The sequence below is a fragment of the uncultured Merdimonas sp. genome, assembly GCF_963929015.1.
GTDB lineage: Bacteria > Bacillota > Clostridia > Lachnospirales > Lachnospiraceae > Merdimonas.
In genome coordinates, this window is sequence record NZ_CAWVHE010000013.1 from 288,358 (window position 1) to 346,028 (window position 57,671).

Below are 57,671 nucleotides of genomic sequence, written 5' to 3' on the forward strand. Positions count from 1 at the left end.
CAACAGTGCCAAAGCCGGTTCCCTTATCAGCCTGGGGTTCCTCCTTCTTTTGCTGCAAATCCTCACCCTGCTTTCCAGCCATATTTTACAAACACTGGGCCTCATAACAACCGTCAGTAGTGTGATCCCCTCTGTCAGAATCATTTTTCAGATTTTAGAAATCATAAACTTCGTATTTGTCTTTCTTTATCTGATCGGGGCATGGAAAAATAAGGAAAAACACAGTTAGGTACACCCTGATTTTCAATTTGGGACAGGGCAAAATGCAATTTGGGACGTAGACCTTTGCAAAAGGTCTACGTCCCAAATTGTTATTTCCCGGCCATCTGTTTTTCCTGCTGTTCGATCATCTTCTTTACCATATAACCGCCGACAGAGCCGTTCTGTCTAGAGGTCAGGTCGCCGTTGTAACCTTCACTAAGCGGCACGCCCAGTTCGTTTGCGACCTCGTATTTGAATTTGTCTAATGCGCCTTTTGCTTCAGGCACTGCTGTTCTGTTGGATGAACGATTTGTCATGATTATACTCCTCCTTTTTGTTGCGTTGTAACTTCACTTTCGTTTTGTTACACCCATAGTATATGGAGGAATTAGATTATTACACTGGCAGTTGATTCATATTCTGGAATTTTTTGCAGCCATTCGCTGTTTTCTCTGATCAGCAGATCTGCCGCCTCATTGGCTTTCTGAAGGATTTTTGCATCCTGATATACGTCGCCTAAGCGAAAATCCATAAGTCCGCTCTGGCGGATGCCAAACAGATCTCCCGGTCCGCGAAGTCTTAAATCTTCGCTGGCAATCTTGAACCCGTCGTTGGATTTGTTTAAAATGTCCAGCCGCTCTTTGCTTTCTTTTGCTTTCGATCCGGTCATAAAAATGCAGTAGGACTGATATTTTCCCCGTCCCACCCGCCCCCGGAGCTGATGAAGCTGGGCCAGGCCGAATCGTTCTGCATTTTCGATCATCATAACCGTAGCGTTGGCCACGTCAATGCCTACCTCTATTACGGTGGTGGACACCAGGATCTGGATCTCATTTCTTGCAAACTGCTCCATGATCTCATCTTTCTCAGTCTGCTTCATTTTCCCATGCAGACAGCCCACTACAATACCGCTGCCCATCTCTTCCTGAAGCATGGCCGAGTAATCCAGCACATTTTCCACTTCCAGATGTTCGCTCTCCTCCACCATGGGGCAGATGATGTAGCACTGGCGTCCCTCGCTGATCTGCTTTTTCATAAATTGGTAGGCCGTAGACCGGTAACCGGTATCTACCACGCAATTTTTGATGGGCAGCCGGTTCGCAGGCATCTCATCGATCACGGAAATATCCAGATCTCCATATAAAATAATCGCCAGCGTCCGGGGGATCGGCGTCGCGCTCATAACAAGCACATGAGGCTCCCCTCCCTTTTTCGCAAATGTTTCCCGCTGCCGCACCCCAAAGCGGTGCTGCTCATCCGTCACCACCAGAGCCAGATTGTCATAATCCACGGCTCCCTGGATCAGGGCATGGGTTCCCACAATAATCTTTGCATACCCGCATGCAATCCGGTCATATGCCCGCCGCTTTTCTTTTGCAGTCATAGATCCGGTAAGAAGCTCCGCTTTCACCGGGATCTGATGTTCTGTAAGAAGCCTGGTGATATTGGCAAAATGCTGTCTTGCCAACACCTCTGTGGGCGCCATAATAGCCCCCTGCATACCGGCAAGCGCCACGGTGATCAGCGCCAGGACCGCCACGATCGTCTTGCCGGATCCCACATCTCCCTGAACCAGCCTTGACATCACTGTATCAGACGCCATATCAGCAGAAATCTCCTGCCATACTCGCTTCTGGGCGCCGGTCAGAGCAAACGGAAGCTCCCGGATCAGCGCTTCCGCCCTGGGATCTGCCGGCACCACATAAGCATTGGCCGCTCGCTCATTTTTGTCTCTGAGCCTGCGAAGCGCAAGGATAAATTGCAGGAATTCCTCAAAAACCAGTCGTTCTCTTGCCTGATAAAACACCTGCTTATCTTCCGGAAAATGGATGCCGCGCAGAGCGAAATTATACTCTGCCAGTCCGTATTTCAAACGGATCTCTTCCGGCAGCGTCTCCTTTGACAACCGCAATTCCGAAAGCGCCTGCTCCACCGCCTTTGCCACCGCTTTATTGGACAGTCCAGAGGTCAGCGCATATACCGGCTGCAGGCTGTCCTTCTTTTCCTCATATTTTTCAGCGGGATAAAAAATCTCCGGATGTTCCATGGTCAGTACCTGTCTTCGGCTCACCACCCGGCCCCGCAGTGTTACAGTCCCGCCTTTTGCAAAGGTATTCCGAAGAAACGGCATCCGGAACCAGACTACCTTTAAGGTTCCGGTCAGATCTTTCACAGACAGAGTGGTCACCTGCAGCTTCCGGCTGCCGGATACCTGCACTCTGCCATAAATGATCCCCGTCACCGTCTGTATTTTCCCTTCTTCCAGATTTGCAATAGGCACCGGATCCTCATACACGTCATATCCTCTGGGATAATAATGGATCAGATCCCCCACCGTATAGATCCCAAGCTTCCCGAAGAGGCTTGCAGTTTTCTCGCCGATCCCTTTTAATTCACTGATTTTTGACTTCTCGATCATACTTTTTTTACCATCCCTGCCATCTTCCCTTTTGTCCCCGTACGGATGCCGGATCCTAGTTTCTGTAAAAAGGGGCGGATCAACTCCGCCCCTTTCTCTTACGCCCCTTAAGGGCAGTATCAATTCTCTGCACAGACACAAATTGTCTTTCTGCCCGCACTGTCGCGTCTTACGCGCCAGGATTCATAACATTTATTCTACAGCCATTACATAATAGTAGATGGGCTGTCCGCCAAAATGCGCGTCTACATCCACATCCGGATACAGCGCTTCCACCTCAGCGGTAAACTTCTGTGCGTCCTCCTCGGATACTTCCTCGCCATAATACAGGCTGATCAGCTCCGAATCTTCGTCCACCAGAAGCGCCAGCATCTCCTTTGCCGTCTCCTCTACTTCTGTACCTACAGCCAGGATGCCCTTGTCGCCGATTCCCATGATGTCTCCCTCATGGATTTCCTTATCATCCACATGGGTGTCACGGACCGCATATGTCACCTGGCCGGTCTTTACATTCTGGATCGCCTCCAGCATCATCTCTTCGTTGGCTCCGGCATCTGCGTCCGGCTCGAAACTAATGATGGCTGTGATTCCCTGCGGAACGGTCTTTGTGGGGATCACAACGATCTCCTTATCTTTTACCAGCGCTTTTGCCTGATTTGCCGCCAGCACGATATTTTTATTATTCGGCAGGATAAATATAGTATCCGCATTCACCTGGTCAATGGCATTCAGCATGTCCTCGGTGCTGGGGTTCATAGTCTGTCCGCCTTCGATGATATAATCTGCTCCCAGCTCCCGGAAAATGTCGTTTAATCCTTCTCCGATGGAAACTGCAATAAATCCCATGGCTTTTCTTGGCTCAGCTGCCTTCTTTGCTTTCTCTTTTTCAGCGTCCTCCTCAGCCTGCCGGGCCGCCATCTTTTCCGCATCCCGGATCAGTTTTTCCTGATGCTCTTCCCGCATATTGTCAATCTTCATCCGGGAAAGCTGTCCGAAAGTCAGCGCTTTCTGGATCGCCAGCCCCGGATCATTGGTGTGCACATGCACCTTTACCACGTCGTCGTCCGCCACGCAGACAATAGAATCACCGATGGAAGAAAGGTATTCTTTAAATCCATGCTCATCCTCATCGGTAAATTCCTTCTCTGTGAGAATGATGAACTCGGTACAGTATCCAAATTTGATATCTGCAGTTTCCTGCATGTTGATCTTTGTCACTGCGCTTCCGGCTGCCGGCGCGATCGACTTCAGATCGATCTCTTTTCCCTGGAACGCCGCATAAGCGCCTTTGATCACTTCGATCAGTCCCTGTCCGCCGGAGTCCACCACGCCAGCTTCCTTCAGTACCGGAAGCATCTCCGGTGTTTTCTCCAGCACTTCCTCTGCATAGGCAAGGACTTCCGGGATAAACACCTCCAGATCATCGGTCTCCTCTGCCATCCGGGCTGCCTTCTCAGCAATACCGCTGGCAACGGTAAGGATCGTTCCTTCCTTCGGTTTCATAACCGCCTTGTAGGCAGTATCTCTTGCCCTCTGACAGGCAGCGGCAAGGATCAGGACATCTATCTCTTTCTCCTCCCGGATCGCCTTGGTAAATCCCCGCAGGAGCTGGGATAAGATCACGCCTGAGTTTCCTCTTGCGCCCCGGAGGGAGCCGGAAGAAATGGCTTTTGCAAGATCCTTCATATTACGGTCGGGAAGCGCCATCACTTCTTTTGCCGCAGACATTATTGTAAGAGACATATTGGTACCGGTATCCCCGTCCGGAACAGGAAATACATTTAACTCATTGATGGTCTCTTTATTTGCTTCAATATTCTGGGCGCCTGCCAGAAACATTCTGGCAAGCATATCCGCATTTATAGTTTTCGTAGCCACTTCTGATGTTCCTCCTTAACTAATCAATGACTCTGACGCCTTCAATGTAGATATTGATCTTATCCACCGGCATTCCGGAAAATTCTTCTACACGGTATTTTACATTGCTGATCAGATTGTCTGTCACTGCCGAGATGCTCACACCATAGGCAACGATAATATGGAAGTCGATGGTAATGTGATTCTCTTCTGACATCGACACATGGATCCCTTTTGTCAGGCTCTCCTTCCGAAGAAGATGGACCAGACCGTCCTTCATATTTACTGCGGCCATTCCCACGATCCCAAAACATTCCACAGCAACTGTTCCTGCATACTTTGCGATCACTTCCTGGTCAATTGTTATAATACCCAAATCCGTACTCATGCATCCTTTCATATTTAAACCTCCGTTTTCACATATAAAAACACAAAACATAATTGCAATTATTATACTATTTTTCCCTGTGTTTTACAAGAAGGATTGCGTCAAAAAAATCCAGGCTCCCCGAACAGAACCTGGATTTTTATTCCGTTAAACTAAGCACGCTCTACTTTTCCGGACTTCAGGCAAGAAGTACATACATACATCTTCTTTGTACCGCCGTTCTCCGTTTTTACACGAACTGATTTTACGTTTGATTTCCACATCTTTGGTGTTTTTCTATGAGAGTGGCTGACATTGTTTCCAAAGTGAGCACCCTTTTCACAAATAGCGCATTTTGCCATGACTGCACCTCCTAACGCTCCCTATTCATCTGTTCTCCAGATTCACAACAATAGTATTCTAACAGATATATTCTTCAAAAGCAAGTACTATTTTTCCAAATTTCATCGGATTTTCTCTGATTTCAGCAAAAAAACAAATTATACCCTGCAAGGATACACAGCAGGACACAAAGCACTTCCACGAAAGTATTCGGCAGAAACAATGCAAGTATGATCCCCACAGCCACCCAGAACAGTGCAAAACCAGTCACACGCTTCACGCATATGCCTCCTGCCCTTTTCTAATACTATATGTCGGCTTCGTCCAGAATATCCCTCACATCGTCTTCTGTCATTTTATCATCTTTGTCCGCGGTAAATTTGTCGATCACATCCGGCACCATATCAAGGATCTTTGTGATCGTATCCTGATTCTTGATATTTACAAGCTTCGTGTGTCCGTTCTGGATCACCAGCACCGCGCAGGGCGTCATCTTTCCACCGATCCCGCCGGCGCCCCGCTCTTTTTTCTCTGCATTGAAAGCGCCTGCTCCCACTGCAAAGGACACATCCAGCAGCGGAAGGATAATGGTATCCCCGATATGGATCGCTTCTCCCACTACTGTTTTGGAGGAAACCACGCCGTCCATCCCGTGAAACAAAGCTTCCACCGTTCCTTTAAAATTGTTGTCTGCCATTTTCCAATCCTCCTCTATCACTCAAAACTTCGGATATGACGATAGGTCGTCCGCACCTCTTTGCACCAGATCAGTTTCCAGGCCAGGATCACCACATGCAGCGCCCTAAGCTTTCCTCTGACATACAGATCGCCCTTAAGGATCCTCTGCTCAAAATCCGGACACACCGTCACCGCCCCGCCGATCCAGGGATAGATCAGTGCAAATCCGGCCAGGACCTGTCCGGTATGATACGGATCCTCAAATCCATAGCAAATAGTTCCCCTGATCTTATCCGGGCGGATCCTGGACAGAAAACGAAGTCCTTCTTTTCTGACTTTTCCAAACGCCCGCCTGTGCACTTCATCTGTAAGAAAATCTGTGATTTTCTGTTTCTTGTCTGACAATGTCTTTATTTTATCACAGAAATGACGAAATGTATATTTGATCTTTTGGAAAAACGCCCGGATCCGTCCGGCTATCTTCTCAGCCTGGGATGCCGTTTCCTTAGCTTCTTCCATGTCTTTTTCAGATTTTTCCACATTTTCTTCAATCTGCGGATCTGTTTTCTTTTTTTCCTCCAGTCCAGTCTCTTCCTTCGCTTCATCTGTGATCACCTCTCCTCTCTCTTCTTCCTTTTTCTCTTCTTCCTTTTTCTCTTCTCTTTTTTCTTCTTTCTTTTTTTCCTCTTTTTCTTCCTTTTCTTCTTTTTCTTCCGGTTTTATTTCCACTGTCTCTTCTGCGGATCCTTCCTTTGGTCCGGCAGGTTCTTCCGGCTCCTCTGACCCTGTTTTCTTCCACGCGATCCGAAGCCTCCAGACAAGATCCTGCTCCTGATATTCCGCCGAGAATGCCGCCAGATGAAACAGCCAGCTGGCTTTTATTTTGCCGGATATCCCGGAAATACTCCCGTCCGACTCTGCACTTCCCTCATAACGGACCGGCGCAAGCAGTATGATACCGGTCAGTAATACCAGTATCCCCAGGATAACTCCGATTATGATTCCGATGATCTTTAATAGCAACAATAAAATATGCAGCATCCTACTCTTCCTGCTCTTTTCTTAATATGTAGGAACGTATATCTGCTCCCTCTGTCTCATTATACACTTCCTTTGCTATTTCTTCCACTAATTCCAGCGCTTCTTCATAACCTTTTGCGATTCCCACCACAAACAGATCCCGATCCGGATACGAAGGCTGCAAAAGAAGCGCCGAGTTAAGGATCTCCAGCTGATTCTTGTCGTTCTCCGGAAGAAGGATGAGATACACAGGAATCTGAAACTTCTTTTTTTCCAGTCTGTCTATGATTTTCTTTTTCTTCTTTTCCCATCGCTCCGGGAGATAAAGATATCTGTAATAACGCATAGCTACCGCTCCTTTACGGCCGATTTTAGTAATAGTAAGCGTCAAATACCCGGCCTGCCACATCCACCGCTCTCGCGGATCCGTCCGAACTTTCAATGATCACGCTGATCACCAGTTCCGGATTGTCTACATTGGTCATGCCTACAAACCAGGAATGATCCTTTTCCTTGTCAGAACTGTACTCTGCTGTTCCGGTCTTTCCGGCTGCCGTGTAGGACCGGCCGCTAAGAGCTGTTGCCGTTCCATAGTCCACCACGCTCTTCATGTAATCTTTTAGCGCCGCTGCCTCCCCGGACGTCATCAGCCGTTTGTACTGCTCTGGCATATTTTTCTCAATCTCTGTCCCTGCATAATTTGTCACCGCATCCACCAGATAAGGCTCCATCAGGATCCCTCCATTGGCAATCGCGCTGGTGATCAGCGCCATATGGTAGGGGCTTACCTGTGTTTTCCCCTGTCCCATCGCTGTCATCATGCAATCCGCCTCAGTCCCTGCGCGGTCCAGTGTAAAGCTGCTTTTGCTATAGGGAAGCTGGGAAGGAAGGCTGGTGTTAAACAGCAGCTCCTTTGCCGTATCGCGGAATTCCCCGATGTCCAGAGAAAGTCCGATGTTGCAAAAGGAAGTATTACAGGAATAGGCAAGACTGTCCCGGAAATCCACAGTTCCATGCACATGCCCGTTGTAACACCGGATCACCGTATCTCCCTGCTGAATGGCTCCGTTGCAGGTATAGCTGTAGCTGTCATAAGCGGCGTTCTCTCGCATAAACTCCAGAGCTGTCACCAGCTTGAAAGTAGACCCCGGCGCATACTGCCCTAAAGTGGCCCGGTTCAAAAGCGCGCTGTCCGGATCTGAATTCAGCGTCTCCCAGTTCAGGCTTACCCCGGCCGGGTCAAAGTCCGGCTTGGACACCATCGCCAGGATCTTTCCGGTACCCGGTTCCATCACAACCACCGCGCCCTTATAATTTCCAAGAGCGTCCGAAGCCGCCTGCTGAAGATCCGCATCCAGAGTTGTCACCACCGTGTCTCCGATATTTTTCTGATCCTGAAACTCATTTCTAAGCTTTTCCAGGAAAAAAGCATTGGACGTCAGAAGCTCAAAATTCATCTCCGACTCCAGTCCGGATTTCCCCTGTGAGCTGTAGCCGACCACATGGGCAAACACATTGCCATAAGGATATTCCCGTGTCTCTGTTCCATCCGGCTGTACTTCCGAGTGGGCAAGCACATTGCCGTCCCTGTCCAGGATATCTCCCCGCACTACCCGGTCCGCATAGGAATCCTGTCTGGCATTGTAAGGGCTCCTTATAATATCCCGGCTTTCTCTTACCTGAAAATATACAATATATCCCATCATAACCAGAAACAAAGTCACGAAAAAATATGTTACCCTAGCGAATTCTTTGTTCCTTGCCCGCTTTTCTTTTGATTTCTTTTTGTCTGCTATGTTGGCTGCTTTTCGCTCTTTCCGGGACATCTGCTGCTTTTCTGACTTTCTTTGAAGCTTCCTGTCCGCTTCCAGCTGCTCGTAGCTTTTCCTTTTTCTTTCTTTCAATCGTTTCTTCCTCGTCCTCTCTTAAAATATAAAGTCCCTGTATGACCGCAAACATGATCAGTGTGCTAAGAAGAGAGCTGCCTCCGTAGCTTACCAGCGGAAGCGTTACTCCGGTGGAGGGTATAAATTTGGTTACACCGCCAATGGTAAGGAACACCTGGAAAATGTAACAGGTCCCAAGCCCCAGCGCCACCATCTTATAGAACATACTGTGAAGCTGCATGGCGATATTCAAAAACATCACATAACAGCTGACACAGACCAGGATCATACACAACGCAAAGATGATCCCCAGCTCCTCGGCAATCGCAGAAAAAATAAAATCCTCCGCGGCCACCGGAATGGTGTCTGGTTCTCCCTGAAAAAGACCCATTCCAAACCAGCCGCCGGTGCCTATGGCAAAGAGGGACTGTGCTACCTGATATCCGCCGTTGTCATAAGCGGCGAACGGATCTTTCCATACCACCACACGGGTCCTTACATGTCCGAACAGATAATAAGCTGCCACCGAAGCCACTGCACCGGCGCCCAGGCCGGCAACCACATAAAGAGGCTGTCTGGTGGCCACATACAGCATCGCCAGATATACGATGAATATGATCAGCGCAGCTCCCAGATCTCTGGACACGACCAGGATCAGCACATGAAACGCAGCCACTGCGGTTGTGATCACTACATTGCGAAATTCCAGCGACTTCTTAAAACTGGCAGCCACAAAAAACACAAATATGATCTTTACAAGCTCGGAAGGCTGGATGCTGATCCCGCCAACAGTAAATCCCAGCATGGCGCCGTTGGATACCTGCCCCACCACCAGAACGATCGCCAGTGAAAAGAGGCCGGCAGCCCCGTAAAAAGCCCGCCACTCCGACAGAAGCCGGAATTTGCGGATGATCACCGGCACCACCAGACTTAGAGCAATGGCTCCCGCCGCGATCACATACTGCTTTACTGCTTTCTCATAATCCAGACGGGTCAGCATGATCATGCCGATGCAAAGAAGCATACACATATTGTTTACAACCAGCCGGGATACCCGCGGATAAATATTCGTATATAACAATATAGTAGCTCCAAAAAGTACCACTTGCATAAGATAGAATGCCAGCATCCGGAGATCCTCCGTCTGGAGAAACATCACCATAAACGCCACCAGATGAATGGCAAACATCAGCACATTCTGCTTGCGAAGCAGTCTTTTTTTTCTGTCTGGATCTGAAAATCCGAAAATGCTGAAGCACAGATAGGTATATACTGTCATCAGCAGGATCATCAGATATTTTGATATTTCTACTATGATATTGACCAATCTTTCACCTACTTTACTCCCCTTTTAAAATGTCCTCTGGTAAATTCTGTTCCGGGCGTTTTTACCGCTTTCCCCCTCAGAAACGCATCCCTGCAGCTCCTCAGGACAGCCTCCATCTCCCGGGGCTGCTCCTGGGAAAAGTTCATCCGGATCTCGCCCGGAGACAGCTCTTTTACCTGCTCTGCCAGATCTGCCAGAAATAACGGTGCAGAATTATATATGATATTATAACAATATTCACAGCAATTTTTTACCGCAAATTTTTTCCGGTACCTGTCCTGAATCCAGGAATAGCCGGTTTTCTTACAACATCCTTTGGCTGTTTTCCGAATACAGTTTGCAGTTACCATAACCGGCTGATATCCGTATACCGTGATCGCCTGCCCCCGGATCCCCAGTCTGGCAAGCTCTCTCTGATTGAGTTCTGCAGGCGCAGTTACCGTCCAAAGCCCTGCCTCCTTCAAAAGCTTACGACTCTTATGATTCCACACATATAGATTATAATCTCCCAGGATCGGTTTTGTATAGCCCTGGTTCCTAAGCCACTCCAGACTTTCCAGATTCCGGATCAGTACGCCGTCAAACGCATCCAGAATCCCGGCGCAGCTTTTTTCAAATGTTTTCTTGATCTCTTCCCGGAAAATATAGGGCATAGCCAGAAAATATTCCCGGTTCGGATCCCTGTCTTTCCATAACTTCCTCATTTCGGGCTCCGCTGCCAGGAGACTGTCTACATAGATCCTGGAGACATCCGGACAGGCGCAGGCCGTCCGAAACTGACCGGCAGATTCCACCGCTGCAGCAAGAAGCGGTCTTACGGTATCCTCCCCTTCCCGTTCAGCAGTCTGCTCCCATTTGCCGGTCTGTACCGGAAACGGTGCAGGATTTCCTGCGGATTGCGGCAGGCTGCGTCTGTAGTCCCGCAGGATCTCTTCTTTCAACCGTTCCAGTCCATTTCTCCGCAATTCGTTGAGCGCCTGCATCGGAAGAAAAAGTTCGCCCTCTGTCAGAACTTCCATCTGATCCATCTGAAATTCCGATCCGCCGGTCTTACGCATCTGAGTTTCGATCCGCGCTGCGTCCAGAGGCTGCTTCTTTGCCGGTTCCGGCACAGGTCCTTCGCAGGAAATGCGGACCTTTCCCCTCTCCAGAATCAGTGTAGCAGGTTTTTCCGGAGAAAATATGAATTTCCCATTAATTTTTTCTTGCTTTTTTAATTCCGGAAGGCTGCCTGCCCCTTCTTCTCTTATTTCCGGCGGCCGTTTCAGAGAAATCATCTGCTTTCCATTGTGCTGCCGGTAATATCCTTCTGTATAGCCCCTTCGCTGATATGCTCCGTAAAGGCTCTCCCGGTCTTCCTCTGTCACCTGACAAACGCCGCCTTCCAGGTACAGGCTGGAGTATCGCCGGTAGATTTCCACTGTCTGCCAGACATACTCCGGCTTTTTCATCCTTCCTTCTATTTTAAAGGAATCGATTCCCGCTTCCAGAAGTTCCGGAAGCATATCAATGGTACACAGATCTTTCAGGCTCATAAGATCTTCCGGTTGTCCCGCGCCAGCGCGGTAGGGCAGACGGCAGGGCTGGGCGCATTGTCCCCGGTTGCCGCTCCTTCCGCCGATCATGCTGCTTAAGAGACACTGTCCGGAATAGCAATAACAGAGCGCGCCATGGACAAAACACTCTACCTCAAGCCCGGTCTGCGTTTTGATATCCCGGATCTCCCTAAGAGACAGTTCTCTTGCCGGCACCACCCGCACATATCCCTGCTGTTCCAGAAATGTTGCGCCTTCCACTCCGGTTATGGTCATCTGCGTGCTGGCATGAAGCTCAAGTCCCGGAAACTCTTCCCGGATCAGGCTGCCTGCCCCCAGATCCTGCACGATCACCCCGTCCAGCCCCTGCCGGTAATAGGGCATCAGAAACTCCCGGAAGCTTTCCAGTTCCGATTCCTTCACCAGAGTATTCACAGTCAGATACATCTTCCGTCCGTGGAGATGCACATAATCCAGAGCGTCCAGAAGTTCCTTTTCCTGAAAATTATCCGCGTAAGCTCTGGCGCCAAATCTGCTGCCGCCTGCATAGACTGCGTCCGCGCCGGCACAGACTGCCGCCTTCAGACATTCAAACGACCCTGCCGGGGCCAGGATTTCCACATCGCGTTTTCTCATATCCTCTCCTTGTATCTCCCTAAGCGCTTCATAAAAAAGGCTGTCCAAAGACAGCCTATTTTTTACGGTTATTCTTGATCTCTGTTTCCAGCTGGACAATTTTCATCTGCAGGTCTTTGTTTTCTTCTTTTAACTTGTCCATCGCCTTTTCTGCATTTTCCAGCTTGATCTGTACGGATATCAGCTCGTGCTTCAGGTCGTACATCTCTTTATCCTTCGTCTCGATATCGCTCTCCAGGGTGCCTCCCTGCTTCTTTGCCTTGAAGTAGTCGTCGGCGATATTCAGTGCAAGCAGGATGCTTCGGGTCTCCGCGCTCTGCTTACGGTATCCTTCGCTGCTGGTACATTCTTCGATTTTATGATTGAGGTAAGTAGACACCTTCTGCAGATACTCTTCGCTTTCAAATCCGCTAAGCGTAAATACCTTCCCCCCGATCAGTACTTCCGTGTAGTTTTTTGATGATGCCATGAATAGCCTCCTCGAACTTTCGTAATCTTGTTACCTATTATAAACTAAAGTTTCACAAAAACCAACTATTTTTCTTCTTTTTCCCGTGAAATTCCAAGATGACTCCACGCGTGCTCTGTAACCACCCGTCCTCTGGGGGTCCGCTGAATGAATCCGTTCTTCAGAAGATAGGGTTCCAGAACATCCTCGATGGTGCCTGCGTCCTCCCCCAGGGCGGCCGCCAGCGTGTCAAGTCCCACCGGCCCTCCGTCAAACCTCTCGATCATGGCAAGAAGAAGTTCCCGGTCTGTCTGATCCAGTCCTTCTTTATCTACATCCAGAAGATCCAGCGCATAGTCGGCCACTTCCCGGGTGATATAGCCGTCAAACTTCACCTGCGCGAAGTCTCTTACCCGCTTCAGAAGACGGTTTGCAAGCCTTGGCGTTCCTCTGGATCGTTTTGCCAGGCTGACTGCTCCGCTGTCATCAATCCCGACGTCCAGCACTTCTGCCGACCTTAGGATAATAGTCTTCAGTTCGGCCACTGTATAATACTCCATCCGGTTTACCACCCCAAACCGGTCCCGCAAAGGGGCGGTCAGCATCCCGGCCCTGGTGGTAGCTCCCACCAGCGTAAATTTCGGCAGTTCCAGCCGGATCGAGCGGGCGCCTGCCCCCTTCCCGATCATAATATCAATGGCATAGTCTTCCATCGCCGGATAAAGCACTTCCTCCACCTGCCGGTTCAGCCTGTGGATCTCATCTACAAAGAGCACGTCCCCTTCCTGAAGATTATTAAGGATTGCCGCCATCTCCCCGGGCTTTTCAATCGCCGGTCCGGAAGTGATCTTCATGTTGACGTTCATCTCATTGGCAATGATCCCGGCAAGCGTGGTCTTTCCAAGTCCCGGCGGTCCATAGAACAGCACATGATCCAGCACTTCGCTTCGCGCTTTTGCGGCTTCAATATAGATTTTCAGAGTTTCTTTTATCTTTTCCTGCCCTACATAATCCTCCAAAAGCTGAGGCCGCAGGTGGTTTTCGATCTTGAGATCTTCTTCCAGATTTTCTGTCGTTATGATTCTTCTGTTCATACCCGCTCCTTATGTTAAAACACCATATATTTCAGCGCCTGCTTTAAGACTTCTTCTGCTTCCATGCCGTCCCGCCACTCTACCTGCCGGACCGCTTTGAGCGCTTCCGTACTTCCATAGCCAAGAGCTGTGAGGGCCTGCACTGCGTCGTTCCTTACTTCACTCATGCCTGCATGTTCCCCGGAAGGCATCTCTTCCATCTGCACGGCATGCTCCAGGGCGTCCTCCAGATGCAGCTTGTCCTTTAACTCCAGGATCAGCTTTTCCGCCGTCTTTTTTCCGATCCCCGGCGCCGCTGCTATGGCTTTTGCATCCCCTGCCATCACGGCAAAGCGCAGATCGTCCGGTGAAAGCGCAGAAAGGATCCCAAGCCCTCCTTTGGGTCCGATCCCGCTGACGCCGATCAGCAGCCGAAACACCTGAAGCGCATCCCTGGTCAGAAATCCATAGAGCTTCATTGCATCCTCTTTTACACTGAAATATGTATGGATCTTTACCTCATTTCCGACCCCCGGAAGTCTCCCCATATCCTGACCGGACATAAAGATCCCGTATCCTACGCCTCCTACGTCAACAATCACCTTATCTTCCTCAAAATCCGCAAGGGTACCCCTGATATATGAAATCATAACGCCTCCTAAAAATGAATATTCCCCAGTCTTTTCAGTACTTCCGCAGAAACGGCTCCGATCAGGAATCCCGTGATCAGGCCTGCGATCAGAAGCACCGGCAGATAATACATAACGCTGTATGTCTCTACCACCAGCATGGCCACCGCAAGCTGGCCGATATTGTGAAAAACTCCCCCGGCCACACTGACGCCCATCACACTAAAGCCCCCCTGTTTTTTCAGAAGGGCCATTACCGACAGGCTCAAAAGACCTCCGGCAAGACTATACAGAATGCTGAAATAATTCCCGAACAGAAAACCGGATACCAGTACCCGCACCACGGACAGAAGATACGTCTCTTTCAGCTCCATTTTGTAGAGCGCCGTCACGATGATGAGATTGGCAACTCCCAGTTTCACACCGGGAATCCCGAACTGAAAAGGGATCAGCGATTCGATGTAACTGAATATCAGCGCCAGCGCGGTAAACACGCCGAAAAACGCCACCTTACTTTTCAAGCTTCTTCCTCCCTAATTCGTCACTGCGTCCAGTTCGCTGCTCTCAGCGCTTTCCACCTGGACAACCACCTTGTTTGGAAGGCAGATAATGCTTTCTCCCCTAAGGGAAACCGCTCTCTGGTTGACGCACAGCTGATCCGGGCAGTCCGCCTGTATCATATCTGCTTCTCCGTTTTTGATCTGCAGGACATTGGTGCCCCCGTTGATCTCTATCTCCTGATCTTCTGCAAGGCTGTAGGTTCCTTTCAGTTCTCCGTCCACCTTTACGATAACCCTTCCGGCTCCTCCGCCTCCGATGACCAGATGCGCCGCGGCAGCCAGAGCCGCCACGCAGGCAATGATGACGATCAGCATTTTATCTTTTTTCTGCAAATTAATTTTCATGATCCCTTACCCCATTTTTTCCTAGCCCCTATTTTAACACAACAAATCTTTGCCATCAACTATCTGTCATGCTATAATAGCAATGATTAAAATAGAAATATGAGGTGTAACTATGAGATATCAAAGAATAACGGCTCTTTTTGCCGCCTGCGCCATCACCCTTTGCAGCTGTTTAGGCTGCTCTTCCAAAAGGGACCAGGTTTATACAGACACCCTGTTTGACACAGTGGTCAATATCCGGATCTACGATGCCGCAGACGAATCTGTCCTGAAGGGCTGCGAGGATCTCTGTAAAAAATATGACGCCATGTTCTCAAAGACTTCCGAAAGCAGCGAGATCGCAAAAATCAATCAGGCAGGGGGCGCCCCAGTAGAAGTCTCAGACGAGACGATCAAACTGATCGAAAAAGGAATCTACTACAGTGAAATGTCTGGCGGCGCCTTTGACATCACCATCGGCTCTGTTTCAGATCTTTGGGACTTTAAAGCTGAAACCCCGGCTGTTCCCGATGCTGCGGCAATCGCCAGCGCCGTCAGCCATGTGAATTATAAAAACATCCAGATCCGGGACAACACCGTCCGCCTTTTGGATCCCTACGCAAAGATTGATGTAGGCGCGATCGCCAAAGGCTATATCGCGGACAGAGTCCGGGACTATCTGGAAGAAGAAGGCGTCCGAAGCGCCATGATCGACCTGGGCGGGAACATCATCGCCATGGGGACGAAGCCGGACGGTTCCGACTACAACATCGGCATCCAGAAGCCTTTTGATGAAAGCGGCACTCCCATTACTTCAGTAAAAGTTTCCGACAAGTCCATCGTGACTTCCGGGATCTACCAGCGGTATTTTGAACAGAACGACAAAATCTATCATCACATTCTGGATCCAGCCACCGGATCCCCCTGCGAAAACAATCTTTACAGCGTCACCATTATCACCGACTCTTCGCTGACTGCAGACGCTCTTAGCACTACCTGTTTTCTGCTGGGATATGAAAAAGGAATGAATCTCATCAACCAGCTGGACAATGTGGACGCTGTGTTTATCACCAACGACAATAAATTGCATTATTCCAAAAATTTTCAACACAAACAATAAATCTGTGTTATAATAAAAAACAAGAGACATCCCGGATCATAGTAAAAATAAAAGGTACTTTATTCTCTCACCTATGAAAAAGGATGTCTCTTTTCTTGTCTTTTTTATCTCATTTCTGTCAGAAGCTTTCGTTACAGAATGATCTTCTTCGGACACTTTTCAGCGCAGGCGCCGCATCCGGTACATTTCTCTGGATCGATATGTGCAATATTATCTACTACTTTAACTGCGTCAAACTGGCAGACTTTCTCGCACATCTTACACCCGATACACCCTACGGAGCAGACGCTCATTACATCTTTGCCCTTATCTTTGGAGCTGCACTGTACCAGATGTTTCTGCTCATAAGGTACCAGCTCGATCAGATGTCTCGGGCAGACGTCGATACATTTGCCGCAGGCCTTGCAGGCGTCCTTATCTACAACTGCCACGCCGTCCACTACATGGATGGCATCAAACTGACAGGCCTGTACGCAGGAGCCTTCGCCAAGGCAGCCGTATTTACAGCCTTTGGGACCGTTGGTCTGCATCATATTGATCATGATACAGTCATGAAGCCCTTCGTACTCATAGGTCTGTTTTGCCACTTCGCAGGTTCCGGCACATTTGACAAATGCCACTTCTTTTACCTGTTCTCCGGCGTCAACGCCCATAATCTCTCCAACCTTTGCCGCTACCGGCGCTCCGCCTACCGGGCAGGCGTTCACCGGCGCTTCTCCGGCCGCGATGGCAGCCGCCAGACCGGAACATCCCGGATAGCCGCAGCCGCCACAGTTATTTCCCGGCAGCACGCCCAGGATCTGTTCTTCTCTTTCATCAATTTCTACCGCAAACTTCTTGTCTGCAAGTCCGAGGAAAATACCGATGAATAATCCGGTACCGCCTACAATGACTGCGGCAAGAATAATACCTGTTATACTCATACTTCTCTTCCTCCTATATCAGTCCGGAGAATCCAAAGAACGCGATCGCCATCAGTGTGGATGTTAAAAGCACGATCGGGATTCCTTTAAAGGACTCCGGGATGTCATTGTATTCCATTTTCTCACGGATGCCTGCCAGCAGCACGATAGCGATCAGATAGCCGACGCCTGTGGCAAATCCGTTTACCACGCTCTCCAGGATGTTGTATTCATCCTGCACGTTGTTCAGCGCCACGCCAAGCACCGCGCAGTTGGTGGTGATCAGCGGCAGATAAACGCCCAGCGCATTGTAAAGAGACGGAACAAACTTTTTCAGGAACATTTCTACGATCTGTACCAGGGCCGCGATGACCAGGATAAATACGATCGTATTCAGATAATCAAATCCCAGTGGCTGTAAAATAAACTGATATAACAGTCCGGCCACCAGGGATGCCAGCGTGATAACGAAGATAACCGCTCCGCCCATTCCAACGGCGGTCTCTGTCTTTTTGGATACGCCAAGGAAGGAACAGATTCCGAGGAACTGGCTGAGCACGACATTACTTACAAGTGCAGAACCGACTGCAATTAAAATCAAATCTCCCATTTTTCCTCCTCCTATTCTTTCCCACTACCGGACGTAGATGCACATCCGCCGCAGGCCGCGCAGTCGCCGCCGCATCCGGACTGGATCTTGGAAGCATCTTTGCCCTTCTTTTCCAGATTGATCTTCACCTTGTTCTGGATCGCGGCCAGCACAGCCAGTACCAGGAATGCGCCGGGCGCCAGGATAAAGATGGTCACCGGAACGTATCCGCCTTTTCCCGCAGCTTCATCTGCAAGAGGCAGAAGCTGATAGCCGAACGCCTGGCCTGCACCGATGATCTCGCGGACCAGACCGATGGCAATCAGAGCCACGGTAAATCCAAGTCCCATGCCAAGGCCGTCAAAGATGGACGGAAGCACCGGATTCTTGGAAGCATAGCTCTCCGCACGTCCAAGAATGATACAGTTTACAACGATCAGCGGGATATATAATCCCAGTGAATCATAAAGAGCCGGTGTAAAACCTTCCATCAGGAAGTCTACGATCGTTACGAAAGAAGCAACGACCACGATAAAGGCCGGCATCCGGACAGAATCCGGAATGATCTTACGCAGCATGGAGATCAGCATATTGGACATAACCAGAACTGCTGTTGTAGAAAGCCCCATGCCGACACCGTTCACTGCTGAGGTTGTGACCGCCAGTGTAGGACACATACCTAACAGGAGAACGAAGATCGGGTTCTCATCTATCAAACCATTTTTTAATCTTTCAAAACATGAATTCATCGAAGCACCTCCTAAAACGCATTCTGGAAATAACCAAGCGCCGCATTTACCGCGCCGGTCACTGCCCTGGTTGTGATGGTGGCTCCGCTTAACGCGTCAATTGGCTCGCCCTGGCCGCCGTCTTTTGATACATAGAACTGCTCTGCCTGCTTGCCCACATACTGCTCATAGAAAGCGGGCTCTGTCGCCTTCATACCAAGTCCGGCCGTCTCACTGATAGACAGGAAGGAAATTCCGCTGACGCTTCCGTCCGCGGCGACCCCTACCGTCACCTGGATGTCGCCTCCATAACCTTCGCCGTCAGTAGCTGTGATCACATAGCCGGTCTCGCCGCCGTCTACAGCACAGACTTCATCCACTGTCGCGGAGATCCCCAGATCCTTTACCACCTGAGACGCCACATCCTGATCCACATCCACCGGTTCAAAAGCATCCAGAGACGCGTCGGGAAATACAGCCTGCCAGGCTTCTTTCTTCGCATTTTCCTCTGACCGGGCAATGGGATCTTTGGTGATCTCATAGGCCATTCCAAGAAGCAGCCCGGATACCAGTGTAATCACTGTAAGTATCAAGGTATTCTTAATAATCTTGTTCATTATTTCTCTCCTCCTTTACCAAATGGTTTTGGAAGAGTAACCTTCTCGATCAGCGGTACCAGAAGGTTACTGATGATGATCGCATAAGACACGCCTTCTGCGGATCCTCCAAAGATACGGAACAGTCCGGTCAGAACGCCAAGGACAATTCCGTAAACGATCTGCCCTCTCGGCGTGATCGGGGAAGTAACATAGTCTGTCGCCATAAACCATGCGCCCAGCATCAGTCCGCCGCCGCACAGGTGGGCGGTGATGTACTGGGGATCAAAAAATCCAATCTCCGGATGCGCCACATGGCCGAAGATCCCTACAAAAATCACAAAGGTAACGATATAGGTGCCGGGGATCCGAAGGTCGATCACTCCCATCAGGATCAGGAAGATCGCGCCAATGATGATGGCGATCACAGATGTCTCTCCGATGGTTCCCGGGATCGTACCGATCATCATATCCATGGTGTTGATCTGATCCATGGCTCCCTCTTTAACATAGGCAAGGGGAGTCGGACCTGTCACTCCGTCATAGACAAAGCTGGTCATAGGCCCGGTAAAGGAAAGCAAAAGGAAACATCTTGCTCCAAGAGCCGGGTTCATGAAGTTCTGTCCCAGACCGCCGAACAGCTGCTTTACGATCAGGATACCAAATACACTTCCCAGGGCGCCCATCCACCATGGCGCTGTGGGAGGCATATTCAGGCCCAGAAGAAGACCCGTCACCACGGCGCTGAAGTCTCCTACGGTTACCTTTTTGTGCATCAGTTTTTCATAAATGTACTCTGTCAGGACTGCGGCCACTACCGTGCTGACCAGCATGATAAGAGCTGACAGTCCGAAGTTCCATACCCCAAAGACAGCTGACGGCAACAGCGCGATGGTCACCATGAGCATGATATTGCCTGAGGTTATTTTGGAACGGATATGTGGTGAAGATGATACTTTTAATTTAATCTCACTCACGTTTGGTTCACCTCTTCCTCTTCATTCTTTTTCTTATTTCTTCTTGCGGTTGGCAAGTGCAATCTTTCTCATAGAACCGATCGCCTGTTTCAGCTGACGTTTTGCAGGACATACATAGCTGCAGGAGCCGCACTCCATACACTCCAGTCCCTCATGCGCCACAAACTTCTCTTCATCGTGATGCTCTGCATAATCTGCCAGTCTGGAAGGGATCAGCCGGCTTGGACAGGCCTCTACACAGCGACCGCAGTTGATGCAGGCTGTGGGTTCAAATTTTGCCACCTCGTCCTTTGTAAATCCAAGAATGGAAGAAGACGTCTTCGTCACCGGCACGTCCAGAGACACCATGGCAAATCCCATCATCGGACCGCCGGAGATCAGTTTCTCGGGCTCTGTCTGAAATCCGCCGGCTGCTTCCACCAGTTCCGCATGGCTGATGCCAAAAGGCACTTTGAAGTTGCCCGGTTCACTGACCGCGTCGCCGCTTACGGTAACAATTCGTTCCATGGAAGGCTTTCCTTCTGCCACCGCCTGGTAAATGCTGACCATGGTAGCCACATTGTCTACCACGCATCCCGCATCCGCCGGGAGCATGGCGGAATTGATCGCCCGCCCGGTAGTCGCGTAAATAAGCTGACGCTCACCGCCCTGGGGATACTTGGTCTTTAACGCTAGAACCTCCATTCTGGGTTCATCTTTGGTAAGCTCTTTTAACTTTGCGATACAATCCGGTTTGTTATCCTCAACGCCAAAAATCCCCTTCGCGTTGTCAAAAAGCTTCAGGACGATCTTCATGCCGCCCACCAGCTTCTCGGGCATCTCCAGCATGGTCCGGTAGTCTGCCGTAATATAGGGCTCACACTCCGCACAGTTGGCGATCACATAGTCGATCTTGTCCGGCTCCTTGGGTGAGAGCTTGACTCTGGTGGGGAATCCGGCGCCGCCCATGCCGACGATGCCTGCGTTCCCGATAGTTTCCAGGATCTCCTCTTTTGTCATCTCCTCCAGCGGTTTGACTGCCGGATATTCCACTTCTTCATATTCTCCATCGTTTTCCACGATGATGCTGTTTACAGTCCCCCCCGTAGGGTTCAGGCGTGGAGCAATGTCCTTGACTGTTCCTGACACAGAGGCATAAACGGGCGCAGACACAAAACCGCCTGCCTCCGCGATCATCTGTCCTTTTAAAACATGGTCTCCCTTGGCGACTACGGGCTTCGCAGGCGCGCCGATGTGCTGGGATACCGGGTAGACAAGATCCCCCTTCGGCTTCAGCTCAACGATCTCTTTGTTTTTCGCCAGAGCCTTGCCGTCATCAGGATGAATTCCACCTTTAAATGTTAACAATGCCATCCCTTTTATCCTTCCTTCCTTTTTACTCTATCTTTTATAATACAAGAAATCCCACGAATTTTCCAGTAATTCGCGCTATTTCTTTGTATATTTCCACAAACATTTTGTCGGTTTTTTAACATACAAAAAAGATAGAGGCCCGGATGGCCTCTATCTGTAACTTTTATAAAATTGATTCAGATATTTGATACTGAACTGGTGATCTCTACTCTTCTTCTGCCTCATATTCTTCTGTCACTTCTGCGGATTCTGACTCTTCTGTCTCTGCCGCTTCTTCTGTATTCTTCTCAAGCGCCTTCATGCTTAAGCTGATCTTCTTCTCTTCCACATTAAGATCTACGATCTTTGCTGTAATCTCCTGGCCTACGCTTAAAACATCCGACGGTTTGTCCACATGCGCTCTGGAGATCTGGGATACATGAAGAAGTGCGTCCACGCCCGGTGTCAGTTCCACAAATGCGCCAAAATCTGTCATTCTGGCAACCTTTCCCTGGATCACCGTGCCGGGTGCATAGGTCTCTTCTGCGTTTGCCCACGGATTGGTCTCCGGGAACTTTAAGCTTAATGCAATCTTGGTATCATGAATATCTTTGATCAGCACTTCCAGCTGCTCACCTACTTTAAATACCTTTTTGGGATTCTCGATCCGTCCCCAGGACATCTCGGAGATGTGGAGCAGTCCGTCCACTCCGCCAAGGTCGATGAACGCGCCGAAGTCTGTCACGTTCTTCACCGTTCCTTCAATCCTGTCGCCAACCTGAAGTTTGGCAAAGAGCTCTCTTTGCTTCTCTGCTCTTTCTGCAACCAGAAGCTGTCTCCTGTCGCCGATCACACGGTTTCTTCTCGGGTTAAACTCGCTGATCACAAACTCGATCTCCTGTCCCTGGTACTTGCCAAGATCCTTCTCATAACTGTCGGATACCAGGCTGGCAGGAATAAAGACTCTGGCCTCGTCGATCACAACGCTTAAGCCTCCGCCCAGTACCTGCGTAACCGGAGCTTTGAGTACTTCATGATTCTCATAAGCCTCTTTGAGCCTCTCATTTCCTTTTTCTGCAAGCAGACGCTTGTATGTCAGCATCACCTGACCTTCGCCGTCATTTACTTTTAATACTTTTGCTGTCATGGGGTCTCCTACGGAAACCATGGTGGTCAGATCCGCATTGGAATCATTGGTATACTCACTTCTTGTGATCACACCGTCAGCCTTGTACCCTATATTTAAAATGATCTCATCCGGCTTTACGTCGATGACTGTCCCGTCTACGACCTCACCATTTCTGATTGTCCGAAAGGACTCCTCTAACATCTGTTCAAAAGTTAAATCTGACATTGCTTTGAACCTCCTCAATTATTTTCTTGGGCGTGGATGCCCCTGCTGTAATACCTACTGTTTCCACGGACCTTAATTGATTCATATCCAAATCGTCAAGTGTCTGTATGTAGTACGTATTCTCACAGGCCTTACTGCCTTCCTTTTCTCGCATTACAGATTGTATTTAAAACAACTATATCATACCCCTTTTTGTAGATTATTTCAACAAAATCTTTGTTTTTTTTCAATTCGGGGTTTTTCTCTTCTCTCTGCACAGGGATGCGATCACTGCCACCACTTCTTCGATTGAGAGATCTGAACTGTCGATCAGGACCGCATCTGCCGCCTGTTTTAAAGGAGCGGTCTTACGGGTGGAATCCCGCTCGTCCCTCTCTCTTATGTCGGCTGCGATCTCTTCCAGATCACATGCGACGCCTTTTTCCTTTAATTCCAGATATCTCCGCCTGGCCCGGGTTTCCACGCTGGCTGTAAGGAATATTTTCAAGTCTGCCTGCGGAAGCACACAGGTGCCGATATCCCTGCCGTCCATGATCACATTCTGGGTCTTTGCCAGCCTCCTTTGCAGATCCAGAAGGCATTCCCTCACTGCCGGTACCGCCGCGCACCTGGAGGCCATATTTCCTACGGACTCCTCCCTGAGCCGTCCCGTAATATTCTCGCCATTTACATAAACCTGCTGGACAGATCCGGCGTATCCGATCTCCATGGTCACTTCCCGGCAGGCCGCAGCCAGCCGGTCCGTCTCCTCCGCAGAGATGCCAAGCCCCAGGAAGTAGACCGCAAGTCCCCGGTACATGGCCCCGGTATCTACATAGACCAGCCCTTCTTCTGCTGCCACCAGTTTTGCAATCGTACTCTTGCCGGCTCCCGCCGGTCCGTCAATCGCCACATTAAATCCCATACCTACACCTCGTCAGTCTTTCAGTTCTTTAAATCCGCCGGCCACATTGACACATTTTGCAGCCATAAATCTGCGGAACTCCTCGTCTTTGTCCCCTTCCAGGGCTGCCTTTGGAAAACAGATCATCTTCTTCTGTCCCCGGATCCCGCCGACTACCACGCCATACATCCGCTCCGTCTCCATCAGTCTGGAGATTTCCTGATAAGTATAGTAGGCGTTCTGATCCTGAAACACCATGCCAAAATACTCTTCAAAGCAGTTGATCACAACCTGCAGCTCGGTGCCTCTTTTTTTCACCCGCTCCTCATAAGCCTGGCGGCCGCTTTTCGCGGCATTTTTTACATTAAATCTGGAATAAACGTATTTATTTCCCAGGTATCCCAGAAGGAATGCAAGCGCCCACATAAGCGCGTAGGTAATAATGTATTTCGGCGTCAGCACGGACGGATCCGGCGATACCTGCATGAACAGGATCAGAAGTCCCATAAAGAATATGGTCAGCTTATAGCCGTATCCGCTTCTGCTTTTATAATACATCATGTACATGTCTGTAAATGTCTGTTCCGTTTCCTCATATTCAAAACGAAATTTAGGTTCCATTACTCTCTGTCCTTCCTGTCTTAAAACTACTGCGCTTCGTATCACGCAATGAGCACAGTATATCCTATTTTTGAAAAATGGACAAGAAAATTTCTATAAATTTTATTTACCGGATCCCGGATCCGGCCGCATATCCGGTGGACCAGGCGATCTGCAGATTGAAGCCTCCGGTCACTGCGTCAAGGTCCAGTACTTCTCCTGCAAAATAAAGCCCCGGGATCAATTTGGATTCCATAGTACCGGGATCCACCTCCCTGACGCTGACGCCGCCTTTTGTGACAATTGCCTCCCGGTAATCCCGAAGGCCGGTCAGGGTAAGGGGAAGATGGCGGATCAGGCGGACAAAGGCCTGTCGTTCTCCCCTGGTCACTTCGTTGACCTTTTTCTCCGGATCGATCCCGCTTAAAGAAACCATGACCGGGATCAGCTTCGCAGGAAACAATTTTCCCAGGGCATTTTTAAACTGCCGGTTCTTGTTTTCTTACAAAATCCCGCAGGATCCGGTGATCCAGCTGCTCTTCCGTAAGCGCCGGCTTTAAATCGATTTCCAGCTTCAGTTCCTTTTTCTGAAGTCGTTTTCCAACGAAGCTGCTGGCTGTCAGCATCAATGGCCCGCTGATGCCATAATGGGTAAACAACATTTCCCCAAATTCTTCATACAGGACTTTTTTCCCATCCAGGATCCTGGCCCGGACATTCCGAAGAGACAGGCCCTGCAGCTCTCCGGCCCAGGATTCCTGACATTCCATGGGCACAAGCGCAGGCAGGCACTCCGTCACCTGATGCCCCAGTGCCTCGGCAAACCGCAGCCCGTCTCCGGTAGAACCGGTAGAGGGATAGGAAAGACCTCCTGTAGCGATGATCCCGGCGGTCTCCGGTCACAAAAGAGCCGTCCTCCAATGAAAAGCCTCTAAACGCCCCCTCTTCAGACACACAGACCTTTTTCACCCTGCAGTTCAGACGGATTTTTACTCCCCGTTTTTTCAGTTCCCGCTCCAGAGCCCGGATCACATCCGAAGAATGGTCTGAAACCGGAAACCACCCGGTCGCCCCGTTCCACCTTGGTCCGGACTCCCGCCTCTTCAAAAAAGCGGATCACATCCTGATTGGTGCAGCCATAAAAGCTGCTGTATAAAAACCTGGGATTGGACACCACAGCTTCAAAAAGCCCGTCCATATCACAGGCATTGGTCAGATTGCACCGGCCCCTTTCCTGTAATAAACAGTTTTCTTCCCAGCCGGTCATTTTTTTCAAACAGCTCTACCTGATGTCCCCGGTCCGCCGCTGCCGCTGCCGCAAACATCCCGGCGGCCCCGCCGCCTGCGATCAGGACCCTACACATGCCCTTCTCCTTCTTCCATCCCGTTCATTTTCAACCGTGTCTCCCACAAGGTTCATCTCATCTTTTGCTGTATACCTGATATTCATCCCAGATCTTTTCCAGGGTTTCCAGCCTTTTGATCACCTCGTCCTGCTTTTTCATACACAGAGCCACCACCAGAGCGTTCACCACGCTTAACGGTGCCACCAGAGAGTCTACGATGGAAGCCATGTCGCTTCTTGCGATCAGATTACAGGAAGAATAGAGATTCATCGGAGAATGCACGCTGTCTGTCAGAGTCACCACCTTGGCTTTCCGGGCTGCTGGCAAACTCCAGAGCCTTCAGCGTACGCATGGAATATCTGGGAAAACTGATCCCTATGATCACATCCTCTTCACCGATCCGGATCAGCTGTTCAAAGATCTCGCTGGAACTGTTGGTGCTGACCGCTGTCACATCATCACAGATCAGATTCAGGTAAAAGCTTAGAAAATGCGCCAGCGGCGCACAGCTTCGGATACCGATCACATAGATCTTTCTGGCATTCAGGAGGGTGTCCACCGCCAGTTCAAATGCGTTGTGGTCGATGGCAGACATCGTCATCTTGATCTTTTCAATATCGGACTGCAGGACCGTCTCCAGGATCTCTCCCTGACTGATCCGCCCGTAGGTCACTTCCATTCTCTGGATTGAATTCAGCTTTGTCCGCACCATCTCCCCCAGAGCTTTCTGGAAATCCGGGTATCCGTTATAGCCAAGAGCCGTAGCAAAACGGACCACCGTAGACTCGCTGACGCCCACCTCTTCTCCCATCTTCGCAGCGGTAAGAAACGCAGCCTTGTCATATTCCCCGCGGATAAAATCCGCCAGCTTCTTCTGCCCCTTACTGAAACTGTGATATCCGTTGTCTATTTTCTGAAGTAATTCGTTTTTGCTTCCCATGACATCAACCAATCCTTTTCTCCTCTAAAATCCTCTTCATTATAAGGCCTGGCGGCTGATTATTCAAGCCTGGCTTTTGACTGCCAGACGCAAATGGGGACGGGGGATTTTCAGAAATCCCCCGTCCCCGGCAACAAAATTGTTTCCTACACCGGATAGCTTCCGTTCTCGGTGTCTGCAACATTTTCATCCATTTTAGTCTGCTGCGCCTGTCTGTATTTGAAATACTCTGTAGCCACCTGCGGGAACAACGCATAGGACAGCACGTCCTCATCCTGCTGGACATACTGTTCACATTCTTTGCGAAGCGTATCCATCTCATCCGGGATCAGATCCGCCGGACGACAGGTGATGATCTCTGCGTCGTCTCCCAGCACCTTTTTCTTTACTTCTTCGTTAAACGGTTTTACGGTTTCTCCATACTTTCCGCTTAAGATATCCCTGGTCTCTTTGGTCGCTACTTTGTAGCGTTCGCCCATCAGCACGTTCATAACTGCCTGGGTTCCCACGATCTGGGAAGACGGTGTGACAAGGGGCGGTTCTCCCAGGTCTTTTCTTACCTTCGGCACTTCTTCCAGCACCTCGTAATACCGGTCTTCTGCATTCTGTTCCTTCAGCTGAGAGGTCAGGTTGGACAACATGCCTCCCGGCACCTGGTACAGAAGGGTCTTGATGTTTACTCCCAGGTTCTTCGGATTCAGAAGGCCGCTGTCCAGCGCCTCATCCCGGATGGGCCGGAAATAATCTGCGATTTCTGAAAGCAGCTTCTGGTCGTAGCCGGTGTCATAAGGCGTTCCTTTGAATGTCTCCACCATAACCTCTGTAGCCGGCTGGGATGTTCCCAGGGCAAAAGGAGACATAGCGGTATCGATCACGTCTACGCCTGCCTCTACGGCTTTTAAGTAAGTCATGGAAGCCACGCCGGAAGTATAGTGGGTATGAAGCTGGATGGCAGATCCACCGCCTCCTTCAAAGCTCCTACCAGTTCTGTGGCTGTATACGGAAGCAGAAGCCCCGCCATGTCTTTGATACAGATCGAGGAAGCGCCCATCTCTTCAATCTTCTTTGCTTTCTCCACCCAGTATTCCAGCGTATACGCGTCTCCCAGGGTGTAGGAAAGAGCCACCTGCGCCTCCGCCTTTTCCTTGTTTGCCGCCTTTACCGCGGTCTCCAGATTGCGAAGATCGTTAAGACAGTCAAAGATCCGGATGATATCGATGCCGTTTGCAACGGATTTCCGCACAAAATCTTCCACCACATCATCCGCATAAGGACGATACCCCAGGATGTTCTGTCCGCGGAACAGCATCTGCAGCTTCGTATTCTTAAATCCATCCCGGAACTTCCGCAGGCGGTCCCAGGGATCTTCCTTCAGGAACCGCAAAGACGCGTCAAAGGTTGCGCCGCCCCAGCATTCCACAGAATGATAGCCCACCTGATCCATTTTCTCCACGATGGGAAGCATCTGCTCGGTAGTCATGCGGGTGGCGATCAGAGACTGATGGGCATCCCGCAGGATCGTTTCCGTAATTTGAATTGGTTTTTTTTCTATCTCTGCCATTATCTATTCCTCCATACTTATTCTTACATCACGCCAAAGATTGCCATAAAGGTTCCGGCCGCAACCGCTGTCCCGATGACGCCGGCCACATTGGGCCCCATCGCGTGCATCAGAAGGAAGTTGGTGGGATCCGCTTCTGCGCCCACTTTCTGCGAGACTCTGGCGGCCATGGGAACTGCGGACACGCCTGCAGATCCGATCAGCGGATTGACTTTGCCGTGAGTCATCACACACATTACCTTGCCAAGAAGCACCCCTGCCGCTGTGCCGAACATAAAGGCGATGAGCCCCAGAAATACGATCTTAAGGGTATCCAGGTTCAGGAATGCCTCCGCGCTGGTCGTTGCCCCTACCGATGTTCCAAGAAGGATGACTACGATGTACATCAGCGCATTGGACGCGGTCTCGGTCAGCTGTCTTACCACCCCGGACTCCCGGAACAGATTACCAAGCATCAGCATACCAACCAAAGGCGCGGTCGTAGGAAGGATCACACAGACTACGATGGTAACAATAATGGGAAAGAGGATCCGCTCCAGTTTTGAAACCGGCCGCAGCTGTTCCATCTTGATCTTCCTCTCTTTTTCTGTCGTCAGAAGTTTCATGATCGGCGGCTGGATAATGGGAACCAGAGACATATAAGAATACGCCGCCACCGCAATGGGCCCCATAATGGCTGTCTGTGAAAGTTTTCCCGCAAGGAAGATGGATGTCGGTCCGTCCGCCCCTCCGATGATAGAGATGGCTGCCGCCGCCTTATCGGAAAATCCCATGGCCATCGCGCCAAGATAAGCCACAAAAATACCAAACTGTGCAGCCGCTCCCAGAAGGAAGCTCTTGGGATTAGCGATCAGCGGCCCAAAATCCGTCATAGCCCCTACGCCCAGGAAGATCAGAGACGGGAAGATGGACCACTCGTCCAGCACATAAAAATAATACAACAGTCCGCCGGTGCCATTGGACGCATCCTCCGGACTTAACATGATGTCCGGGTAAATGTTTACCAGCAGCATCCCGAAAGCGATGGGAACCAGAAGGAGCGGTTCAAATCCATGGCGGATTGCCAGAAACAGGAAAAAACATGCAACACCTATCATAATCAGATTGCCCCAGGTAAGGCTGAAAAACGCAGTCTGATGTACGAGGTTTGCCAATGTTGTTGTAATATATTCCATTTTTTAACCTCCAGTCGTAATCGGTCCGGATCTTCCCGACCTAATTTAATGTGGCAAGCACCTCTCCGGCCTCGATGGCGTCTCCGACTGCCACATTGATACTTGCAACGGTTCCGTCTTCCGGTGCAACGACTGGGATCTCCATCTTCATCGCCTCGATGATGACTACAGCGTCTCCTCTTTTTACACTGGATCCAACGCCGGCTTCGATTTTAAATACTTTGCCTGCAGCCCCGGCTTTCACTTCTATAGCCCCTGCGGCCACGGCCACTTTTGCCGGCTTCGGAGCGCTGACTGCCGGAGCCTTTGGCGCTGCCGCTTTGACCGGCGCCGCCTGGGAAGCTCCTTTTTCTTCTACCGTCACATCATAGACATTTCCGTTTACTGTAATCGTATAATTTTTCATAATTGATATCCTCCTTCGGTTTCCTTATGCTTTCCATTTATTCGAGGGTCTGCGCCGGATGCTGCGGACTACAAATCCATCCGCAGATGTCCCTTCCGCCGCAGCGACAGCCGCGGCGATCACAGCCACCAGTTCCGCGTCATCTGTAAGCTCCTGATCCATACCGTCTTCACCCCCGGACGCCTCCGCTTCCGTAAGTTCTTCCTCTTTCTTTTCCGAAACATCTTTGGACTTCTTCTGAAAAACTGTTCCAAGAGCCGGGATGTATTTCATCAGGGAAATGATGATCGAGATAAAGATCAGTACCACAAACACCGTTCCCATACCAAGGATCGTGTTAAGGCCTGCTTTTTCCAGGATCTCGCCCATACTGTATTCTGCGGACACTGACAGGGAATCCAGACGGGAATCCGCATCGTAGACTACTTCGATCTCTGCTTTTCTCTGCGCGAATTCTCCCATGGTGGTTACATGGATCTCATCGCCGTCAGCCGTGATCTCAAAATCACCGTGCCCTTCATAAGCTCCGCACTCTTCCACTGCGGCAGGCCACGCTTCAAGCGCGCCCAGGAATCCTTCCGGAGCAAAGGGAAGCCCAGACTGCATGAGCTGATATTCCAGTTCATAATCCGATAAAGACTCCCACTGTTCCCGCACCGTTTCATCGGCGCCTGCACAGTACTGAATGAGTACTTCCGTGGCGTCCAGAAGGGTATCCTGATCATAGGCGACCTGCCTGGAAGCCGTGCAGGCTGTAGCCAGAAATGCGGTCATCACCGCACACAGCACAATACTTATTTTCTTCTTCAATTTGCCTCACCTCACTAAACCGTTCCGTGCATTTTCACCGGACGCTCTTCCCGCTTCGTAAACAGCATCTCAAAAGCGCCGATCACATATTTTCTGGTGTCCGCCGGTTCGATGATGGTGTCCACATATCCTCTGGACGCAGCAGACAACGGGCTGTTCTGCAGGCTGTCATAAGCGGCGGCTTTCTCGCGGATCACCGCCATGTCTTCTCCCGCATACATGATCTTCGCCGCAAGAGACGGATCCATCATTCCAATCTTTGCTTCTTTCCAGGCATATACCATATCTGCCCCTGTGGACTTGCTGTTCATGGCAACATAAGCAGTTCCAAATGCCTTTTCGGTGATCACACTGACCTTCGGTACCGTAGCATTCGCAAATGCGTAAGTCAGCTTTGCCACAGCTTTTGCCAGATGTTTTTCTTCGTAATCGCCGGCAGCAAACCCTTCTACATTGGTCAGAGTCAGCACCGGAATATGAAAGGCGTCGCAGAAGGTAACAAACTCCGCTGCCTTTCCAGCGCCGTCTGCGGACAGCGAACCGTCATATTCGGCCACTGCGTTTGCCTCCCCGTCGTATACTTTCCTGCAGTTGGCCACCGCTCCTACCGTCATCCCGTTCAATTTGATAAATCCGGTCACCATATCTTTTGCAAAATGCCGCTTTGTCTCGAAAAAGATCCCTTCGTCAGAGATCAGGGGCAGCGTAATCCTGGGATCTTCCGCGCCCGCTTCTATATCGGCGCACGTCCGGTTCAGATCGTCGCTGCAGTCCTCATAGGAAACATCCTCTTCATTGTTGCAGGGAAGCATCAGGATCAGGCTCCTGATCCAGGAAAGGATCTCCTCCTCCGAACCGGTCTCATCCACAAGTCCGGTGTATTTACTCTGGAAACCGGCAGAAGCGGTATCGCACTTTGACACCTCATTTCCCGGAATCGCATTGGGAGAATTGACAAAAAGCCTTCCCTTCTCTTCCATAAATGTAAAATCCGTAAGCCCGGGCACAACAGAAAGTCCTCCGCCGCAGCTGCCGAACACAGCGCTGATCTGGGGGATCACACCGGATGCGAGCGCCTGCTTCTGATACAGCATTCCAAACGCCTCCAGCGCGTCTGTGGATTCCTGAAGTCTTAACCCCGCGCAGTCAATGAGGCCGATGACCGGAGCCCCCATCTTCATTGCCATATCATAGATCCTGGCAATCTTCTTCGCATGCATTTCACCGACCGCTCCATTTAATACTGAAGCGTCCTGGCTGTATACATATGCCAGGTTCCCGTCGATCACGCCGTAGCCGGTGATCACGCCGTCCGCCGGGGTATCTTTTTCTGGCATGTTGAAATCTGTGGCTCTGGCTGTCACCGCGCCGCCGATCTCAACAAAACTTCCTGCATCCAGAAGACTAAGGATCCGCCGGTATGCAGCATTTTCTGTTGACCTGTTGCCCATAATCTTACCTCCGTCTTTATAAAGTATTTCTCTTTGATCTTCCACCAACGAATGCTAATAAACCATCGCTTATTTAATTAAGTAGAAAAATCAAAATTTCTGCCAATTTATATTATAAAGATATCTTTATCATTCCGCAAGAAAAACAGAGTTGATTCTAAAAAAAATATTAACAATTTCTTAAATTCAGATTGTACTTTAACCTTTTTTGTGCTATAGTTCTCATGTTGAATTTGTTACGCAGGGGAAACTATATGTTGCGTACAAGTTCAAAGTTTTCATTTTTCACTATATTAATTGGAGGGATAAAAAATGGAAAACACAAAGAAGAAATGGCCATTTGGTTTCTATGTGTGCTCCCTGTCTTTCACATTTGAAAGATTTGCATACTATTCCGCTAAATGGCTCATCTCCGTCTTCGTAGTAGCAACTGTTGCAGAAGGCGGTCTTGGTCTGACCACAGCAGACGGTGCGCTGATGAACTCTTTCATCGTAGCGTTCACCTACATTACCCCTGTACTGGGCGGTATGGTTGCTGACCGCTGGATCAGCCCGAGAATCCTGGTTCCACTGGGAGAGATCATCATGGGACTGGGTTACTTATGTGCATGGCAGGCTCATTCTGAAGCAATGCTGTGGGCAATGATCGTTCTGGTATCCATTGGTACCGGTTTCTTCAAAGGAAACCTTTCCGGTATCAACGGACGTCAGTTCCCGAAGGCTGACGAGGACACCTTGGATTCTATTTTCTCAATCCAGTACTCCTTCGTTAACATCGGATCCTTCTTAGGAACCACATTCGTCAGCATGGTTGCTCTTGCAGTCAGCTACCGTTTTGCGTTCCTGCTTTGTGCGATCGCTATGTTCGTTGACGTGGTATGGTGGATCATCGGTGTTCGTTTCATCGTAAACGATGCCGGAAAGCTTCCGTTCCTTGTTGACAACAGAACAGAGAAGGTTGCAGCTAAGCTTGACAAAGAGACAGCAAAAGAGGATTCCGCTCCTCTTACCACCATCGAGAAAAAGCGTGTTGCCGCTATCCTGCTTGTAACACTTTTCTCCGGTATTTTCTGGCTCTTATGGTACATGGTATACCTGCCGGTTTACTACGAGTTCGGACCTGTAGAGCAGGGCGGACTTGGATGGGCAAACTGGAACATCGGAAGCTTCCAGATGCCTACCGCATGGTTTGACTCCATGAACGGACTTTGCTGTATCGTTCTTGGTCCTGTATTCGCAGCTCTCTGGGCTAAAATGCAGCAGAGACCGCAGGGCGACATCAGCATGTTCAAGAAGACAGCACTTGGTATCATCCTCCTGGGCGTAGGTATCGTAGCAATGGTAGCTGCAGCTCTGATGAGCGGTGAAGGCGAGAAAGCTGTTGGTATCTGGATCATCGTTGTTGTTGCTGTATGTATGTCCGTTGGTGAGATGGTCTTCTCTCCGCTTGGAAACTCCTTCATCAACAAGTTCTCCCCGAAGAAACTTCTGGGAACTCTGCTTGGTGTATGGCCTCTGATCATCTTCTTCTCCGGATTATTATACGGACCGATTTACAACTGGCTTGGAAACTTCCGTTTCGTGACAGCATTCGGTATCGTTGCTGCGATCATCATCGCATGTGGCGTAATCCTGTGGGCACTGTCCGGCAAGCTGGATGAACTGGTTGTAGAAGACGAGAAATAATTCAGCCGCAAAATATATCAGGGCTTTTGATCACCGTATCAAGGGCCCTGATTATTTTATATCACATTTTTACAAGGAGGTGCTGATATGAAAGTATCAGAAAGAGTTGCCGCTCTGCGTAAATTAATGGCAGAAAAAGGCATCGACGCCTATGTGGTCCCCACTGCAGATTTCCATCAGAGCGAGTATGTGGGCGAGCACTTTAAGGCAAGAAAATTCATCAGCGGATTCAGCGGATCCTATGGAACTGCCGTGATCACTATGGACGACGGCGGTCTCTGGACCGATGGACGCTACTTCTTCCAGGCTGTAAATGAACTGGAGGGAAGCGGCATCCGCCTGATGAAAATGTTTGTAGGCGATACCCCGTCTGTGACAGAGTTTCTGGCAGATGTTGTTCCGGAGGGAGGCACCGTAGGATTCGACGGACGTGTGCTTGCCATGGGCGAGGGGCAGGAATTTGAAGAGGCCCTTGCTCCGAAGAACATCAAGATCAGCTATTCCGAAGACCTGATCGACGAAGTATGGGAAGATCGCCCGGCTCTCTCCGAGAAACCCGCCTTTTTCCTGGAAGAAAAGTATTCCGGAGAAAGCACCGCATCCAAGCTCGAAAGAGTGCGTGAAAAGATGAAAGAAGCAGGCGCTGACATCCACATCATTGCATCCCTGGACGACACCTGCTGGCTCTTAAACGTAAGAGGCGACGATATCGAATTCTTCCCGCTTCTGCTCTCCTACTCCATCGTAACCATGGACAGTGTAGAGCTCTATGTGGATGAGCGTAAGCTAAACGATCAGATCCTTGCAGAGTTTGCAAAGAACAATGTGCACATTCATCCTTACAACGATATTTACGAAGATGTGAAGAAGCTGGATCCGTCTCTGACTGCCATGATCGATCCGATGAAGATGAACTATGCGCTGTTTAAGAACATCCCCTGCGGCATCGTAGAGGCGGCCAACCCGGAAATCCTCATGAAAGCCATGAAGAACCCGGTAGAGCTGGAAAACATCAAAGAGGCACACATCAAAGACGGCGTGGCGATCACGAAATTTATGTACTGGATCAAGACCCGCTATGACAAAGAAAAGATCACCGAGCTTAGCGCGGCCGACAAACTGACCAGCCTGCGCGCGGCCCAGGAAGGCTATATCCGCGACAGCTTTGAACCTCTGTGTGCATTTGCAGATCACGCTGCCATGATGCACTACTCTCCTTCTCCGGAAAGTGACGTAGAGTTAAAAGAGGGCGCCTTCTTCTTAAACGATACAGGCGGCGGATATTATGAAGGATCTACCGACATTACCAGAACCTTCGTTCTTGGCTCTGTAGACCAGCAGATGAAGAAATACTTCACCGCTGTTGTGCGCGCCATGATGCGTCTGTCCCGCGCAAAATTCCTTTACGGATGCTACGGTTACAATCTTGACGTACTGGCAAGAGGCCCCATCTGGGATCTGGATCTTGACTTCCAGTGCGGCACAGGCCACGGCGTTGGTTATCTTGGCAACGTACACGAGCCGCCCACAGGCTTCCGCTGGTATGTGGTTCCCAGCAAGAACGAACATCACCAGCTGGAAGAAGGCATGGTAATGACTGACGAGCCCGGCATCTATGAAGACGGACAGTTCGGTATCCGTATTGAGAACGAATTCATCGTAAGAAAAGGCGTTCAGAACAAATACGGACAGTTCATGTATTTCGAGACCATCACCTTCGCTCCCATCGACCTGGACGGCATCGATCCGGAAGAGATGAGCAGAGACGAGCGCGAATGGCTCAACAACTATCACAAAGACGTTTATGAGAAGATCGGACCTCATCTGACAGACGAGGAAAGAGAATGGCTCAAAGAATACACAAGAGCGATCTAAATGTGAAGAAACTGTGAACGGGGACGTAGACTTTTTGCAAAAGTCTACGTCCCCGTTCACAGTTTCTTCACATTTATTTTTTCTTTTTCTTATTCTTCGGCCGGTAGGAATTCTGCCGGTCCCGATACTCTGACAGGTGATTGTCTTTCTTTTTGCCGGACTCAAACTCCGGCTTCAGGAACCATTCTCCGCCTGCCATCAAGGCCGCCACATCTATGCCGAGGATAATGATGGTTTCATATTCTTCCGGCAAAAATGTGAGGTAAGGGCTGATGGTCCGCAGGGTGCACACCACCACCAGGGCAAAACCGATGTAAGTGATCAGTGCGTAGAGCCTGGTGTCTCCGCCCCGTTTTTTATTCTCATTCAGACGAAAGGCTCCGCCTACGAGAAAGATGGCTCCGATTACGATCGCCGCGATCCATATCATAAGTATTTCTTCCTCCTGCTACATAAACATGTTGTGGGTTCCCACATAGCGGATGCCGTCTTCAAAGACTCTCTCTCCGCCTAAGGTTACCAGTTTCACATCGTTTAAGCAGGTAATGTCTTTGCTTAAGTCGCCGCCGACTACCAGAAGGTCCGCGTCCAGCCCTTCTTTTACCAGTCCTCTCTCGTTTTCCACGCCAAGGACTTTGGCCGGGTTGGAGGTAGCTGTCTGGATCGCCTGTACCGGGGTGATGCCATATTCTACCATGTACTGCAGCTCTCTTGGAAGCGGCAGGAAGGGAGACTGATACATAACCATATCAGTTCCTGCGATCACAGTAACTCCGGTATCATAAAATTCTTTGAAATGATCCCTGTATGCCTTGTAAGCCGGCTCAAAATACTGGTAATCCTTCATCTCTTTTTGCATCACCGGATCGTTGACCGGCTTGCCGGCATTCTTCTCCAGGTTTTCTTTGCAGATATCATATAATAAAGTATATGCCATAATGGTCGGCGTCCAGGCAATGCCCTTTTCCGCCATCTGTTTTGCATGGTCCAGAGTCATAAAGGTGGCATGCTCAATGGTGTCAAATCCGGCGTCAATACACATCTGGATCCCCGGATTGGTTCCTGCATGTACGCCGCACTTGATGCCTCTTCTGTGGCATTCGTCAACTGCCGCGTTCAGCTCTTCCTGAGTCAGTTCCGGAATATGGGAACGGTGAGTGGTCAGCACTTTCACCCATTCCGCGCCGTCACGCACCTGCTTGCGGATCTCTTTTCTTACTTCCCATGGTCCGTCCACTTCTTCCACTTCGTCCCAGGCATGGCCGCCGGTCATGCAGATACCGGTATCAGTGTGAGTGATCCTTGGGATCTTTACAAATCCTTTTTCCGCTGCAAGCTTTAAGTTCTTGCACACACCGTGGGCGGAAGACATATCACGCACAGACGTGATGCCCCGTTCAAATGCGGACTGCGCATGCTGCAGCGCATACAGCATGATCAGCTGCGGACCATAGTTAAAGGTATCCGGCTGGGAATAATAATATCCCAGATGGGCGTGCATGTCGCACAGTCCCGGAAGAAGGGTGGCTTCCCCGTAATCCTTGACTTCCTCCTCAGGATACGCCTTTGTCAGTTCCTCTTTGGACGCGATCTTCTCAATCTTGCCGTCCTTTGTCAGAACTGCCTTGTCTTCGAGAACGGTCTTGCCGTCCCCGGTCATCAGATACTTTGCACAAATAATCATTGTACTACAACCTCTTTTCTTTTGACATTTTATTATTTCTGATTCCGATATTGCATAGGAGTCATTTGATAAGCTTTTTTGAACAGACGGTTAAAATGCTCCACATTCTGGTATCCTACGGTCAGAGCGATATTTTCTACCGTCATATTGCTGCTCTTTAACAGGGCCTTGGCCTTTTTCATGCGGATCTTTTTAACCAGCTCCCCAAAAGTCATGCCGGACTTTTCTTTGATGTATTTGGAAATGTAAGGCTTGGAGAGATAGAATCTCTCGGCCAGGTCATCCAGAGTAACGTCAATGTAATTGGCCTGGATATAATTTATGATCTCCAGCATTCTTTCATCCTTGCAGGCTTTGGCGCTGCCGATCTCGTCAATCTTATTCACAGCCACGGTAAGCGCCTCCATAGAGGCCTTGATGATATCCGGGTCAATGCCTACGCCCCAGAAGGTCTTGCCTTTACAGATCACACCCACATAAGCCACCGCTTTGGAGGAAGATCCCTTGGTCAGAGAATGTTCCTCGTAGAAGGTCAGTTCATAGCTGATATTAAAATACTGCTTGATGGCGTTGCTGACCGCGTCCAGGCGTCCGTTTCCGGTCGCCGTGATCACCCGTCTTTCGCCGCTGTGATTGATGGTTGCCTCCGCAGTAATGCCGTCCACCTGTTTGAAATGGCACTCATCAATGTGGAACACCGGCCTGGTGTTGATATAATTGTCGGAGAAGATCTGATATACCCACTCCGGATTCAGCTCTTTATGCGCCTTATCCGATACGTCTTTGACCAGATACCCCACTTCTTCTCTCATCTGCTTGGGCAGATTGATGCCGTGGCTCTGCTTCAGGATATAGTTTACGCCGCCCTTTCCAGACTGGCTGTTGATGCGGATCACGTCGGAATCATATTTTCTTCCCACATCCTGGGGATCAATGGGCAGATACGGAACCGTCCACTTGTCGCACTTCTTCTCTTCTCTCCAGGCCATTCCCTTTGCAATGGCATCCTGATGGGAACCGGAAAATGCGGTGAACACCAGGTCTCCCGCATAAGGCTGACGGGGATCCACATGCATCCTGGTCAGTCTCTCATAGGTCTCCCGGATCTCTTTCATATTGGAAAAGTCCAGTCCCGGATCCACGCCGTGGGAAAACATGTTCATACCCATGGTCACCACGTCCACGTTGCCGGTACGCTCGCCGTTGCCAAACAAGGTGCCCTCGATACGCTCTGCGCCGGCCAGGATGCCAAGCTCCGCTGTTGCCACGCCGCAGCCCCGGTCGTTGTGGGGGTGCAGGCAGAGGATCACACTGTCTCTGTATTTCAGATGCTTATTTACATATTCCAGCTGACAGGCAAATACATGCGGCATCGCATTTTCCACGGTAGTGGGAATGTTGATGATGGCTTTGTTCTCCGGCGTAGGCTTCCACACGTCCAGAACCGCGTTGCACACGTCTACCGCATAGTCTACTTCTGTTCCCGGGAAACTCTCCGGGCTGTACTGGAAGGTAAAATTGCCGTCCGTTTCATTTGCCAGCTTCAGAAGAAGCTCCGCGCCGTCGATCGCGATCTTCTTGATCTCTTCTTTATCCTTCCGGAATACCTGCTCTCTCTGCGCCACGGATGTAGAATTATAAAGGTGGATCACCGCGTGAGGCGCTCCCTTGACCGCCTCAAAGGTCCGCTTGATGATGTGCTCTCTGGCCTGCGTCAGCACCTGTACCGTCACATCATCAGGGATCATGTTCTTCTCGATCAGCGTCCGCATAAACTGATACTCTGTCTCAGAAGCCGCCGGGAATCCCACTTCGATCTCCTTAAATCCGATATCTACCAGCATCTGGAAAAACTCCAGCTTTTCTTCCAGGCTCATGGGCTCGATCAGCGCCTGATTGCCGTCTCTTAAGTCAACGCTGCACCAGATCGGAGCATGATCGATGTATTCCTTTTTCACCCAGTCATAGGTAACTTCCGGAGGCATAAAGTAGCCTCTCTCATACTTCTGGCAATTTTTCATGTACACAACCTCTCTTTCTATCCCAAACAATAATCATCAATTTTATTGTCATATTTTAACACTTTTTAATACTAACATAGATAAAAGAAAAAGGAAAGTGGTGTTTTTAATCACTTTCCTTGATCTATCTTAATCCTGTTCCAACGACCGTTTTTTCGTGATCGTTACCTTTTCTTCATAGCATGCAAAGATACCATCCGTGATCTTCGGATCCGGCTTTTTCGTCACCAGGCTCACCACCGGCACCACCAGAAGACCTGCCAGCATGGCCGCCGCTCCTGCGTTGATCGGAGACTCAATAAACGGCACAAAGAGGTTGACGGTGGTGATCCCCACGCCGGTGAAGAAGCTGGCCCACACAGCCGCTTTTGTCGTTCGCTTCCAGTACAGCCCATAGAGGAAGGGCGCCAGGAAGGATCCAGCCAGCGCTCCCCAGGATATCCCCATCAGCTGGGCGATAAATGCAGGAGGATTCAGCGCCAGAAGTACGGAAACTGCGATAAAGAACACGATCAGGACCTGCATGACCCGGATCAGCTTTCTGTCCTCCATCCGCCTGCACAGGTTCTCTTTTAAAAAGTCCAGCGTCAGTGTGGAACTGGAAGTCAGCACCAGAGACGCCAGCGTGGACATGGATGCGGACAGCACCAGCACCACTACGATCCCGATCAGAAGATCCGGCAGAGCCGATAACATATGAGGAATGATACTGTCATAGATCACATTTCCGGAGCCGTCGTAAATGACCGGATCGTCAAAGAGTCTTGCAAAACCGCCCAGAAAATAGCATCCGCCGGACACCACCACCGCAAATATGGTAGAGATCACTGTTCCGGTATTGATGGATTTTTCATCCTTGATCGCATAAAATTTGCCGATCATCTGGGGCAGTCCCCAGGTACCAAGAGAGGTCAGAAGGACCACCCCCAAAAGATTCAAAGGATCCGGGCCGAAAAAGGAGGTAAAGGCTCCGGGCTGTCCCAGTGTCACCGGCACATCGCTGGGGATCTGCGCCATCTTCTGCACTGCTTCCAGAAATCCCCCCTGTCCGGAAAGGACCGCGCCGATCACGATCACAATGCCGGCCAGCATAATAATGCCCTGGATAAAATCATTGATGGCCGTTGCCATGTAGCCTCCCAGGATCACATAGATCCCGGTAAAAACGGCCATCCCCACCACGCACCAGGCATAGGGAACATGAAAAGCCATCTCAAAAAGCCGGGATAATCCATTGTAGATAGATGCCGTATAGGGCACCAGAAAAATAAATACAATGGCAGATGCCGCGATCTTTAAAGCTTTGCTCCCGTAGCGTTCCCCAAAAAAATCCGGCATGGTCCGGGAGTTCAGATGCTGCGTCATAACTTTGGTGCGCCGGCCCAGAACCACCCAGGCCAGGAGACTTCCGATCACTGCGTTGCCAATGCCGATCCAGGTGCTGGAAAGACCGTATTTCCATCCAAACTGCCCGGCATATCCTACAAAAACAACAGCCGAAAAATAAGAGGTTCCATAGGCAAAAGCTGTAAGCCAGGGGCCCACAGAGCGGCCGCCCAGCACAAATCCGTCTACACTCATAGCATGTCTTCTGGAATAGATCCCTACAGCCACCATCACCGCAAAGAATACTACCAGCAATAAGATTTTTACTGTCATTGTTGTTCCCTCTTCTTTCTTTGTTGTTTACCTGAAATTGTCGCGCTTTAAACCGTAACGCTTTAAAGCATTAAATTATCTGGTCAAAAATATAACACAGCCTCTCTGCTGTGTCAACAACTTTTTTTCCTGTACAGGCATTTCCTGCACAGCAATTGTACAGGAAGGTTTTCTCCTCTCTTTCTCCTGCCCGTTGCCGCCGCGGCTTTTGGAGATTACTTTTTCGGAAACCGCGGCGGCCTGACAGGGTCTGATTATTCCTCTTTCATTTTTTCCACTCTCTTCTGAACAGTCAGATGAAAGTTCTGTACCCTTCTGGCATAAGGTTTTCCCATATATTCCGAATGCAGAAGAAAATCTGCCGTGGCAAGATTGTTAGCGACCGGGATATCATAGACCACAGCGATGCGAAGAAGCGCCTTTACATCCGGATCGTGGGGCTGGGCCTCCAGAGGATCCCAGAGAAATACCATAAAATCAATCTGTCCTTCCACGATCTTGGCGCCAATCTGCTGGTCTCCGCCCAGGGGGCCGCTGTTGTAGCCTTTTACCGGAAGTCCGGTCCTCTCAGAGATCAGCCTTGCGGTAGTGCCTGTGCCGCACAGGAAATGTCCCTTCAGATTGTCCTTATTTTTATCGCACCACTCTACCATCTCTTTTTTCTTACCGTCATGGGCAACCAGCGCGATATGCTTTGCTTTCTCCATCTCAAATGTTACATATTCCATCTCATCCATGCCTAAATCCCTCCTCTTGCACTTGATTTTCGTCTTACTTCCGTCTGCTTTTTACTGTTTCTCTACAATATCTCCCTGTTTTTTGTAGATGCTTCCTGCAGGCACATAGCCGCGTACACTGGAAAGGGGATAAATGTTGGACTGCTTTCCCACAACGCTTCCGGGATTGAGAACCGTGCCGCAGCCGACCTCCACCTCGTCTCCAAGCATGGCGCCAAATTTTTTCATGCCTGTTTCTATATTCTCTTCCGCAGTCTTTACCACTACCAGCTTTTTATCAGACTTTACATTAGAAGTAATGGAACCGGCTCCCATATGCGCTTTATAGCCCAGAATGGAATCTCCCACATAATTGTAGTGTGGCACCTGCACTTTATTAAAAAGAACCACATTTTTAAGCTCTGTAGAGTTTCCAACAACCGCTCCTTCTCCCACGATGGCATTTCCGCGGATAAAGGCACAGTGACGGATCTCTGCGTCTTTTCCGATGATCGCCGGTCCGTGAATGTATGCAGAGGGAAATACCCGGGCCGATCTTGCGATCCATACGTCTTCTCCGACCTTTTCATATTCTTCCTCCGGAAGGGTATTCCCAAGCTCCAGGATAAAGTCGTGGATCTTCGGCAGAACCTCCCAGGGATACACCGCCCCGTCAAAAAGATCCTTTGCGATCGTTTCCTCCAATGTATACAATGCCTGTACCGTCAATTCTTTCATGGTCTTCTATCACTCCTTTTTCTTTTTTGCCCCCGCTCCTGTCCCTGCGCTTTTTGCCGCCGGCTTTCGATAATATCTGGCAGCCTGGTCATAGCAGGCCCGCAGCTGTCCTTCATTGCGAAGCTGCTTCACGCCCTCTGTACGGCTGATGATAAACTGATCCAGCTTTTTCATGTATTCTTCCTGGCTGATCTCCCCGTCCGCCACATACGTCAGCCCTTTTTCCCAGCTGGCGGTCAGCTCCGGATTAAGAAGTGACCGGATCGAATGATCCACCACGTCATAAATCATCTCTCCCTGAAGTGTAGGCGTTACAATCTGGGTCTTCTTGTTCAGCGCCAGATATTTGTTATGAAACAGCTTTTTCAGGATCTCGCCTCTGGTGGCGCTGGTGCCGATGCCGCTCCCTTTGATCTGGGAACGCAGCTCCTCGTCCTCGATCAGCTGTCCCGCATTTTCCATGGCAAGGATCAGCGATCCGGAGTTGTAGCGCTTGGGCGGGGAAGTCTTTCCTTCCCGGATCGCAAGGGCGCGGACCGGAAGGCGGCTTCCTTTCTTTATTGATTGTATCGCGGTCCAAAATGCACCGTCAATACTTTTTTCTTCTTCTCCGGAAGAATCCCTGTCCGACGCCTCGTTTTCCTGTTCCTTTGTCCCAGGTCTCCCGGCCGCTTTCAGATATCCCTCTTCTGTCAGCACCTTAAACACAGAAAAAAACGATTCTCCCCGGACCTGTATGGTGAAAGATACTTTCTCATAAACAGCCGGCGGATAAAAAATACTCAAAAAACGCCGCACGATCACATCGTAAATCCGGGCGGACAGACCGGACAGAGACGTAAGCGCCCCCATCCCCTGTCCGGTGGGAATGATGGCGTAATGGTCTGTGATCTGTTTGTCATTCACATACCTGGTCTTCTTAAGTCCTTTGTAACTTCCAAGAGCCAGTATATCCTGAAGGAAAGGGACGGCCGGCTCGTATTTCATGAGACCATTCAGATTTTTATGGATTTCTTTGGCAACGGCCCCGGACAGAACTCTGGCATCTGTCCTTGGATAGGTGACCAGTTTCTTTTCATACAGCTCCTGAACGATACGCAGCGTCTCGTCCGGGCTGATCTTAAACCTCCGCGAGCACTCGTTCTGCAGCTCTGCCAGATTAAAAAGGAGGGGTGCGTATTTCTTTTCCTTCTTCTTTTCTGCAGAAGACACGATCCCGGTCAGCGGTTCTTCTTCTGACAGCCAGCGGATCAGTCCCCGGGCTTTTTCTTCTTCCTTAAAACCGTTTTCTTTGTACAGGTCAAAGGACTCATGCCAGCGGGATCCCTGTACGGCCCGCCATTCTCCTTCAAAAGCCGCTCCTTCTTCCCCGAAGCTTCCCACTATCCGGTAAAAAGGGGTCTGTACAAATTCCCGGATCTGCCGTTCTCTTCGCACCACCATGCCAAGCACACAGGTCATGACCCTGCCCACCGAGATCACCGCATATCTGGTCTTCAGATAAGAGGCGATGCTGCCGCCGTACTTTAGGGTCAGAAGTCTGGAAAAATTAATTCCCATCAGATAATCTTCTTTTGCCCGCAGATAGGCAGAGGCAGAAAGATTGTCGTATTCCTTCAGGTCTTTTGCCTCCCGGATCCCCCGCAGGATCTCTTCTTCCGTCTGGGAATCGATCCAGACTCTTTTGCGAACCTTGCCTTTGACATGGGCTTCCTGTTCCACCAGACGGTAAATATATTCTCCCTCCCGCCCGGAGTCTGTGCAGACATAGATGGTGTCCACATCGGGACGATTCAGGATCCCGGACACGATCCGGAACTGTTTTGCCGTGCCCGGAATCACCTCGTATTTAAAATTTTCCGGTATAAAAGGCAGAGTCGTAAGACTCCACCTTTTCAGATCCGGATTATAGGCTTCCGGATAGCTCATGGTAACCAGATGGCCGACGCACCAGGTCACGATAGCGTCGTCTCCTTCCAGATATCCGTCCTGCCGTCTGGTCTTTAACTTTAATGCCTTTGCAAATTCCTGGGCCACGCTTGGCTTTTCCGCGATATAGACTGATTTCCCCATGAATGCTTCTTCTACTCCTTATCTGTGAAAAAAGCCTGCCAGACGCTGAAGGAAGGTCTCCTGTTTTTCCGGCTGCCGCGGCTTTGCGCGAAGCGCCTCCTCCATAAACACCGCCTGGGAGTCCACCGGATCCTGGGTGGCTTTTTTCTTTCTGTAAGTGCCGTCGCTTTGCAGCACCCTCGCTTTTACATTATCACTTAGCATCACTTTCATATAGTGATTGATCTGGTTTTTAATATCCTTATCCAGAACCGGACAGGCCACTTCCACCCGTTTCTCCGTGTTCCGGGTCATCATATCGGCAGAACCAATGTAGATCTTCTGTTCCGCCCCTGTGCCAAAGCAGAAGATCCTGGGGTGTTCCAGATATCTGCCCACAATACTCATCACCCGGATATTCTGGGTATATCCCGGGATCCCCGGAAGGATGCAGCAGATGCCCCGGACGATCAGATCGATCTTTACCCCTGCACAGGAAGCCTGGGAAATCTTGTCGATAAAGTCCACATCCGTCAGAGAGTTCATCTTCATAACAATCCGCCCGTTTTCTCCTTTTGCGATCTCCTCATCGATCATCCGCAAAATGTTGGGTTTCAGACTGGTAGGCGATACGATCAGATGCTGATAAACTCCGTTCAGATTGCCAATGGACATATTCTTAAAGAACTCTGCCGCATCCCTTCCGATCTCCGGATCCGCCGTCATCAGTGAAAGGTCCGTATACATGCCCGCCGTTTTTTCGTTATAATTTCCGGTCCCAATCTGGGTGATATACTGGATGTCATTGCGGTTCCTGCAGGTGATCAGACAGATCTTGGAGTGAACCTTGTATCCTTCGATGCCGTAGATCACCCGGCACCCGGCTTCTTCCATCTGCTCCGACCAGTCGATATTGTTCTGCTCGTCAAACCTGGCCCGCAGCTCGATCAGCACCGTTACCTCCTTGCCATTCTCCGCTGCCGCGCAGAGATATTCCACCAGCCTTGCCTTCTTTGCCAGCCGGTAGATAGTAATCTTGATCGTCAGTACATTGGGATCATAGGCCGCCTCTTTGATCAGGCGCAAAAAAGGATTCATGCTCTCATACGGATAGAACAACAAAATGTCCTTCTTCCGGATCTGCTTCATCATACTGCCCTCCTGCACATGGCAGGAATCCTGGGGCACAAACGCAGGATAGATCAGAGACCGTTTCATAGAATCCGGAAGATCTCCTGCAATAGAAAACATATAAGAAAGCTTCATCGGCATCTTGGTCCGGAAGATCTGCTTTGGCAGAATATGGAACTTTTCACAGAAAAACCGTTCCATCTCAGGCTTCAGCTTCTCTGCCGTCTCCAGGCGCACCACTGCCATCCGGCGCCGTTTGTGGAGCGTCTGTTTCATCAGATACCGGAAATCTTCCGTCACTTCCAGGGACTCGTCATCCGGTGCAATGTCTGCATTTCTGGTCACGCAGATATAGTTGGCCTCAGACACCTCGTACTGTTCAAAGACCAGATTCAGGTACTCCATGATCACCTTTTCCATGCGAATGTAGCGGATGTCGTGACCGGGCAGATACAGGACTTCCGAGATAAACTGGGGAACCGGGACCAGTCCCAGGGAATGGACTTCTCTGACTCCCTTTCCCTTCTGAGTCAGATTTGCCGTTACATAGATCTCTTTATTCAGAAGATGCGGAAACGGGTGGCTGGCGTCCACGATCTGGGGCGAAAGCACAGGCAGGATCTGATCCTTAAAATATTTTTTGACATATTTCTTCTCCTGGGGCTCCAGCTCTTTGTAGTCCAGCCCGCAGACCCCGTAAGGGTGCAGCTGCTTTTTAATCTCCGCATAAGTCTTGTCCCGCTCCTTATAAAGCGGCGCCACCTCGGCGAAAATCTGATCCAGCTGCTCCTGCGGCGTCATCCCTGACCTGCTGTCTTTGGTGTCGGCGTCGGTATGGGCCATATCAAACAGACTTCCCACACGAATCATGAAAAATTCATCCAGATTGCTGGTAAAGATCGCGACGAACTTCATCCGCTCCAGAAGCGGGACGTTTTCATCCCTTGCCTCCTCCAGCACTCTCTGGTTGAACTTCAGCCAGGACAGCTCCCTGTTTTGTGTATACTTTAATCGCTCTGCTCCCATGTCTCTTCTCCTCCTTATCCGCCCCGGCAAACAAAGAGCCGGCTTATTTTGCCCGGATATAGCCCTTTGCGGTCAGCGCCTCCGCACACAGCACCGCGCCGCCGGCTGCGCCGCGGACCGTATTGTGGGAAAGGCCGATAAATTTATAATCATAAATACTGTCTTCTCTTAGCCGTCCGATAGAAACGCCCATGCCATGCTCATAATCCACGTCCAGATTTACCTGTGGACGGTCGTCCTCCTCCATATAGCGGATGAACTGCTCCGGTGCGCTTGGGAGCTTCGCTTCCTGCGGAAATCCCCGGTAATGAACAAGCTTCTCGATCAGCTCTTCTCTGGAAGGCTTCTTTGCAAAGCGGATAAATACAGCGGCCGTGTGTCCGTTCAGCACCGGCACACGCACGCACTGGCAGGTGATTCTTGGACCTTCTGCCTTTACGATCTGCCCGTTCTCCACATGCCCCAGCACCCGCAGCGGTTCCTGTTCGCTCTTTTCTTCCTCCCCGCCAATATAGGGGATGATGTTCTCCACCATCTCCGGCCAGTCTTTAAACGTCTTGCCCGCACCAGAGATTGCCTGATAAGTGGTTGCCACTACTTCTGTGGGCTCAAATTCTCTCCAGGCCGCCAGGCAGGGCGCATAGCTCTGGATCGAGCAGTTGGGTTTCACCGCGATGAACCCGCGGGTGGTTCCCAGACGCTTTTTCTGATCTTCAATCACCTGAAAATGATCGATATTGATCTCCGGGATCACCATCGGCACATCCGGCGTCCAGCGGTGCGCGCTGTTATTGGACATAACCGGGGTCTCTGTTTTGGCGTATGCCTCTTCTATGGCGCGGATCTCATCCTTGCTCATATCCACGGCGCTGAACACAAAGTCTACAGTCTTTGCCACTTCTTCTACTTCATTTACGTTATGCACGATCAGCTTTTTTACGCTTTCCGGCATAGGGGTCGTCATTTTCCAGCGGTCTCCCACCGCCTCTTCATAAGTCTTTCCTGCGGAACGGGGGCTGGCCGCCACAGTCACCACTTCAAACCAGGGGTGGTCTTCCAGAAGGGAAAGAAACCTTTGCCCCACCATTCCTGTCGCTCCAAGGATCCCAACTCGTAATTTCTGCTCCATCGCTCTCACTCCTTCATTTTCTTTCTTCTGTTCTCTTAATATTCTTCCATATAATTTCGGTAAATCTTCAGCGCCTTCTCCATGGCCTCCCTGCCGGGCGCTCCTGTCGTTACCCGTTTGTTGACACAGGTTTTCAGGCTGATGGCTTCATAAATATCTTCCGCGAACACATCGGAGATCTTCTGATACTCTTCCAGGGGAAGCTCATCCAGGGCAATCCCCTTTTCAATGCAAAGGAGGACCAGACGCCCCACGATCCCGTGGGCATCCCGGAATGCCACGCCCCGGTTAACCAGATAATCTGCCGCGTCGGTGGCATTGGTAAAGCCATGTCTTGCGCTCTCCTCCATCCGGTCTTTTTTAAACTGCATGGTTCCCAGCATGCCGGTAAACAAAGTCAGACAGTGTCTGACCGTATCCATGGCGTCAAAGGCCCACTCCTTATCTTCCTGCATATCTTTATTGTATGCCAGGGGGAGCCCCTTCATGGCAGTAAGCAGCGCATTCAGCGCCCCGTACACCCGTCCGGTCTTGCCCCGTACCAGCTCCGCGATGTCCGGATTCTTCTTCTGGGGCATAATGCTGCTGCCGGTGCTGTAGGCATCGTCAATCTCCACAAACTGATATTCATTGGAGTTCCAGATGATCACTTCTTCAGAAAACCGGCTTAAGTGCATCATAATGACAGACAGTGCAGACAACAGCTCCAACAGATAATCTCTGTCAGACACCCCGTCCATGCTGTTCAGCGCAGGACCGTCAAATCCAAGCAAAGACGCAGTATACTGCCGGTCCAGGGGGTAAGTGGTGCCTGCCAGAGCTCCGGAACCCAGAGGGCAGGTGTTCATCCGCTTCTCAATGTCCCTTAGTCTTTCATGATCCCTCTTAAACATTTCAAAATACGCCCCCAGGTGATGGGCCAGGGTAATGGGCTGCGCTTTCTGCAGATGCGTAAATCCCGGCATATAAGTATCCAGGTGCTCTTCCATCACAGAAAGCAGGGTCAAAAGAAGCTCTTTCAGGAGATCGTCCAGTTTATGGATCTCACTTCTTGTATAAAGCTTCATATCCAGAGCCACCTGATCATTCCGGCTTCTTCCGGTGTGAAGCTTTTTTCCCGCCTCTCCGATCCGGTCGATCAGCGTAGCCTCCACAAAACTGTGGATATCTTCATATTTGTCTGATATTTCCAGCTTCCCCTGTTCCACATCGTCCAGGATCCCTTCCAGTCCTGCGATGATGTCCTCTTTTTCTGCCTCAGTGAGGATCTTCTGCTTTGCAAGCATCATCACATGGGCGATGCTGCCCCGGATATCTTCTGCATACAGTCTCCGGTCAAACCGGATCGACGCGTTAAAATCATAAACCAGCTGATCCGTTTCTTTGGTAAAACGGCCGCCCCATAATTGTGCCATATCCATTACTTCCTTTCTCGTTCTCTCATAGAAAATTCGCAGCCACAGTAGTCCTGACGGTACAATCCGTACTCTTTCGACAATTCTACAGATCTCTTATAGCCGTTCTTTTTCTTAAAATCCGACGGAAGATAAGCAACGCCGTACTCTTCTTCCAGCTTCCGCCCAATCTCGTTAAGTCTGGCCGCATTCTTTAGAGGGCTGATCGTAAGTGTGGTGGTAAAATAGTCAAATTCTCCGCTCTTTGCCACTTTTGCAGCCTCCCTTAGCCGGAGCTCATAGCACTTCATACAGCGGGCCCCGCCCTCTTTTGCCTCTTCCAGTCCTTCTGCCATCTCATAAAACCGGTCTTTCTCGTAATTTCCCGCAAGAAAAGATACCGGATGTTTTGTCCGCATCCGGTCGATCAGCATCTGCTGCTCCACGATCCTCCTGGTGTATTCGCTTTCAGGAAAGATATTGGGATTATAATAAAAAACCGTAATCTGAAAATACTGGCTTAAATATTCCAGCACATAACTGCTGCAGGGAGCGCAGCAGCTGTGGAGCAAAAGAGAAGGAACCCTCTCCCGGGCCTCTATCCCTGCCAGCAGTTTATCCAGTTCTTTTTGATAATTCATCCGAACCCTTCTCCTTATTCCTCATGCGTTACTCTTGAATTATACCCGTTTCCGCAGATTCTGACAAGTGCTATCCGGCCAAATTTGCGCTTCCTACCGTTCCCTCTTCCCCTGCTCTGCGGAACGAAACTTTCCCGTCTGCATAAAATAATATAGCAAACAGACACCCTGCGGGAGGTTTTTATGGAGCAAGTATTAGAGCTGAAACACATCCACTATTCTTACCACACACTGGACGGGGAGACGCCTGCGCTCACCGACATCTCATTTGCGGTGGAAAGGGGAGAATTTATCGCCATTGTCGGTCCTTCCGGCTGCGGCAAGACGACTCTCCTTTCTCTGATCGCAGGCCTTCTTACACCAGAAAAGGGACTGATCAAGATCAACGGCAAATATGTGACAGAAAGCACCACCAACGTAGGCTATATGCTGCAGCACGACGAGCTGTTTGAATGGCGCACCATCTACCACAATGTGGTCCTTGGCCTGGAGATCCAGCACATGATGACTGCAAAAAACAGACAAAGGGCCGGCGACCTGCTGGACAGTTACGGGCTTGGACCCTTTCGGAACTCCCGTCCCTCCGAGCTCTCCGGCGGCATGCGCCAGCGGGCGGCCCTGATCCGCACTCTGGTGCTGGAGCCGGATCTCCTTCTTCTGGATGAGCCCTTCTCTGCCCTGGATTACCAGACCCGGCTAAACGTCGGAGACGATATCGGCCAGATCCTGCGGAAAGAGGGAAAATCCGCCGTCCTTGTGACCCATGACCTGTCAGAAGCCATCTCCCTGGCCGACCGGGTCATCATCCTGTCCGAACGTCCCGCCACCATCCTGCAGACCGTTCCGCTTATCTTCGCGCTTGCAAAAGACACTCCCTTAAACCGCCGGAACGCCCCGGAGTTTAAGACCTATTTTCAACTGATCTGGAAGGAGCTGAATCCCCATGCATGAACTGTCCGCAGGCCAGCGGCAATATCTTCTTCGCCACAGAAAACACCGGCGCATCGTATGCGTCTCCAGGATCCTGATCCTTTTTAGTTTTCTTTTTATCTGGGAATTTACTGCAAATGTAGGGATCATTGATTCTTTTATCTTCAGCAGCCCGTCGAAGATCGTCCTGTGCTTTCTGGATATGACGCGGGACGGAAGCATTTTCCTTCATATCGGCGTCACACTGTACGAAACCCTGCTAAGCTTCCTCCTGGTAACCGCATCTGCCATCCTGGCCGCAGTAGCCCTGTGGTTCAGCCCCAGGCTTTCAGAGATCCTGGACCCTTACCTGGTAGTCCTCAACAGCCTCCCCAAATCCGCCCTGGCGCCTCTTCTGATCGTATGGCTTGGCGCCACCAGGACCACGATCATCGCAGCCGGCATGTCAGTGGCTGTCTTTGGAAGCATCTTAAATCTGTACGCCAGTTTTGCCACTGTTGACGCCGGAAAGATCAAACTTGTCTACACCCTGGGCGGGAACCGCTTCCACGCCCTTAGCAAGGTGGTGCTGCCGGGAAGCATCCCTGCCATTATCAGCAATATGAAAGTAAATATCGGTCTTTGTCTGGTGGGCGTGATCATCGGAGAATTTCTGGCTGCCAGAAACGGCCTTGGATACCTGATCATCTATTCCAGTCAGGTCTTTAAAATGGATTGGCTTCTGATGTCTATTGTGCTCCTGTGCATGATGGCCATGGGGCTGTACGCGCTGATCAGCCTGCTGGAGAGCCGGTGCCGGAAGCGATACTGATCCGGCAAACACCTGTAAAAGATGAAGTTATGCAAAAAACACTGTGGATTTTATGGGTTTGAAAAACCCGACTGGAAAAAATAAGATTTGACAGAAATAAAAAAAAGCTGGAAATCGGACTTGAACCGACGACCCCTTCATTACGAGTGAAGTGCTCTACCGACTGAGCTATTCCAGCAGTTATAATATATCAATCCGGCTTTTGCAGCCACAAAATATATTATACTAAAATCTGAGATTATTGCAAGGACTTTTTTACAAAAGCAGCTATTTATATGTATAGGTGTCAATGATTGGTAACACTTCACCCCGAAAGGAATGTCAAGGGTAAGGTGGAGATTCCCGCAGGGAATACTACCTGACCTTGACATTCCTTTGTGATATAATGGTGTGCGGCGGCAGCATCCTTTGCTGTCGCCCTTGTCTGCTTTAAAACATAACTCCCTGATACATTCTTACTATCGTATTCGGACTTCTCATTCCTAAACAGGTTTTGATATAAGTGTTTGATTTCTTCTGATATACGGCTAGCTGTTTTCTCCCATCTTCCAGATTATACATACGCATTTTTTTATAGAACCTTGCTTCATCTGTTCGATGCTGCCGTTCCACTTTCCCGTTGTGTCGCGGCGTTGCGATCTGAATCCGGTGATACAGGATTTCCAACTCCTTAAGTGCCTCTTCAAAACATTGTTAAATGCGTACTTTTAATTACCAACAGCCGATTGGTGAACTCCGATCCGTTATCCGTCTGCACTTCCCGGATTGGAAAAGGGGCATGTTTGATTAGCTTCACCAGGAAATCTCTGGAACTATAGGTACTGTGTTCATCATACATTTCCCGATAAGTCCATCTGCTACATTCGTCTACCGCTGTATATTGATAGTATTTCCTGCCATCTGTCACGCAATAGGAAGGAACATACTTCACATCTATCTGTATTTTCTGCCCTGGGTAATCTGCACGCTGATAAGGCTTGATCTTTCGTTTCTTTTTCTTCTTTTTCACTGGTTTCAAGGCTTTCAGCCGGGCAGCGACTCGTTTAAATCCCCCGTAGCTGCGCCTATACCCATCTTTTTCTACCAGTTCCTGATATGCCAGGATCAGGTCTGTCCATTTATATTTTTTTAGGCGGCGCCGGATTTGCCGTAGTTCCAGCTCTGTATGACTTTTTGGCGATGTTTTAGGCCTGTGGCTGCGATCTTCCAGACTGGCTGTTGTCCCATCGTATCGAGAAAGCCATTTGTAGACCGTTTTTCGGCTTACTTTATAACGGATCGCCGTTTCTGTTACAGAATGATTCTGAGCATATTTAACAATACGTTGACGCTGATATTTGGGGTGTGATAAACTCGACATACAAGGATTCTCCTTTTGATCGGACTATTGGTTTCTCGACAATTCCAATATATCACATCAAGGTGGGTCCTTGTTTTTATTTTGTTACCTATCTATTGTACCCCAACATTTTTTACAAAAGCAGCTATTTATAATTGTCAAGAGTAAATGCACAAGTTCTTGCGCTAATCAAGAAGAACTATTCAAGTTTACATTTTCCCTCCATTTTCTATATTATAAGCAATCTATTCATGGGTTTTCTATAGAGACACTCTTGCTAAGGGTGAAGATCCGGGAACCAGAATAATGATTCCTTAAAAGTGAACATGAAAACAAAACCTGATGTCCTGACAACGCCATCCGATTTTTAACATAGACTATTTTTCTTCAATTTCTTAACTCTCCTGTCATCCGCCTTCTCCCTTTTGAAAATATTCCGGAAACTCTTTTTCAAAAAGTTCTCTGGGCGTCTCTCCCTCAAACATTGCTCTGGGGTAATCATTAATCCAGTTCTCGATCCACTGTATTTCTTTCTTACTCCTGTCATCAAAGTTTATGCCTTTGGGAATCTGTCTTCTGATAAAACGGTTATTATTTTCGTTGCTTCCTCTTTCCCAACTGCTATAAGGATGGCAGTAATATGTAACAGTCCGATTCCTCTTATTTCTTCTGGATGCGGCGATTCCTTTGACGTCCGCAAATTCCGATCCATTATCCATGGTTATGGTTTTGAAAATATTCCGGAAGCATTTCTCTCCCAACTGCCGCTCCAGCTGGTTCAATTTACTTACCACTTCTGCTGTTGTACGGTTCTTCAGCATCCGGACGATCTCATATCTGGTTTTTCTCTCCGTCAGAACAAGCAGACACTTCCTGGACTGGCCAAGTTTTCCCACCACCGTATCCATTTCCCAGTGGCCGGCCTCCTCCCGCTTCTCTATCTCCTCCGGCCGTTCTTCAATACTGGTTCCTCTGGGTCCCCGTTTTCGGATCTGATCCTGATATCTTTTTTTCTTTTTCCTTCTTTCATAGGGCAGATCTGAAAATTCCAGATTGGGAAACCGACTTTTTTTCAGATAATTGTACACCGTCCCGACACAAACCGTTACGCGGAATGTTTTGTTTTTCCTCTTCACTTGCTGCAGGGCCGCGTAAGGGGATGCTTTATTCAGGATCTCCTTTTCCAGGAACGCCACCTGTTCCGGATCCTGATCCAGTTTCAGTTCACAGCCTTTCTGCTTCATCTTTTCCCTGTATTTATGTTCTGCCAGCTCCGGACTGTATCTTAGTTCTTCTGTCCAGTCTGACAACCTATGGCTATACGTTCCACGTTGTTTCTCACGGTTGATCGTTGATACATGCACGCCGATTAGCGCAGCAATCTCTTTAGAGGTATGCTTCGCTTTCAGATAGGCTTCAATATGCAATCGATCCTTGTATGTAAGATGATGAAACTGTCTTCCCATCACACCGCCCCCTTATTTCCCTTTCAGATGCCAAGTGCCGAAGGCATAAAGCCTCCGGCACTTCCTTGGGATTTCTGTTACTGCCGGAGACTTTTCCGTCCCCGGCAGAACATCTTTGTTTCTGTGTTTTTTCTTTTATAATCCGTAGGTATCACAGAACCTACTGATAATGGTCGCACAAACCGCTCTGACTGTTTCGGCCTGGGGGTTCAGCTTGCCATTGTCGCCTGTGATGATCCCGTTGGCCACGCACCAGCTCATGGCATCTTTTGCAAAGCTGTTGACATTCGCAGCATCCGGATAGGAACTGAAGTCCGCCCTCTGGCTGGTATCCAGTCCAAGGTAGTCCGCATACCGGAACATCATCACTGCCATCTGTTCCCGGTTGATGTTATCGCCAGGGCCGAATTTTCCAGTGTCCGTGTATCCAGTAACAATACCGGCATCTGCCGCCCACAGAACAGCCTTGGTGTAGAACTGGCTGTCTGGAACATCCGGGAACTTCTGCTCAAAAGCAACTGCCGGTTCATCTTCCATCCGCCAGAGAATGGTTGCAAACTGCGCTCTGGCCAGTTTGTCATTGGGACCAAAGATCGTATCCGTTAGGCCGGTCATCAAGCCTTTTTCATAGACGTCTGCCACTGTGCCATAGAACCAGGCGCCCTTCGGAACGTCTGTAAATGGCAGATTTATTTCCGGCTCCGCAGGATCGTCCGGATTATCCGGTTCTTCCGGATCTGTCGGCTCTATCGGCTCATTGGCTGTTACTGTCACCGCCACGGATGCAGATGCCTTTCCGCAGACAGCAGTAATGGTTGTCGTGCCTGCAGCCACACCAGTGATCGTGCCGTTGTTGACGGTGGCGATCTCCGGATTGGCGCTGGTCCAGGTCACAGTTTTATCTGCCGCATTGTCCGGCTCTACCGTTGCTATCACGGTCGCAGACTCTCCGGCTTTCACCGACACCGCATCCTGGCTGACCTTCACTGCAGAAGCCTCCACCACCGGCGGATCACCATTTTCAATCACATGAATAGACTTGTATTCTTTACCAAGTGTACCCGAAATCGCTGCTCCATTCTTCCAGTTATCATTATCCCAACCAACGGTATTTGAATAACGATAAACTTCCGTATTTCTATTTATAGTGAGATTTGCATCTACCAAACCATGACGTCCATTTAGAAATTGTGGTGCATTTCCCTCAAAAGTGATCTTTTCCAGTGCTACCCCGTTAAATGAACTCCACACCACCCACTTTACACTTGCAGGAATAGTTAATTCTTTCAATGAGTCGTTTCCAACAAAAGCAACATCTATATATAACAAACTTTCCGGCATGATTACTTTAGTCAATGAATCACAATTGTAAAAAGAATGATATGCTATCTCCTGCACACCTTCTGCCATAATCACTTCTGTAATCTGATTATTATTTATAAATGCGTTCTGTTCCATAGATCCAATAGTCAATACAGGATATCCGTCGATAGATCCTGGAATCTCCACTACACCAGCGGCATCCTTTCCATCCTTAACGGTAATAAACCAATGTGGGTCATATATCTCGGCTTTCGGATCCAAATATTGTTCCCAGTACGTCCACCTGAAATCCAAATTATAGAGTATTCCATCTACCGTCTTTAAATAACCATTGTCTCCATTCTTTGACCATCCGTTGGCTGCAGCCCATTCATCTGTCACATCATCATAGCCTGGATAGTCCATGAGATTTCTGACATTTTCTGGCTTTTCACCTTGTTCCTCTCCATTTCCGGCTGCAGAAACAGGCACAGTTACCATGGATACGATCAGGCCGATCGCAAGCACCAGATTTACCATCCTCTTTTTCATAGCGGTCCCTCCTTAGATTTGTTCCCTTTCTTGTTTCACAGGACTCCTTTTTCCTGCCATCATTGTAATGCAAAATGCAGTATTCGTCAATCCCATCTTTATACATTAATCTGTTTTTTACGATATACTACATAAGCAATAATCAGTATGATTATTCCAAGGAGCAATGGCAGATACACACCGACCCCTGTATGTCCTCCGGTTACCGGCAGCACGAAGTTGGAATGATTGGTCACTTCATACACCAGATTATTCAACAGATACACGTTCGCCTCCGGATAATAGAGACACTGATCTTTGTCCACTCCCTTATCTTCTGCTTCCTCTGCAGACATTTGGATCGGAACCGTCACCTTGAGTGGATCCTTTAACAGGGTATGTCCGGGAACGGTGCTTGTCTCCGTGATCGTGTATGTTCCAGGATACAGATTTTCAAATACCGCTTCCCCATTGTCTCCGGATGTCTGGGTATCGATCACTTTGCCATCCTCATCTTTGATCTCAAAGACCGCACCGGAAAGCGGGGTCTTGCCATCTGTATCCAGCTTTCGGATCTTGATGGAATTAGGTACGATCTTGTTCCGGATGGTCCAGAAACCGTCCCTGGTCTGCTCCACCTTCGACTCATACCCTACCGTCTCCTGTTCCCGGATGGTGTACTCGTAGGTTTTCCCTTCCGGATCATATTTCTCCAGATTCTCAAAGGCTCCTTTCCAGCCATCTCTGGCCGTAAGCTTCATTTCTCGGCAGGACTTCCCGTTCCGCAAAAGCTCCACGGTCACTTCCTCCGGCCGGCCTTCATAGTCTCCATCCTCCCATATCTTCTCCACTGCCACCTTCACATACTCATTCGTGAACGCTGCCGTCCCCCCTTTGGTGGTGATCGTCAGCACATTGTCCAGGTTCTCCAGCTCTTCTGCGTCCGAACTCTGGGCCGAATGGGGAACCGTGCTGCTTACAGCCTCCGTGGTGATCTTTGCTTCTTCCGTCACCGTCACCTTCCCTTCCTGTGCCGAGATCCGGTGACCCTTTTCATCCACTTCATACAGGTAATAGGTTCCCGGATCCAGGGATTGGATCTCTCCTTTCCCGGAAGCTTCTCCGGCCTTCACCGTCACTTCCACGTCTCCCAGATATCCGCTCAACGGATCCCCGGATAACTTCTTGTCACTGTACACAAACCGGAACGTCTGGTCTTCGGTAAACGAGGAGCCACTGACCGTCTTGGTCACCGTGATCCCCGGCTTCGCCTGCCGGTTGAAGATGATGGACGGTGTATCCATCTCCACGGTTTTGATGCTTCCCGGATCCCGGGTGGTCACATAAGTCAGCTTCTGCACCGTATTGGATTTCAGGCTCTTGTCCTTTCCGTCCGTAGACATCTCGTAGTCCGCATACTGGATCGGGAACGACATCTCATGCCCCGGATCCGTGTAACCGCCATCCG

The 57,671-nt window shown here is 49.8% G+C and carries 51 protein-coding genes, 1 tRNA gene and 4 pseudogenes (2 of these 56 only partly in view); 6 read left to right on the plus strand and 50 right to left on the minus strand.

Features of this window, described 5'->3' with window-relative positions; all coding sequences use genetic code 11:
- On the plus strand, positions 1-229 hold the final stretch of the coding sequence (locus tag ABGT54_RS08480; protein WP_346663690.1) for a hypothetical protein. 515 nt of this gene lie to the left of the window's left edge; 229 of the gene's 744 nt are visible here — the last part of the coding sequence; the start codon falls outside the window, past its left edge; it ends in the stop codon at positions 227-229.
- A gap of 82 nt (positions 230-311) precedes the next feature.
- On the opposite strand, the gene ABGT54_RS08485 is transcribed toward ABGT54_RS08480, so the two are convergent.
- The 17 genes from ABGT54_RS08485 to ABGT54_RS08565 all read right to left on the minus strand — a co-directional run bounded on the left by ABGT54_RS08485 (position 312) and on the right by ABGT54_RS08565 (position 15,323).
- Positions 312-518, minus strand: coding sequence for an alpha/beta-type small acid-soluble spore protein (locus ABGT54_RS08485; RefSeq protein ID WP_346663691.1), 207 nt, complete (start codon positions 516-518; stop codon positions 312-314).
- Positions 519-589: 71 nt separating this feature from the next.
- On the minus strand, positions 590-2,620 hold the full coding sequence (gene recG / locus ABGT54_RS08490; protein ID WP_346663692.1) for an ATP-dependent DNA helicase RecG: 2,031 nt from the start codon (positions 2,618-2,620) through the stop codon (positions 590-592).
- A 192-nt stretch (positions 2,621-2,812) separates the two neighbouring features.
- The gene (locus tag ABGT54_RS08495) at positions 2,813-4,498 is read right to left on the minus strand and encodes a DAK2 domain-containing protein (protein ID WP_346663693.1); all 1,686 of its coding nucleotides are present in this window, start codon (positions 4,496-4,498) and stop codon (positions 2,813-2,815) included.
- 19 nt (positions 4,499-4,517) lie between these two features.
- Positions 4,518-4,877, minus strand: a complete 360-nt coding sequence (locus ABGT54_RS08500; RefSeq protein ID WP_346663694.1) for an Asp23/Gls24 family envelope stress response protein — start codon at positions 4,875-4,877, stop codon at positions 4,518-4,520.
- A 140-nt stretch (positions 4,878-5,017) separates the two neighbouring features.
- Positions 5,018-5,206: a 50S ribosomal protein L28 gene (gene rpmB / locus ABGT54_RS08505; RefSeq protein WP_070089066.1), complete on the minus strand. Its 189-nt coding sequence runs from the start codon at positions 5,204-5,206 to the stop codon at positions 5,018-5,020.
- 122 nt (positions 5,207-5,328) lie between these two features.
- On the minus strand, positions 5,329-5,466 hold the full coding sequence (locus tag ABGT54_RS08510; RefSeq protein WP_346663695.1) for a hypothetical protein: 138 nt from the start codon (positions 5,464-5,466) through the stop codon (positions 5,329-5,331).
- A gap of 27 nt (positions 5,467-5,493) precedes the next feature.
- Positions 5,494-5,883: a GerW family sporulation protein gene (locus ABGT54_RS08515; protein ID WP_346663696.1), complete on the minus strand. Its 390-nt coding sequence runs from the start codon at positions 5,881-5,883 to the stop codon at positions 5,494-5,496.
- A gap of 17 nt (positions 5,884-5,900) precedes the next feature.
- Positions 5,901-6,905 (minus strand): DUF2953 domain-containing protein, encoded by a 1,005-nt coding sequence (locus ABGT54_RS08520; RefSeq protein WP_346663697.1) that lies wholly within the window; start codon positions 6,903-6,905, stop codon positions 5,901-5,903.
- Position 6,906: 1 nt separating this feature from the next.
- On the minus strand, positions 6,907-7,230 hold the full coding sequence (locus ABGT54_RS08525; protein ID WP_346663698.1) for a hypothetical protein: 324 nt from the start codon (positions 7,228-7,230) through the stop codon (positions 6,907-6,909).
- Between the two features lie 25 nt (positions 7,231-7,255).
- A complete protein-coding gene (locus ABGT54_RS08530; protein WP_346663964.1) occupies positions 7,256-8,587 on the minus strand; it encodes a penicillin-binding transpeptidase domain-containing protein in 1,332 nt (443 codons plus the stop codon).
- Positions 8,588-8,624: 37 nt separating this feature from the next.
- Positions 8,625-10,097 carry an FtsW/RodA/SpoVE family cell cycle protein gene (locus ABGT54_RS08535; RefSeq protein ID WP_346663699.1) on the minus strand — a complete coding sequence of 491 codons (1,473 nt, stop codon included), beginning with the start codon at positions 10,095-10,097 and terminating at the stop codon, positions 8,625-8,627.
- Between the two features lie 8 nt (positions 10,098-10,105).
- Positions 10,106-12,268, minus strand: a complete 2,163-nt coding sequence (locus tag ABGT54_RS08540) for a U32 family peptidase (RefSeq protein ID WP_346663700.1) — start codon at positions 12,266-12,268, stop codon at positions 10,106-10,108.
- A gap of 55 nt (positions 12,269-12,323) precedes the next feature.
- Positions 12,324-12,737, minus strand: coding sequence for a cell division protein ZapA (zapA, locus tag ABGT54_RS08545; protein WP_346663701.1), 414 nt, complete (start codon positions 12,735-12,737; stop codon positions 12,324-12,326).
- A 65-nt stretch (positions 12,738-12,802) separates the two neighbouring features.
- Positions 12,803-13,810: a Holliday junction branch migration DNA helicase RuvB gene (gene ruvB / locus ABGT54_RS08550; RefSeq protein ID WP_346663702.1), complete on the minus strand. Its 1,008-nt coding sequence runs from the start codon at positions 13,808-13,810 to the stop codon at positions 12,803-12,805.
- A gap of 14 nt (positions 13,811-13,824) precedes the next feature.
- Complete coding sequence (gene ruvA / locus ABGT54_RS08555) at positions 13,825-14,439, minus strand: Holliday junction branch migration protein RuvA (protein ID WP_346663703.1); 615 nt, start codon at positions 14,437-14,439, stop codon at positions 13,825-13,827.
- An 8-nt stretch (positions 14,440-14,447) separates the two neighbouring features.
- On the minus strand, positions 14,448-14,939 hold the full coding sequence (locus tag ABGT54_RS08560) for a Gx transporter family protein (RefSeq protein ID WP_346663704.1): 492 nt from the start codon (positions 14,937-14,939) through the stop codon (positions 14,448-14,450).
- A gap of 12 nt (positions 14,940-14,951) precedes the next feature.
- A complete protein-coding gene (locus tag ABGT54_RS08565) occupies positions 14,952-15,323 on the minus strand; it encodes a NusG domain II-containing protein (RefSeq protein ID WP_346663705.1) in 372 nt (123 codons plus the stop codon).
- A gap of 112 nt (positions 15,324-15,435) precedes the next feature.
- Here ABGT54_RS08565 and ABGT54_RS08570 point away from each other — a divergent pair, with 112 nt between their 5' ends.
- Entirely contained in the window at positions 15,436-16,422 is a 987-nt protein-coding gene (locus ABGT54_RS08570) for an FAD:protein FMN transferase (protein WP_346663706.1), read from the plus strand.
- 131 nt (positions 16,423-16,553) lie between these two features.
- Here ABGT54_RS08570 and ABGT54_RS08575 read toward each other — a convergent pair whose 3' ends face one another.
- The 17 genes and pseudogenes from ABGT54_RS08575 to ABGT54_RS08655 form a co-directional block, all read right to left on the minus strand.
- The gene (locus ABGT54_RS08575; RefSeq protein ID WP_346663707.1) at positions 16,554-17,345 is read right to left on the minus strand and encodes an RnfABCDGE type electron transport complex subunit B; all 792 of its coding nucleotides are present in this window, start codon (positions 17,343-17,345) and stop codon (positions 16,554-16,556) included.
- Between the two features lie 13 nt (positions 17,346-17,358).
- The gene (locus ABGT54_RS08580; RefSeq protein ID WP_346663708.1) at positions 17,359-17,934 is read right to left on the minus strand and encodes an RnfABCDGE type electron transport complex subunit A; all 576 of its coding nucleotides are present in this window, start codon (positions 17,932-17,934) and stop codon (positions 17,359-17,361) included.
- 11 nt (positions 17,935-17,945) lie between these two features.
- A complete protein-coding gene (locus tag ABGT54_RS08585; RefSeq protein WP_346663709.1) occupies positions 17,946-18,662 on the minus strand; it encodes an electron transport complex subunit E in 717 nt (238 codons plus the stop codon).
- An 11-nt stretch (positions 18,663-18,673) separates the two neighbouring features.
- On the minus strand, positions 18,674-19,258 hold the full coding sequence (locus ABGT54_RS08590) for an RnfABCDGE type electron transport complex subunit G (RefSeq protein ID WP_346663710.1): 585 nt from the start codon (positions 19,256-19,258) through the stop codon (positions 18,674-18,676).
- Positions 19,258-20,205, minus strand: a complete 948-nt coding sequence (locus ABGT54_RS08595) for an RnfABCDGE type electron transport complex subunit D (RefSeq protein ID WP_346663965.1) — start codon at positions 20,203-20,205, stop codon at positions 19,258-19,260. Before ABGT54_RS08595 ends, ABGT54_RS08590 begins: the two co-directional genes overlap by 1 nt.
- Before the next feature lie 42 nt (positions 20,206-20,247).
- Positions 20,248-21,567: an electron transport complex subunit RsxC gene (gene rsxC, locus ABGT54_RS08600; RefSeq protein ID WP_346663711.1), complete on the minus strand. Its 1,320-nt coding sequence runs from the start codon at positions 21,565-21,567 to the stop codon at positions 20,248-20,250.
- Between the two features lie 205 nt (positions 21,568-21,772).
- Positions 21,773-22,900: a 30S ribosomal protein S1 gene (rpsA, locus tag ABGT54_RS08605; RefSeq protein WP_346663712.1), complete on the minus strand. Its 1,128-nt coding sequence runs from the start codon at positions 22,898-22,900 to the stop codon at positions 21,773-21,775.
- Positions 22,881-23,124 (minus strand): annotated as a pseudogene (locus tag ABGT54_RS08610) (4-hydroxy-3-methylbut-2-enyl diphosphate reductase); the annotation flags it as partial. The gene rpsA and the pseudogene ABGT54_RS08610, both read right to left, overlap by 20 nt.
- 2 nt (positions 23,125-23,126) lie before the next feature.
- Positions 23,127-23,804: a (d)CMP kinase gene (cmk, locus tag ABGT54_RS08615; protein WP_346663713.1), complete on the minus strand. Its 678-nt coding sequence runs from the start codon at positions 23,802-23,804 to the stop codon at positions 23,127-23,129.
- A 12-nt stretch (positions 23,805-23,816) separates the two neighbouring features.
- Positions 23,817-24,404: a hypothetical protein gene (locus tag ABGT54_RS08620; RefSeq protein WP_346663714.1), complete on the minus strand. Its 588-nt coding sequence runs from the start codon at positions 24,402-24,404 to the stop codon at positions 23,817-23,819.
- Positions 24,405-24,510: 106 nt separating this feature from the next.
- Positions 24,511-25,747 (minus strand): annotated as a pseudogene (locus ABGT54_RS08625) (NAD(P)/FAD-dependent oxidoreductase).
- Positions 25,732-26,669 (minus strand): annotated as a pseudogene (locus tag ABGT54_RS08630) (MurR/RpiR family transcriptional regulator). The pseudogenes ABGT54_RS08625 and ABGT54_RS08630 overlap by 16 nt, the downstream one beginning before the upstream one ends.
- Before the next feature lie 146 nt (positions 26,670-26,815).
- Positions 26,816-28,230 (minus strand): annotated as a pseudogene (locus ABGT54_RS08635) (oxaloacetate decarboxylase subunit alpha).
- Positions 28,231-28,253: 23 nt separating this feature from the next.
- A complete protein-coding gene (locus ABGT54_RS08640) occupies positions 28,254-29,405 on the minus strand; it encodes a sodium ion-translocating decarboxylase subunit beta (protein ID WP_346663715.1) in 1,152 nt (383 codons plus the stop codon).
- Positions 29,406-29,445: 40 nt separating this feature from the next.
- Positions 29,446-29,811, minus strand: coding sequence for a biotin/lipoyl-containing protein (locus tag ABGT54_RS08645; protein ID WP_346663716.1), 366 nt, complete (start codon positions 29,809-29,811; stop codon positions 29,446-29,448).
- 24 nt (positions 29,812-29,835) lie between these two features.
- Entirely contained in the window at positions 29,836-30,621 is a 786-nt protein-coding gene (locus tag ABGT54_RS08650) for an OadG family transporter subunit (RefSeq protein ID WP_346663717.1), read from the minus strand.
- Positions 30,622-30,635: 14 nt separating this feature from the next.
- A complete protein-coding gene (locus tag ABGT54_RS08655; RefSeq protein ID WP_346663718.1) occupies positions 30,636-32,072 on the minus strand; it encodes a carboxyl transferase domain-containing protein in 1,437 nt (478 codons plus the stop codon).
- A 312-nt stretch (positions 32,073-32,384) separates the two neighbouring features.
- Here ABGT54_RS08655 and ABGT54_RS08660 point away from each other — a divergent pair, with 312 nt between their 5' ends.
- Both ABGT54_RS08660 and ABGT54_RS08665 read left to right on the plus strand, forming a co-directional pair.
- Entirely contained in the window at positions 32,385-33,758 is a 1,374-nt protein-coding gene (locus ABGT54_RS08660) for a peptide MFS transporter (protein WP_346663719.1), read from the plus strand.
- Between the two features lie 87 nt (positions 33,759-33,845).
- Positions 33,846-35,633, plus strand: a complete 1,788-nt coding sequence (locus tag ABGT54_RS08665) for an aminopeptidase P family N-terminal domain-containing protein (RefSeq protein WP_346663720.1) — start codon at positions 33,846-33,848, stop codon at positions 35,631-35,633.
- A 73-nt stretch (positions 35,634-35,706) separates the two neighbouring features.
- Here the strand turns inward: ABGT54_RS08665 and ABGT54_RS08670 are convergent, their stop codons facing one another.
- The 11 genes from ABGT54_RS08670 to ABGT54_RS08720 all read right to left on the minus strand — a co-directional run bounded on the left by ABGT54_RS08670 (position 35,707) and on the right by ABGT54_RS08720 (position 49,824).
- Complete coding sequence (locus tag ABGT54_RS08670; protein WP_346663721.1) at positions 35,707-36,063, minus strand: hypothetical protein; 357 nt, start codon at positions 36,061-36,063, stop codon at positions 35,707-35,709.
- A gap of 18 nt (positions 36,064-36,081) precedes the next feature.
- Positions 36,082-37,317, minus strand: coding sequence for an amidohydrolase family protein (locus ABGT54_RS08675; RefSeq protein ID WP_346663722.1), 1,236 nt, complete (start codon positions 37,315-37,317; stop codon positions 36,082-36,084).
- A gap of 32 nt (positions 37,318-37,349) precedes the next feature.
- A complete protein-coding gene (locus ABGT54_RS08680; protein WP_346663723.1) occupies positions 37,350-39,338 on the minus strand; it encodes a 2-isopropylmalate synthase in 1,989 nt (662 codons plus the stop codon).
- 129 nt (positions 39,339-39,467) lie between these two features.
- The gene (locus tag ABGT54_RS08685; RefSeq protein ID WP_346663724.1) at positions 39,468-40,997 is read right to left on the minus strand and encodes a sodium/solute symporter; all 1,530 of its coding nucleotides are present in this window, start codon (positions 40,995-40,997) and stop codon (positions 39,468-39,470) included.
- Between the two features lie 254 nt (positions 40,998-41,251).
- Complete coding sequence (locus tag ABGT54_RS08690; RefSeq protein ID WP_346663725.1) at positions 41,252-41,734, minus strand: methylglyoxal synthase; 483 nt, start codon at positions 41,732-41,734, stop codon at positions 41,252-41,254.
- Positions 41,735-41,785: 51 nt separating this feature from the next.
- A complete protein-coding gene (locus tag ABGT54_RS08695) occupies positions 41,786-42,451 on the minus strand; it encodes a UDP-N-acetylglucosamine pyrophosphorylase (protein ID WP_346663726.1) in 666 nt (221 codons plus the stop codon).
- 9 nt (positions 42,452-42,460) lie between these two features.
- Positions 42,461-44,524 carry a DNA topoisomerase gene (locus ABGT54_RS08700; protein ID WP_346663727.1) on the minus strand — a complete coding sequence of 688 codons (2,064 nt, stop codon included), beginning with the start codon at positions 44,522-44,524 and terminating at the stop codon, positions 42,461-42,463.
- Between the two features lie 18 nt (positions 44,525-44,542).
- Positions 44,543-46,660: a polyphosphate kinase 1 gene (ppk1, locus tag ABGT54_RS08705; protein WP_346663728.1), complete on the minus strand. Its 2,118-nt coding sequence runs from the start codon at positions 46,658-46,660 to the stop codon at positions 44,543-44,545.
- Between the two features lie 43 nt (positions 46,661-46,703).
- Complete coding sequence (gene asd / locus ABGT54_RS08710) at positions 46,704-47,789, minus strand: aspartate-semialdehyde dehydrogenase (RefSeq protein WP_346663729.1); 1,086 nt, start codon at positions 47,787-47,789, stop codon at positions 46,704-46,706.
- 35 nt (positions 47,790-47,824) lie between these two features.
- On the minus strand, positions 47,825-49,204 hold the full coding sequence (argH, locus tag ABGT54_RS08715; RefSeq protein WP_346663730.1) for an argininosuccinate lyase: 1,380 nt from the start codon (positions 49,202-49,204) through the stop codon (positions 47,825-47,827).
- A gap of 5 nt (positions 49,205-49,209) precedes the next feature.
- Entirely contained in the window at positions 49,210-49,824 is a 615-nt protein-coding gene (locus ABGT54_RS08720) for an epoxyqueuosine reductase QueH (RefSeq protein ID WP_346663731.1), read from the minus strand.
- 183 nt (positions 49,825-50,007) lie between these two features.
- Here ABGT54_RS08720 and ABGT54_RS08725 point away from each other — a divergent pair, with 183 nt between their 5' ends.
- Together ABGT54_RS08725 and ABGT54_RS08730 are read left to right on the plus strand one after the other, a co-directional pair.
- Positions 50,008-50,775: an ABC transporter ATP-binding protein gene (locus ABGT54_RS08725; protein ID WP_346663732.1), complete on the plus strand. Its 768-nt coding sequence runs from the start codon at positions 50,008-50,010 to the stop codon at positions 50,773-50,775.
- Positions 50,768-51,565, plus strand: coding sequence for an ABC transporter permease (locus ABGT54_RS08730; protein WP_346663733.1), 798 nt, complete (start codon positions 50,768-50,770; stop codon positions 51,563-51,565). Before ABGT54_RS08725 ends, ABGT54_RS08730 begins: the two co-directional genes overlap by 8 nt.
- A gap of 105 nt (positions 51,566-51,670) precedes the next feature.
- Here ABGT54_RS08730 and ABGT54_RS08735 read toward each other — a convergent pair.
- The 5 genes from ABGT54_RS08735 to ABGT54_RS08755 all read right to left on the minus strand — a co-directional run.
- Positions 51,671-51,743 (minus strand) — tRNA-Thr (locus ABGT54_RS08735).
- Positions 51,744-52,247: 504 nt separating this feature from the next.
- Positions 52,248-52,925 (minus strand): DDE-type integrase/transposase/recombinase, encoded by a 678-nt coding sequence (locus ABGT54_RS08740; RefSeq protein ID WP_346663734.1) that lies wholly within the window; start codon positions 52,923-52,925, stop codon positions 52,248-52,250.
- Between the two features lie 386 nt (positions 52,926-53,311).
- Positions 53,312-54,370 (minus strand): IS30 family transposase, encoded by a 1,059-nt coding sequence (locus ABGT54_RS08745; protein WP_346663735.1) that lies wholly within the window; start codon positions 54,368-54,370, stop codon positions 53,312-53,314.
- A 135-nt stretch (positions 54,371-54,505) separates the two neighbouring features.
- A complete protein-coding gene (locus ABGT54_RS08750; RefSeq protein WP_346663736.1) occupies positions 54,506-56,224 on the minus strand; it encodes an S-layer homology domain-containing protein in 1,719 nt (572 codons plus the stop codon).
- 98 nt (positions 56,225-56,322) lie between these two features.
- On the minus strand, positions 56,323-57,671 hold the final stretch of the coding sequence (locus ABGT54_RS08755; protein ID WP_346663737.1) for a SpaA isopeptide-forming pilin-related protein. The gene runs 2,059 nt beyond the window's last position; 1,349 of the gene's 3,408 nt are visible here — the last part of the coding sequence; its start codon lies beyond the right edge, outside the window; the stop codon is at positions 56,323-56,325.

Excerpts from the sequence above, each read along its gene's own strand:
- ABGT54_RS08655 (WP_346663718.1), bottom strand. The coding sequence starts at position 32,072 with ATGGGCAACAGGTCAACAGAAAATGCTGCATACCGGCGGATCCTTAGT.
- ABGT54_RS08580 (WP_346663708.1), bottom strand. The coding sequence starts at position 17,934 with ATGGGAGATTTGATTTTAATTGCAGTCGGTTCTGCACTTGTAAGTAAT.
- ABGT54_RS08540 (WP_346663700.1), bottom strand. The coding sequence starts at position 12,268 with ATGAGAAAACGCGATGTGGAAATCCTGGCCCCGGCAGGGTCGTTTGAA.
- ABGT54_RS08565 (WP_346663705.1), bottom strand. The coding sequence starts at position 15,323 with ATGAAAATTAATTTGCAGAAAAAAGATAAAATGCTGATCGTCATCATT.
- zapA (WP_346663701.1), bottom strand. The coding sequence starts at position 12,737 with ATGGCATCATCAAAAAACTACACGGAAGTACTGATCGGGGGGAAGGTA.
- ABGT54_RS08500 (WP_346663694.1), bottom strand. The coding sequence starts at position 4,877 with ATGAAAGGATGCATGAGTACGGATTTGGGTATTATAACAATTGACCAG.
- ABGT54_RS08485 (WP_346663691.1), bottom strand. The coding sequence starts at position 518 with ATGACAAATCGTTCATCCAACAGAACAGCAGTGCCTGAAGCAAAAGGC.
- recG (WP_346663692.1), bottom strand. The coding sequence starts at position 2,620 with ATGATCGAGAAGTCAAAAATCAGTGAATTAAAAGGGATCGGCGAGAAA.
- ABGT54_RS08590 (WP_346663710.1), bottom strand. The coding sequence starts at position 19,258 with ATGAACAAGATTATTAAGAATACCTTGATACTTACAGTGATTACACTG.
- ABGT54_RS08740 (WP_346663734.1), bottom strand. The coding sequence starts at position 52,925 with ATGTCGAGTTTATCACACCCCAAATATCAGCGTCAACGTATTGTTAAA.
- ABGT54_RS08525 (WP_346663698.1), bottom strand. The coding sequence starts at position 7,230 with ATGCGTTATTACAGATATCTTTATCTCCCGGAGCGATGGGAAAAGAAG.
- ruvB (WP_346663702.1), bottom strand. The coding sequence starts at position 13,810 with ATGAACAGAAGAATCATAACGACAGAAAATCTGGAAGAAGATCTCAAG.
- ABGT54_RS08575 (WP_346663707.1), bottom strand. The coding sequence starts at position 17,345 with ATGAGTATAACAGGTATTATTCTTGCCGCAGTCATTGTAGGCGGTACC.
- ABGT54_RS08660 (WP_346663719.1), top strand. The coding sequence starts at position 32,385 with ATGGAAAACACAAAGAAGAAATGGCCATTTGGTTTCTATGTGTGCTCC.
- ABGT54_RS08730 (WP_346663733.1), top strand. The coding sequence starts at position 50,768 with ATGCATGAACTGTCCGCAGGCCAGCGGCAATATCTTCTTCGCCACAGA.
- ABGT54_RS08745 (WP_346663735.1), bottom strand. The coding sequence starts at position 54,370 with ATGGGAAGACAGTTTCATCATCTTACATACAAGGATCGATTGCATATT.
- ABGT54_RS08750 (WP_346663736.1), bottom strand. The coding sequence starts at position 56,224 with ATGAAAAAGAGGATGGTAAATCTGGTGCTTGCGATCGGCCTGATCGTA.
- ABGT54_RS08640 (WP_346663715.1), bottom strand. The coding sequence starts at position 29,405 with ATGGAATATATTACAACAACATTGGCAAACCTCGTACATCAGACTGCG.
- ABGT54_RS08675 (WP_346663722.1), bottom strand. The coding sequence starts at position 37,317 with ATGATTATTTGTGCAAAGTATCTGATGACCGGGGACGGCAAGACCGTT.
- ABGT54_RS08520 (WP_346663697.1), bottom strand. The coding sequence starts at position 6,905 with ATGCTGCATATTTTATTGTTGCTATTAAAGATCATCGGAATCATAATC.
- ruvA (WP_346663703.1), bottom strand. The coding sequence starts at position 14,439 with ATGATTTCATATATCAGGGGTACCCTTGCGGATTTTGAGGAAGATAAG.
- rpsA (WP_346663712.1), bottom strand. The coding sequence starts at position 22,900 with ATGTCAGATTTAACTTTTGAACAGATGTTAGAGGAGTCCTTTCGGACA.
- cmk (WP_346663713.1), bottom strand. The coding sequence starts at position 23,804 with ATGGGATTTAATGTGGCGATTGACGGACCGGCGGGAGCCGGCAAGAGT.
- ABGT54_RS08720 (WP_346663731.1), bottom strand. The coding sequence starts at position 49,824 with ATGAATTATCAAAAAGAACTGGATAAACTGCTGGCAGGGATAGAGGCC.
- ABGT54_RS08685 (WP_346663724.1), bottom strand. The coding sequence starts at position 40,997 with ATGACAGTAAAAATCTTATTGCTGGTAGTATTCTTTGCGGTGATGGTG.
- argH (WP_346663730.1), bottom strand. The coding sequence starts at position 49,204 with ATGGCACAATTATGGGGCGGCCGTTTTACCAAAGAAACGGATCAGCTG.
- ABGT54_RS08695 (WP_346663726.1), bottom strand. The coding sequence starts at position 42,451 with ATGAAAGAATTGACGGTACAGGCATTGTATACATTGGAGGAAACGATC.
- ABGT54_RS08620 (WP_346663714.1), bottom strand. The coding sequence starts at position 24,404 with ATGGAACCTAAATTTCGTTTTGAATATGAGGAAACGGAACAGACATTT.
- rsxC (WP_346663711.1), bottom strand. The coding sequence starts at position 21,567 with ATGGCATTGTTAACATTTAAAGGTGGAATTCATCCTGATGACGGCAAG.
- asd (WP_346663729.1), bottom strand. The coding sequence starts at position 47,789 with ATGGAGCAGAAATTACGAGTTGGGATCCTTGGAGCGACAGGAATGGTG.
- ABGT54_RS08515 (WP_346663696.1), bottom strand. The coding sequence starts at position 5,883 with ATGGCAGACAACAATTTTAAAGGAACGGTGGAAGCTTTGTTTCACGGG.
- ABGT54_RS08665 (WP_346663720.1), top strand. The coding sequence starts at position 33,846 with ATGAAAGTATCAGAAAGAGTTGCCGCTCTGCGTAAATTAATGGCAGAA.
- ABGT54_RS08700 (WP_346663727.1), bottom strand. The coding sequence starts at position 44,524 with ATGGGGAAATCAGTCTATATCGCGGAAAAGCCAAGCGTGGCCCAGGAA.
- ppk1 (WP_346663728.1), bottom strand. The coding sequence starts at position 46,660 with ATGGGAGCAGAGCGATTAAAGTATACACAAAACAGGGAGCTGTCCTGG.
- ABGT54_RS08530 (WP_346663964.1), bottom strand. The coding sequence starts at position 8,587 with ATGGGATATATTGTATATTTTCAGGTAAGAGAAAGCCGGGATATTATA.
- ABGT54_RS08570 (WP_346663706.1), top strand. The coding sequence starts at position 15,436 with ATGAGATATCAAAGAATAACGGCTCTTTTTGCCGCCTGCGCCATCACC.
- ABGT54_RS08670 (WP_346663721.1), bottom strand. The coding sequence starts at position 36,063 with ATGATATGGATCGCGGCGATCGTAATCGGAGCCATCTTTCTCGTAGGC.
- ABGT54_RS08645 (WP_346663716.1), bottom strand. The coding sequence starts at position 29,811 with ATGAAAAATTATACGATTACAGTAAACGGAAATGTCTATGATGTGACG.
- rpmB (WP_070089066.1), bottom strand. The coding sequence starts at position 5,206 with ATGGCAAAATGCGCTATTTGTGAAAAGGGTGCTCACTTTGGAAACAAT.
- ABGT54_RS08725 (WP_346663732.1), top strand. The coding sequence starts at position 50,008 with ATGGAGCAAGTATTAGAGCTGAAACACATCCACTATTCTTACCACACA.
- ABGT54_RS08690 (WP_346663725.1), bottom strand. The coding sequence starts at position 41,734 with ATGGATGAGATGGAATATGTAACATTTGAGATGGAGAAAGCAAAGCAT.
- ABGT54_RS08585 (WP_346663709.1), bottom strand. The coding sequence starts at position 18,662 with ATGAATTCATGTTTTGAAAGATTAAAAAATGGTTTGATAGATGAGAAC.
- ABGT54_RS08680 (WP_346663723.1), bottom strand. The coding sequence starts at position 39,338 with ATGAAAAATTGCCAGAAGTATGAGAGAGGCTACTTTATGCCTCCGGAA.